The organism is Catellatospora tritici (genome assembly GCF_019083965.1).
In the GTDB taxonomy this organism is placed as follows: Bacteria; Actinomycetota; Actinomycetes; order Mycobacteriales; family Micromonosporaceae; genus Catellatospora; species Catellatospora tritici.
In genome coordinates, this window is sequence record NZ_JAHRCY010000012.1 from 57,672 (window position 1) to 113,823 (window position 56,152).

56 protein-coding genes and 1 pseudogene (1 of these 57 running past the window's edge) are annotated in these 56,152 nt (G+C 72.3%); 27 read left to right on the top strand and 30 right to left on the bottom strand.

Annotated features, from left to right (window positions below):
• The first annotated feature begins 158 nt into the window (after nt 1–158).
• Complete coding sequence (locus KUA19_RS25695; RefSeq protein WP_217399844.1) at nt 159–899, top strand: SAM-dependent methyltransferase; 741 nt, start codon at nt 159–161, stop codon at nt 897–899.
• 91 nt (nt 900–990) lie between these two features.
• Nucleotides 991–1,452, top strand: a complete 462-nt coding sequence (locus KUA19_RS25700; RefSeq protein ID WP_217399846.1) for a hypothetical protein — start codon at nt 991–993, stop codon at nt 1,450–1,452.
• A 66-nt stretch (nt 1,453–1,518) separates the two neighbouring features.
• On the opposite strand, the gene KUA19_RS25705 is transcribed toward KUA19_RS25700, so the two are convergent.
• Together KUA19_RS25705 and KUA19_RS25710 are read right to left on the bottom strand one after the other, a co-directional pair.
• Entirely contained in the window at nt 1,519–1,890 is a 372-nt protein-coding gene (locus tag KUA19_RS25705; protein ID WP_217399848.1) for a hypothetical protein, read from the bottom strand.
• A 58-nt stretch (nt 1,891–1,948) separates the two neighbouring features.
• A complete protein-coding gene (locus KUA19_RS25710; RefSeq protein WP_217399850.1) occupies nt 1,949–2,113 on the bottom strand; it encodes a hypothetical protein in 165 nt (54 codons plus the stop codon).
• A 141-nt stretch (nt 2,114–2,254) separates the two neighbouring features.
• Here KUA19_RS25710 and KUA19_RS25715 point away from each other — a divergent pair, with 141 nt between their 5' ends.
• On the top strand, nt 2,255–2,905 hold the full coding sequence (locus tag KUA19_RS25715) for an alpha/beta fold hydrolase (protein WP_217399852.1): 651 nt from the start codon (nt 2,255–2,257) through the stop codon (nt 2,903–2,905).
• 66 nt (nt 2,906–2,971) lie between these two features.
• On the opposite strand, the gene KUA19_RS25720 is transcribed toward KUA19_RS25715, so the two are convergent.
• Genes KUA19_RS25720 through lepB form a run of 3 tightly spaced genes read right to left on the bottom strand, consistent with a single transcriptional unit; the run spans nt 2,972 to nt 7,390 of the window.
• Nucleotides 2,972–4,009: a hypothetical protein gene (locus KUA19_RS25720; RefSeq protein ID WP_217399854.1), complete on the bottom strand. Its 1,038-nt coding sequence runs from the start codon at nt 4,007–4,009 to the stop codon at nt 2,972–2,974.
• Between the two features lie 41 nt (nt 4,010–4,050).
• Nucleotides 4,051–6,705, bottom strand: coding sequence for an AAA family ATPase (locus tag KUA19_RS25725; RefSeq protein ID WP_217399856.1), 2,655 nt, complete (start codon nt 6,703–6,705; stop codon nt 4,051–4,053).
• 58 nt (nt 6,706–6,763) lie between these two features.
• The gene (gene lepB, locus KUA19_RS25730) at nt 6,764–7,390 is read right to left on the bottom strand and encodes a signal peptidase I (RefSeq protein WP_217399858.1); all 627 of its coding nucleotides are present in this window, start codon (nt 7,388–7,390) and stop codon (nt 6,764–6,766) included.
• A 240-nt stretch (nt 7,391–7,630) separates the two neighbouring features.
• Between lepB and KUA19_RS25735 the strand changes: the two genes are divergently transcribed.
• Together KUA19_RS25735 and KUA19_RS25740 are read left to right on the top strand one after the other, a co-directional pair.
• Nucleotides 7,631–7,951 (top strand): WXG100 family type VII secretion target, encoded by a 321-nt coding sequence (locus KUA19_RS25735; protein WP_217399859.1) that lies wholly within the window; start codon nt 7,631–7,633, stop codon nt 7,949–7,951.
• 9 nt (nt 7,952–7,960) lie between these two features.
• Nucleotides 7,961–8,254: a WXG100 family type VII secretion target gene (locus tag KUA19_RS25740; protein WP_217399861.1), complete on the top strand. Its 294-nt coding sequence runs from the start codon at nt 7,961–7,963 to the stop codon at nt 8,252–8,254.
• A gap of 61 nt (nt 8,255–8,315) precedes the next feature.
• Here the strand turns inward: KUA19_RS25740 and KUA19_RS25745 are convergent, their stop codons facing one another.
• Nucleotides 8,316–8,558: a type VII secretion protein EccB gene (locus KUA19_RS25745; protein ID WP_217399862.1), complete on the bottom strand. Its 243-nt coding sequence runs from the start codon at nt 8,556–8,558 to the stop codon at nt 8,316–8,318.
• Between the two features lie 144 nt (nt 8,559–8,702).
• Between KUA19_RS25745 and KUA19_RS25750 the strand changes: the two genes are divergently transcribed.
• Together KUA19_RS25750 and KUA19_RS25755 are read left to right on the top strand one after the other, a co-directional pair.
• Nucleotides 8,703–9,779 (top strand): type VII secretion protein EccE, encoded by a 1,077-nt coding sequence (locus tag KUA19_RS25750; protein WP_217399863.1) that lies wholly within the window; start codon nt 8,703–8,705, stop codon nt 9,777–9,779.
• Nucleotides 9,776–10,426: a hypothetical protein gene (locus KUA19_RS25755; protein WP_217399864.1), complete on the top strand. Its 651-nt coding sequence runs from the start codon at nt 9,776–9,778 to the stop codon at nt 10,424–10,426. The genes KUA19_RS25750 and KUA19_RS25755 overlap by 4 nt, the downstream gene beginning before the upstream one ends.
• Before the next feature lie 7 nt (nt 10,427–10,433).
• On the opposite strand, the gene eccCa is transcribed toward KUA19_RS25755, so the two are convergent.
• The gene (gene eccCa / locus KUA19_RS25760; protein WP_308167641.1) at nt 10,434–14,378 is read right to left on the bottom strand and encodes a type VII secretion protein EccCa; all 3,945 of its coding nucleotides are present in this window, start codon (nt 14,376–14,378) and stop codon (nt 10,434–10,436) included.
• A gap of 164 nt (nt 14,379–14,542) precedes the next feature.
• Between eccCa and eccD the strand changes: the two genes are divergently transcribed.
• Nucleotides 14,543–15,910: a type VII secretion integral membrane protein EccD gene (eccD, locus tag KUA19_RS25765; RefSeq protein ID WP_217399866.1), complete on the top strand. Its 1,368-nt coding sequence runs from the start codon at nt 14,543–14,545 to the stop codon at nt 15,908–15,910.
• Here the strand turns inward: eccD and KUA19_RS25770 are convergent.
• The gene (locus tag KUA19_RS25770; protein ID WP_254550151.1) at nt 15,901–17,028 is read right to left on the bottom strand and encodes a S8 family serine peptidase; all 1,128 of its coding nucleotides are present in this window, start codon (nt 17,026–17,028) and stop codon (nt 15,901–15,903) included. The genes eccD and KUA19_RS25770 overlap by 10 nt on opposite strands.
• 115 nt (nt 17,029–17,143) lie before the next feature.
• Here KUA19_RS25770 and KUA19_RS25775 point away from each other — a divergent pair, with 115 nt between their 5' ends.
• Genes KUA19_RS25775 through KUA19_RS25795 form a run of 5 tightly spaced genes read left to right on the top strand, consistent with a single transcriptional unit; the run spans nt 17,144 to nt 20,195 of the window.
• The gene (locus tag KUA19_RS25775) at nt 17,144–17,488 is read left to right on the top strand and encodes a hypothetical protein (protein ID WP_217399870.1); all 345 of its coding nucleotides are present in this window, start codon (nt 17,144–17,146) and stop codon (nt 17,486–17,488) included.
• 13 nt (nt 17,489–17,501) lie between these two features.
• Entirely contained in the window at nt 17,502–18,509 is a 1,008-nt protein-coding gene (locus KUA19_RS25780) for a hypothetical protein (protein WP_217399872.1), read from the top strand.
• A 12-nt stretch (nt 18,510–18,521) separates the two neighbouring features.
• Nucleotides 18,522–18,923, top strand: coding sequence for a hypothetical protein (locus KUA19_RS25785; RefSeq protein WP_217399874.1), 402 nt, complete (start codon nt 18,522–18,524; stop codon nt 18,921–18,923).
• The gene (locus KUA19_RS25790) at nt 18,916–19,722 is read left to right on the top strand and encodes a hypothetical protein (protein WP_217399876.1); all 807 of its coding nucleotides are present in this window, start codon (nt 18,916–18,918) and stop codon (nt 19,720–19,722) included. Before KUA19_RS25785 ends, KUA19_RS25790 begins: the two co-directional genes overlap by 8 nt.
• Nucleotides 19,723–19,760: 38 nt before the next feature.
• Entirely contained in the window at nt 19,761–20,195 is a 435-nt protein-coding gene (locus KUA19_RS25795; RefSeq protein WP_217399878.1) for a YbaB/EbfC family nucleoid-associated protein, read from the top strand.
• 11 nt (nt 20,196–20,206) lie between these two features.
• Here KUA19_RS25795 and KUA19_RS25800 read toward each other — a convergent pair whose 3' ends face one another.
• The 8 genes from KUA19_RS25800 to KUA19_RS25835 form a co-directional block, all read right to left on the bottom strand.
• Entirely contained in the window at nt 20,207–20,992 is a 786-nt protein-coding gene (locus KUA19_RS25800) for an SseB family protein (RefSeq protein ID WP_217399880.1), read from the bottom strand.
• On the bottom strand, nt 20,989–22,587 hold the full coding sequence (locus tag KUA19_RS25805) for a WXG100 family type VII secretion target (protein ID WP_217399882.1): 1,599 nt from the start codon (nt 22,585–22,587) through the stop codon (nt 20,989–20,991). Before KUA19_RS25805 ends, KUA19_RS25800 begins: the two co-directional genes overlap by 4 nt.
• The gene (locus KUA19_RS25810; RefSeq protein ID WP_217399883.1) at nt 22,584–23,021 is read right to left on the bottom strand and encodes a hypothetical protein; all 438 of its coding nucleotides are present in this window, start codon (nt 23,019–23,021) and stop codon (nt 22,584–22,586) included. The genes KUA19_RS25805 and KUA19_RS25810 overlap by 4 nt, the downstream gene beginning before the upstream one ends.
• The gene (locus tag KUA19_RS25815) at nt 23,014–23,334 is read right to left on the bottom strand and encodes a hypothetical protein (RefSeq protein ID WP_217399885.1); all 321 of its coding nucleotides are present in this window, start codon (nt 23,332–23,334) and stop codon (nt 23,014–23,016) included. The genes KUA19_RS25810 and KUA19_RS25815 overlap by 8 nt, the downstream gene beginning before the upstream one ends.
• Nucleotides 23,335–23,373: 39 nt before the next feature.
• Nucleotides 23,374–25,515, bottom strand: a complete 2,142-nt coding sequence (locus KUA19_RS44055; protein ID WP_217399887.1) for a protein kinase domain-containing protein — start codon at nt 25,513–25,515, stop codon at nt 23,374–23,376.
• Between the two features lie 171 nt (nt 25,516–25,686).
• Nucleotides 25,687–26,028, bottom strand: coding sequence for a hypothetical protein (locus tag KUA19_RS25825; RefSeq protein WP_217399889.1), 342 nt, complete (start codon nt 26,026–26,028; stop codon nt 25,687–25,689).
• Entirely contained in the window at nt 26,025–27,578 is a 1,554-nt protein-coding gene (locus tag KUA19_RS25830; RefSeq protein ID WP_217399891.1) for a WXG100 family type VII secretion target, read from the bottom strand. Before KUA19_RS25830 ends, KUA19_RS25825 begins: the two co-directional genes overlap by 4 nt.
• Nucleotides 27,575–27,955 carry a hypothetical protein gene (locus tag KUA19_RS25835; RefSeq protein ID WP_217399893.1) on the bottom strand — a complete coding sequence of 127 codons (381 nt, stop codon included), beginning with the start codon at nt 27,953–27,955 and terminating at the stop codon, nt 27,575–27,577. Before KUA19_RS25835 ends, KUA19_RS25830 begins: the two co-directional genes overlap by 4 nt.
• A gap of 264 nt (nt 27,956–28,219) precedes the next feature.
• Here KUA19_RS25835 and KUA19_RS25840 point away from each other — a divergent pair, with 264 nt between their 5' ends.
• A complete protein-coding gene (locus KUA19_RS25840) occupies nt 28,220–29,632 on the top strand; it encodes a cellulase family glycosylhydrolase (protein ID WP_217399895.1) in 1,413 nt (470 codons plus the stop codon).
• 93 nt (nt 29,633–29,725) lie between these two features.
• Nucleotides 29,726–30,913 (top strand): cellulose binding domain-containing protein, encoded by a 1,188-nt coding sequence (locus KUA19_RS25845; RefSeq protein ID WP_217399897.1) that lies wholly within the window; start codon nt 29,726–29,728, stop codon nt 30,911–30,913.
• Nucleotides 30,914–30,993: 80 nt separating this feature from the next.
• On the opposite strand, the gene KUA19_RS25850 is transcribed toward KUA19_RS25845, so the two are convergent.
• On the bottom strand, nt 30,994–32,058 hold the full coding sequence (locus KUA19_RS25850; protein ID WP_217399899.1) for an ABC transporter permease subunit: 1,065 nt from the start codon (nt 32,056–32,058) through the stop codon (nt 30,994–30,996).
• Between the two features lie 80 nt (nt 32,059–32,138).
• Complete coding sequence (locus KUA19_RS25855) at nt 32,139–33,365, bottom strand: MFS transporter (protein ID WP_217399901.1); 1,227 nt, start codon at nt 33,363–33,365, stop codon at nt 32,139–32,141.
• 98 nt (nt 33,366–33,463) lie between these two features.
• Here KUA19_RS25855 and KUA19_RS25860 point away from each other — a divergent pair, with 98 nt between their 5' ends.
• Nucleotides 33,464–34,009 (top strand): TetR/AcrR family transcriptional regulator, encoded by a 546-nt coding sequence (locus tag KUA19_RS25860; RefSeq protein WP_217399903.1) that lies wholly within the window; start codon nt 33,464–33,466, stop codon nt 34,007–34,009.
• 19 nt (nt 34,010–34,028) lie between these two features.
• On the opposite strand, the gene KUA19_RS25865 is transcribed toward KUA19_RS25860, so the two are convergent.
• Entirely contained in the window at nt 34,029–36,602 is a 2,574-nt protein-coding gene (locus tag KUA19_RS25865; RefSeq protein ID WP_217399905.1) for a cellulase family glycosylhydrolase, read from the bottom strand.
• Between the two features lie 150 nt (nt 36,603–36,752).
• Here KUA19_RS25865 and KUA19_RS25870 point away from each other — a divergent pair, with 150 nt between their 5' ends.
• The 3 genes from KUA19_RS25870 to KUA19_RS25880 all read left to right on the top strand — a co-directional run bounded on the left by KUA19_RS25870 (nt 36,753) and on the right by KUA19_RS25880 (nt 38,992).
• The gene (locus KUA19_RS25870) at nt 36,753–37,139 is read left to right on the top strand and encodes a hypothetical protein (protein ID WP_217399915.1); all 387 of its coding nucleotides are present in this window, start codon (nt 36,753–36,755) and stop codon (nt 37,137–37,139) included.
• Between the two features lie 62 nt (nt 37,140–37,201).
• Complete coding sequence (locus KUA19_RS25875) at nt 37,202–37,897, top strand: TetR/AcrR family transcriptional regulator C-terminal domain-containing protein (RefSeq protein ID WP_217399917.1); 696 nt, start codon at nt 37,202–37,204, stop codon at nt 37,895–37,897.
• A gap of 108 nt (nt 37,898–38,005) precedes the next feature.
• Complete coding sequence (locus KUA19_RS25880; protein WP_217399919.1) at nt 38,006–38,992, top strand: NAD(P)-dependent alcohol dehydrogenase; 987 nt, start codon at nt 38,006–38,008, stop codon at nt 38,990–38,992.
• A 176-nt stretch (nt 38,993–39,168) separates the two neighbouring features.
• Here the strand turns inward: KUA19_RS25880 and KUA19_RS25885 are convergent, their stop codons facing one another.
• The 5 genes from KUA19_RS25885 to KUA19_RS25905 form a co-directional block, all read right to left on the bottom strand.
• Entirely contained in the window at nt 39,169–39,612 is a 444-nt protein-coding gene (locus KUA19_RS25885; protein ID WP_217399921.1) for a VOC family protein, read from the bottom strand.
• 63 nt (nt 39,613–39,675) lie between these two features.
• Nucleotides 39,676–40,848 (bottom strand): MFS transporter, encoded by a 1,173-nt coding sequence (locus KUA19_RS25890; protein ID WP_217399922.1) that lies wholly within the window; start codon nt 40,846–40,848, stop codon nt 39,676–39,678.
• A gap of 124 nt (nt 40,849–40,972) precedes the next feature.
• Nucleotides 40,973–41,407, bottom strand: coding sequence for a hypothetical protein (locus tag KUA19_RS25895; protein WP_217399924.1), 435 nt, complete (start codon nt 41,405–41,407; stop codon nt 40,973–40,975).
• Nucleotides 41,408–41,430: 23 nt separating this feature from the next.
• On the bottom strand, nt 41,431–42,831 hold the full coding sequence (locus tag KUA19_RS25900) for a sensor histidine kinase (RefSeq protein ID WP_217399926.1): 1,401 nt from the start codon (nt 42,829–42,831) through the stop codon (nt 41,431–41,433).
• Nucleotides 42,828–43,517 (bottom strand): response regulator transcription factor, encoded by a 690-nt coding sequence (locus KUA19_RS25905; protein ID WP_217399928.1) that lies wholly within the window; start codon nt 43,515–43,517, stop codon nt 42,828–42,830. The genes KUA19_RS25900 and KUA19_RS25905 overlap by 4 nt, the downstream gene beginning before the upstream one ends.
• 251 nt (nt 43,518–43,768) lie before the next feature.
• On the opposite strand from KUA19_RS25905, the gene KUA19_RS25910 reads away from it, so the two are divergent.
• The 3 genes from KUA19_RS25910 (at nt 43,769) to KUA19_RS25920 (ending at nt 47,503) form a co-directional block, all read left to right on the top strand.
• Nucleotides 43,769–44,941, top strand: coding sequence for a peptidoglycan DD-metalloendopeptidase family protein (locus KUA19_RS25910; protein ID WP_217399930.1), 1,173 nt, complete (start codon nt 43,769–43,771; stop codon nt 44,939–44,941).
• Between the two features lie 306 nt (nt 44,942–45,247).
• Complete coding sequence (locus tag KUA19_RS25915) at nt 45,248–47,245, top strand: putative bifunctional diguanylate cyclase/phosphodiesterase (protein WP_217399931.1); 1,998 nt, start codon at nt 45,248–45,250, stop codon at nt 47,243–47,245.
• Between the two features lie 30 nt (nt 47,246–47,275).
• On the top strand, nt 47,276–47,503 hold the full coding sequence (locus KUA19_RS25920) for a hypothetical protein (RefSeq protein WP_217399932.1): 228 nt from the start codon (nt 47,276–47,278) through the stop codon (nt 47,501–47,503).
• Here the strand turns inward: KUA19_RS25920 and KUA19_RS25925 are convergent.
• Entirely contained in the window at nt 47,455–47,973 is a 519-nt protein-coding gene (locus KUA19_RS25925) for an NUDIX domain-containing protein (protein WP_217399933.1), read from the bottom strand. The genes KUA19_RS25920 and KUA19_RS25925 overlap by 49 nt on opposite strands.
• 70 nt (nt 47,974–48,043) lie before the next feature.
• Nucleotides 48,044–48,679 carry a hypothetical protein gene (locus KUA19_RS25930; RefSeq protein ID WP_217399934.1) on the bottom strand — a complete coding sequence of 212 codons (636 nt, stop codon included), beginning with the start codon at nt 48,677–48,679 and terminating at the stop codon, nt 48,044–48,046.
• A 328-nt stretch (nt 48,680–49,007) separates the two neighbouring features.
• Between KUA19_RS25930 and KUA19_RS25935 the strand changes: the two genes are divergently transcribed.
• From KUA19_RS25935 to KUA19_RS25945, 3 genes are all read left to right on the top strand, one after another.
• On the top strand, nt 49,008–50,867 hold the full coding sequence (locus KUA19_RS25935) for a CASTOR/POLLUX-related putative ion channel (protein ID WP_254550158.1): 1,860 nt from the start codon (nt 49,008–49,010) through the stop codon (nt 50,865–50,867).
• 107 nt (nt 50,868–50,974) lie between these two features.
• A complete protein-coding gene (locus tag KUA19_RS25940) occupies nt 50,975–53,215 on the top strand; it encodes a hypothetical protein (RefSeq protein WP_217399936.1) in 2,241 nt (746 codons plus the stop codon).
• 94 nt (nt 53,216–53,309) lie between these two features.
• The gene (locus KUA19_RS25945; protein WP_217399938.1) at nt 53,310–53,498 is read left to right on the top strand and encodes a bleomycin resistance protein; all 189 of its coding nucleotides are present in this window, start codon (nt 53,310–53,312) and stop codon (nt 53,496–53,498) included.
• A 9-nt stretch (nt 53,499–53,507) separates the two neighbouring features.
• Here KUA19_RS25945 and KUA19_RS25950 read toward each other — a convergent pair whose 3' ends face one another.
• The 3 genes and pseudogenes from KUA19_RS25950 to KUA19_RS45030 form a co-directional block, all read right to left on the bottom strand.
• Nucleotides 53,508–53,672: a hypothetical protein gene (locus tag KUA19_RS25950; RefSeq protein WP_217399940.1), complete on the bottom strand. Its 165-nt coding sequence runs from the start codon at nt 53,670–53,672 to the stop codon at nt 53,508–53,510.
• Nucleotides 53,673–53,697: 25 nt separating this feature from the next.
• Nucleotides 53,698–53,973, bottom strand: a complete 276-nt coding sequence (locus tag KUA19_RS25955) for a hypothetical protein (RefSeq protein WP_217399942.1) — start codon at nt 53,971–53,973, stop codon at nt 53,698–53,700.
• A gap of 10 nt (nt 53,974–53,983) precedes the next feature.
• Nucleotides 53,984–54,559 (bottom strand): annotated as a pseudogene (locus tag KUA19_RS45030) (glucuronyl esterase domain-containing protein).
• Between KUA19_RS45030 and KUA19_RS44060 the strand changes: the two are divergent.
• The gene (locus KUA19_RS44060) at nt 54,501–54,629 is read left to right on the top strand and encodes a hypothetical protein (protein ID WP_302563221.1); all 129 of its coding nucleotides are present in this window, start codon (nt 54,501–54,503) and stop codon (nt 54,627–54,629) included. The pseudogene KUA19_RS45030 and the gene KUA19_RS44060 sit on opposite strands and share 59 nt — an antisense overlap.
• A gap of 53 nt (nt 54,630–54,682) precedes the next feature.
• Here KUA19_RS44060 and KUA19_RS25965 read toward each other — a convergent pair whose 3' ends face one another.
• Nucleotides 54,683–54,928: a hypothetical protein gene (locus tag KUA19_RS25965; RefSeq protein ID WP_217399947.1), complete on the bottom strand. Its 246-nt coding sequence runs from the start codon at nt 54,926–54,928 to the stop codon at nt 54,683–54,685.
• Between the two features lie 550 nt (nt 54,929–55,478).
• Between KUA19_RS25965 and KUA19_RS25970 the strand changes: the two genes are divergently transcribed.
• A protein-coding gene (locus KUA19_RS25970) for an alpha-L-arabinofuranosidase B (RefSeq protein WP_217399950.1) crosses the window boundary here: on the top strand, nt 55,479–56,152 show its 5' end (the start). It continues 886 nt past the right edge of the window; 674 of the gene's 1,560 nt are visible here — the first part of the coding sequence; it begins with the start codon at nt 55,479–55,481; its stop codon lies beyond the right edge, outside the window.

Genomic DNA, 56,152 nt, shown 5'->3' on the forward strand with positions numbered 1-56,152 from the left:
GCAGGGACGGGTGCGCAAACATGTGCCGATACATCTTGCGACGAGGCCACCCTGCGCGGGTGCCCGTTCCCGCCGGGATGGCGTGCTACAAAGTCGTCACGACCGGGAGCCGTCCGGTCACGACTTCGCGTCCCGCACAGTGGCACCCAGGAGTGGCGATGACCGAGCAGCCCCAGGCCCCGAGCACCGCCCGCATGATCGATTACTGGCTGGGCGGGACGAACCACCACCCGGTGGACGTGGCGGCCGCGCAGGCGTTCGAGGGGGCGTACGGCCCGTGCGCGGCGATCTTCCGGTCCCTGCGCGCCTTCTCCGGCCGTGCGGCCCGGCACATCGCCGCCGAGGGCGTCGACCAGTTCCTGGTCTTCGGCGCGGGCATCCCCGCCCAGGGCAATGTGCACCAGAGCGTGCCGGGCGCCCACGTGCTCTATACCGACCTCGACCCGCAGATCGTCGCCGCGGGCCGGGAGCTGGTCGCCGGGCTGGGCAACGTCGGCTACGTGCCCGGCGACGCGGCCGACCCGCGCCGCATCGACACCGACGTGCTGGACCGCACGCTGCCCGAGTGGACCACCCGTCCGGTGGGGCTGATCTTCCTTGGCCTGGCCGCGTTCCTCGACGACGCGACACTGGCCCACGCCCTGGACGAAATGTACGACCTGGTGCCCGACGGCAGCCGCCTGGCGTTCGACTTCGACGCGATGGAGCTCACGGCATACCCGGAGGCGCTGGCGATGATGGGGCCCGGCTTCCACATGCGCGAACCCGCGGACTTCGGCGCGCTGCTGGGCCGCTGGCGGGTGACCGACGACGGCATCGTCCCGGTCGCCCGGTGGCGTCCCGACGGCCCCGTCGAGCAGGTGCCCGACGCGTTCTGGGGCGGCCTGGCCGTCAAGTGACCCGGCGGTTGTCGGGAAGCGGTCGTATCGCCCTGACCGGCCGGGTCCTCTGTCCATCGACGGCACCTCCGGTCGATGTGAGGAGACACCAATGACCACTCCCGGCAAGGACAGCGGCGGCGACACCGTGATGAAGGACGGGTCACCGGTCAACACGTACGGGCTCACCGACAACTGCTACTACGTGACCGCCGCGCAGCTGCTCAACACCACGGTGGGTGAGCTGACCAAGCGGACCGAGATCATGCAGGAGCCCGGCGAGCAGATGACGATGACCGAGACGCAGACCTTCTTCCAGGGGCTCGGGCTGCCCGCACAGGTGACGCAGTACGGCACGCTCGCCGCGGTCGAGCAGGCATTCCGGGCTCTCGGGGCCACCACCGACCGGCAGTACGCTCTCGGTTTCCAGCGCACCGGCGGCTCCCGGCACATGGTCGTGGCCCACTACCGGCCGCAGCTGATGCAGTCGGTGCGCTACCACGACTACCAGAACCCGGACTCCAGCGCCGCCCTGGACCTCGCCGGCGCTACGGCCTACTACCTGTTCCACTGACGGTCCGGCCGGGTCGCGGGCCGACGACACGGGCCCCGCGACCCGGCCGCACGTCGATCATCCCGGTCAGGGACGCCTGGTCCCGATGATCGTCGACAGATCGGGGGCCAGCCGCACCTCGGTGCACCGCAGCGCCGGATGCTCCAGCCACCCCAGCCTGGCCAGATCGGGTTCACCCGCGATGACCGGCGGCCACTGCGTCATCGGGGTGAAGTCGTCGATGACGATGGTGCCGCACGGATTGAGCAGCAGCTCAGGGTCGGCGGGCGGGGTGCTCTTGCCGTTGCCGCCACCGTCGGTGACCAGCAGATCGAATGGGCCGCGTTCCTGTATCCGGGTCCAGTCCCCGTGCAGGATCTCCACATCGGGCAGATCCGCGAAGAGCGCGGCGACGACGTGGGCACGCTGCTCGTCCCGCTCGACACTGACGACGCGCACGCCTGGACGACGCGCGGCGATCATCCAGGCGAGTCCGACGCCGCATCCCGTGCCGGTCTCACCGATGCTGCCGGTCGCGCCGGCGGCCAGCACCTGCAGCAGACGTCCCTGCTCCGGGCGACGAGGACGGGAAGTCCAGCCGCCTGGCCAGCTCCAGCGCGGAGCGCACCAGTTCCGGCAGGCCGGACAGTCCCGCGTACGCGTCGGTTCCTGAAGTCGACATGGGTCCCCCGCTCGCCATCGATCGACGTCCGCCATGCTGCCAGGTCGCCGAGACCTGTCAATCCGGCCGCGTCACGTCCCACGGTCCGCACCGACCGCAGGATAGGTTCGTCGTGGCATCCGAACCGGAATCGAGGACGACGTGGCCACCTTCGTGCTGATCCACGGTGCCGGGCACACCGGCTGGCACTGGCACCCGGTGGCAGCGGAGCTGCGCGCCCGCGGCCACCTCGCGGTGGCGCCCGATCTGCCCAGCGACGACGACGAGGCGGGGCTGCCGGAGTACGCCGACGCCGTGGTGGACGCGGTCGGTGACGCCACCGAGCTGGTCGTGGTGGGGCACTCGTTCGGGGGCTTCACCGCGCCCCTGGTCTGCGACCGGTTGCCGGTGCGGCAGCTGGTCCTGGTGGCACCGATGATCCCGGCGCCCGGTGAGTCACCCGCTGCCTACTGGGCCAACACCGGCCACGACCAGGAGGTACGGCCACGCTACGACGATCAGGTCGCCCTGTTCTACCACGACGCTCCGGCCGGACTCGCGGCCGAGGCGGTGCGGCGCGGCCGGCCCCAGTCGGTGGCCCGGCTGGCCCAGCCGTCACCGCTCAAGGCCTGGCCCGACGTGCCGACCCGGATCCTGGCGTGCCGGCAGGACCCCCTGTTCCCCACCGTATTCGTCCGCCGGGTCGCGCTGGAGCGGCTGGGCATCGTCCCCGACGAGATGGACAGCGGGCACACTCCGGCGCTGAGCCGCCCGACCGAGCTGACCGAGCGCCTGCTGGCCTATCTCGACTGACCTCGGCCCACCCTGCGACGCGGTGCGCGGCGGTCCGACCGTCGCGCACCGCGCCCCAGGCGCCGATCAGGGGCAGGGCTTGCCGTAGTCCAGCGGCAGGGCCTGCAGCCGTTCCAGCGGCAGGTCGTAGAAGAGCAGGTACTTCTCCGAGCCGTCGGGCACGATGTCGTCCGGGTCGATGAGCAGCGAGTACGGGTCGACTCCGCCGTTGCGGGCCATCTCCAGGCGCGGGTCCTCGGCGTAGGTGACGACGGCCCCGGCCTTGTCGGTCATGATCACGCCGTACTCCTGCATGGCCCGTGCGATGGTCCGCGCGGCCGGGCTGAGCAGGGTGTCCACGTCGAAGTCCGGGTCGAGGCGGAACCGCTGCCCCTCGCACGGCAGATCCTCGCCGACGGTGTTGCCGTCGTCGCGGGTGGCGGGCCACGAGTGGCAGCCTGCCTTCGTCCGTACCGTGGCGATGTTGATCGCGTGGTCGATGTGCCCACGCCGCAGCTCGTCGATGCGGATGGTGAAGGCACCCATCGGCAGCCCGGTGGCGGTGGCGCCGAGCGGGTTCGGGAAGATCCCCGGGTTGCGCGAGTAGTGTGAGATCTTGCCGCCCCAGCAGGCGGACCAGTGGCCCGCCGCGTCCTTCTCGGCCCGCCAGAAGTCCCAGTAGGTGTCGGTGTCGGGCTCGTAGATGGTGAGCGCGGCATCGGTGCCCAGCGAGGCGAACAGGTCCGGTGGGGTCGGGACCGCCGCGAGGCTGTCGGCGATCACCGGTCCCGCCTCGGGAATGCCGAGGCAGTCGGAGAAGGTCCACCTTGTCCGCGGCGTACGCCGGTCGACGGTGAAGATCGGCGTCGAGTAGGTGTCGGTGTTGATGGCCCAGGTCCCGTAGTTGTTCTCCTTGTCGAGTTGGATGTTGTGCACGATCTGCGCCGAGCGCGGATCGAGCGGCACGGTGCGCGGCAGCTTCGTGTTCCACGGACCCGACCGCGAGAATCCGTTGGTGGGCGCCGGACGGTGCCCGGCGGCCGCCGGAGTGGGCGTTACCGTGACCGCGCCCGCCACCAGAACGGCGGCGACCAGCGGCGACAGTACTCTGGCAGAGATATGCATGCCCGGCAGCGTAGGGACGGCAGCCGATGCGTGCCTCAGGGTCAGACCCCGGAGTTCGGCTTCGACCACCCTGGCATCGCCGCGGCCAGCGAACGCAGCTCCGCCCGCCCGGTCACGTCCAGACGCCGGAACGCGCTGCTCAGATGCGTCTCAACGGTCTTCGGGCTGAGCACCAGCCGGGCCGCGATCTCCCGGTTGGACAGTCCCGCACACACCAGGTTGACCACGGCCCGTTCGGCCGGGGTCAGGTTCGGCCAGGTCGCGCTCTCGGTCAACGGCAGCCCGGCCGCGGCGGCGGCGGCCCGGACCCGGGCGGCGAAGGCGTACGCGCCGTGGCCGGTGTAGCGGTCGTGGGCCCAGCGCCAGGCCCGCTCGGCGGCGGCGCGACGACCCGCCGCGGCCAGGTAGCCGGCCCCCAGGGCGGCGGCCCGCGCCGCCTCCAGCGGCAGCCCTGCCGCCTCGGCCAGGGACTGCGCGGTGGCGCACCCGGTGCTGGCCGCGGTCAGGTCGCCGCGCGCGGCGCAGATCATGGCCTGTACCCGGGCGACCGCGGCCCGCGCCGACACCCGCGTGACCGGGCGGTTCGTGAACCGGTCCAGGGCCGCCTGCGCGGGTTCGACCTGTCCGGCACGGGCCAGCGCGTCGGCCAGCAGCGGTCCGAACAGGTGGGTGCCGGGCTCCCGGGAGTCGTACGCGTCCTCGAACGCGGTCGCGGCGGCCAGCAGTCCGGCAGTGTCCCCGGCCGCGTCGCACACGGCGGCCCGCGCCAGCGCCGCGTAGGTCAGCGCCGCGCGAGAGCCGATCCGCCCGGCCCAGTCCCGCGCCTGCTCCATGTGCCGGACCGCACCCGGATCGCCCTGCGCGGCCAGCGGATACGTCGCCAGGGCATGGACCAGCGAGTAGTCCCAGACCCGGGCGTTGGCCTCGGCGTCGCCGACGGCCAGGGCCGTGTGCAGCACCGCCTCGGCCACGTTGCCGCGCCGGTACTCCGTCTCGCCGAGGTAGGCCAGCGCCTGCCCGACGCGCAGCGGCTCGCCGCGCACAGCCCGCTCGACCGCGCCGCTGAGGTCGACGTACGCGCCGTCGAGGTCGTCGGTCCACAGCCGCACCATGCCCCGGGCCACCAGCCCGTCCAGGCCCGGCGGATCCGGTGGCAGCTCGGCCAGGGCCCGCTGCCCGTCACCGGTGAGCGCCAGCCCGACCGCGCGAGCGAACCACGCGAACGAGGCCACCGCCGGTTCGCGGGCCGCTGCCAGCGCCGTCTGCCCGTGCCCGACCATGGCGTCGTAGTCGGTGTCGAGGATCGCGATGATCGCCAGCTGGGCCGCGACGCGGGCGGTCAGGTCGGCGGGAGCGTCGGCCAGGGCCCGTTCCAGCAACTGCGCGGCCTCGGTGGTGCGGCCGCTGACCAGCGCGTGATAGCCGCACAGGTAGTCCCGCCACGGGTCGCGCGGCAGCGCCCGGATCTCGGCCGCGTAACCGTCGGCGCCGCGCAGGTCACCGGCGACCAGCAGTGCCTCGCACACGGCGAACAGGATCGGTGCGCGGGCCGGGCCCGGCGGGGTGAGGTCGGCGCTGTGCCGCAGGTACGCCGCGGCCTGGTGGGCCTGACCCTGCCCGGCGAGCATCGCCGCGTACGCGGCGACCTGCCGCGCCAGCTGCTCGTCCGGGCCGTCGGCGCCCGCGACCAGGTGCGCGACGGCGCGTGCGTGGTCGACCTCGGCCGCCCGGCGGTGTAGTTCCCGGCGCCGCCGCGCGTCGAGTCCGTGGTAGACGACGGAGCGCGACAGCGCGCCGGTGAAGGCCAGTTCGTGCCCACCCGTGCCGGGTGCCTCGGCGAGCAGCCGCCCGTCGACCGCTTCGGCCACCGCCTGCGCCACCGAGGTCAGCCCGGCCAGCTCTCTGGCGCGGTGCAGCGCGAACTCCGTGCCCAGCACTGCCCCGGCTTCGACCAGGCGTCGCGCGGGCGGGCTGAGCGCGGCGACCCGGTCGGCGATCACCGCCGACACACCTGCCGGGGCGGGCAGTGGCCCGTCACCGAGGGCGAGGATCCGTGGCGGCACCCGGTCCAGGACGTGCTGGGCGTGCAGTGGATGCCCAGCGGTGTGCTCGTGCAGGCGGGCCGCGCCCGCCGGAGACAGGTCCGGATGCCCGCAGACCAGCGCGAACCTGGTCAGCTCCGCCGCGTCCAGGCCCCGCAGCGGCAGCCGCTGGCCGCGGGCGCCGTCGACGATCCGGCGCCAGCCGTCGTCGACGGCCCAGCCCGAGTCGGGCTGGCTGGTGACGACGACCAGGACGGGCTCGGCGGTCATCGACCGCACGGCCAGTCGCAGCGCGGTCAGCGACGGGTGGTCGGCCCAGTGTGTGTCGTCCACGATGAGCAGCAGTTCTCCGGCCCGGCCGAGCTCGCGGGCCAGCGCCCGTCCCGCGTATGCGACGTCCGTCGCCTCGACCGACGGGACCAGCTGCCCGAGCGTCGCCCACGGCAGGGCGCTCTCGTCGGGGTCACCGGAGGCCCATCGGTGCTGGCGCGGACCGGCAAGGGCCAGGAAGTGGCGCAGCAGCGCGGTCTTGCCGATCCCGGCTTCGCCTTCGATCGCGACGACCCTGGTCTGGCCCTGCCGGACCGCGGCCCACGCGCGGTGCAGGGCTTGCAGTTCCGGTTTCCGGCCGACGAAGCGCGGGGCGTCGCGCATGAGCTCAGATGCTACACCGGGTCCAATGCCGACTCGGCTTCCCGCCGGGCGTCGCGCCCTACTGCCGCACGCCGTCGAACGTCTCGGGCGTGGTCAGCCACGTCGACCGGTCGAACGGCCAGAACAGCACGAAGGCCCGGCCGATCACCGCATCAACCGGGATGGTGGCCTGCTGCAGATCATGCCCGTGGCTGTTGTAGTTGGCCAGGGAGTCGGCGGAGGCTTCCCGATGGTCGCCCATCACCCACAGCCTGCCCTCGGGCACGGTGATGTCGAATGCCGAGGGCGCCATCTTGTTGCCCGGGTACACATAGGGCTCGTCCAGCGGATGGCCGTTGACCGCTATGCGTCCCTGCGGATCGCAGCAGACCACCCGGTCGCCCGGAGCACCGATCACCCGCTTGATGAAGTCCTCGTGCTCCTGCACGTCGCGCCAGCTCTCGGGCGCTTCGAACACGATGATCTCGCCCGCCGCGGGCGTCCGGAAGTCATAGACGAGCTTGTTGACCAGCACGTGGTCGTTCCTGTCCAGGGTGTGCTCCATCGACTCCGACGGGATGAAGAACGTCTGCACCACGAACTGGCGCACCAGGAACGCCACGACCAGGGCGACGGCCAGCAGGACCGGCAGTTCCCGCCAGAAGGAACCCGACTTGTTGCGCCTCTTGATCTGCTCGTCCGTCACAACCAGAAGTTACCGGTCCAGACGGCATCGAGGTGGACCGTTACCTGGGAATGTGCTGAGTGACGAATCCTGCCGCGGACCCCCGCTCACCGAGCCGACGCTCACTCATGGCCGGGGCGGCGCGTCACCCCCTGGCGCGCGTCCGGTGTGGATGCCCCGACGGTGGCCCGATGTCGGTACGCTGAGGCCTCTGCGGACGTCGATGCGGTCCGCACAGTCATTCCTCGTGGGGAGGCCCAGATGGCCATTCGGGTCGACGCGGAGACGATCCGCGTCGCATCGCAGGACGTCAACGACACTCGCATAGCCCTCGATCAGGATCTCAAGGATCTCCAGGCGCTCGCCGAGCGGCTGGGCGGGAGTTGGCGCGGCAACGCCGCGCTGCGGTTCCAGGAGCTCATGACCGATTGGCACCAGGAGGCGACCCGGCTCACCGAAGCCGTCGGTGACATCGCCGAACTCCTCAAGAAGACGGCCGCCGGTCACAGCGCCAACGAGGAGGAGCAGGCCGCGTCCTTCTCCAAGATCTCATCCAACTCGATGCGCGGCGCGCGGGACTAGGAGCCTTCGATGAGCGATCAGCCGGGAGTCATCGCCGTCGACTACGCGGCGATGGAGGAGGCGCAAGCCGGAATCCAGCGCAAGGTCTCCGAACTGGAGCAACGCCTCAACGACCTGAAGGGTCGGCTCGCCAAGCTCGAGTGGGACGGCAGCGACCGAGACGCCTACCAGGCGGCCTGGGACAAGATCGCCCGTGCCGTCAACGACGTCAAGGACACCATGGGCTTCATCGGCGGCGCGGTCGGTCAGACCCGCCAGTCCTACCAGGACACCGAGAGCGCCAACGCCAAGCGGTTCCAGTAGCGCCGCCCCGTCGATACGTGCCCGAACGTGCGCTCGCGACCGCGGCGCACGGCGGGCACGTTCACTGCTGCGGACCGGACACGCAGTCGATCGTCGGCTGGGCGAAGCACTGATCGTGCTTGATCTGGCCGTACACGAACAGGCCGACGAGCAGCAGTCCCACCAGGAAGAGTCCGCCGATCAAGGCGGCGCCCGCCCGCGCCAGCGGCAGATCGAGCGCGTCGGGCTCACCCAGGATCAACGCGTTCTTGATCCGACGGATGACGAACCGGTGGGCGTGCACCTGCTCCTGTCGGCTGTACAAGGGTTGCTCCTCCCATCGACCGGTTACACAATACTAATCTCTGGCACCCGGGACGGCTGAAGGGGAACGATGGCCTCAGACACGGCCGGCGGGGCGACACGTGACGGTCTGACGCACGGCCCGCGAACCGGCTCGATCCTGGCCGTGACCGCCCTCTTCATCGCGACACTGGCGCAGGTGCCGGCGGGGGCCTACGTGACCGCCGCCGGAACGGCGCTGGTGACGGTCGCGGTGGCAGTCGTGCTGAACCCGTTCGGGGAAGCCTCGGTCCTAGCCGGACACAGCAGGGTGCGGACCGGCGGGTCACGCCAGTGGGCGCCCACCGACAACACGCAGCCCGGATCGGCGGTGACCGCGCTGATGCCGACCCTGTCGGTGCACGAGGCGCAGCACCGAGCCCTGAGTTTCGGGATCGCCCGCGACCACCACGGCTGGTTCAGCCTGCTGGAGGTCGAACCCGAACGCGGCATGAGCGGCCACCGCAGCGTCGAGGTCTCGATGGGGCGCCTGGCCCGGTTGCTCACTGACGACACGCTGCCGATCACGTCGATCCAACTCGTCGCGACCTCGGTCCCGGTGCTCGGCCAGCTGGACGGTTCACCCGCCGCGCAGTCCTACGCGGCACTGGCCCACGGGTCGGCCGCGCTGGCCGCGCACGCCACCTACGCCGCCGTACGCTTCGGCAACGAGCAGGCCGCGCGGGCCGCCGCCGCGCGCGGTGGCGGACGTGCCGGGCTGGAGCGGGCACTGGGGGCGGCGCTGGGCCGGGTCGCGGCCGCCTTCACCGAGGACGGCCACCCCTCGGCGCCGCTGAGTTCCGAGCAGCTCCGCACCGCCCTGGCCGACGCCGTGTTCCCCGACGGCACGGTGCCCCCGTCAGCGGTCCGCGACCACGGAAAGCACTGGATCGCCGGTGAGCTGGCCCACCGTACGTGGCAGCTGCGCAACGGCGCCGCGCTCCCGCTCGGCGAGGTGCACGACCGGCTGGTCACGACCGGCTGTCGGACCGCCGCCACCTCGGCGACCATGCGCCGATCCACGCACGGGGGCGACCCGACGGTGCAGGTGCTGGTGCGGGTCGCGGTCCACCCGACGGCGCTGGAGACGGTGTCACAGCACGTCGTCGCGCAGCTGCGCCAGGTCGGCGCTGAGCTCCGGAGCCTGGCGGGCCAGGCCGACGCCGTATACGCCAGCGCACCGACCGGAAGCGAGCTGTCGTGAGCCGACCCGCCACCGCCACCGCCCCGCACCTGCCGGTCCGTGGTGCGGGACTGCTGCTGGGCACCGACAGCCGTCGGCACGCGCCGGTGCTGCTGCGGCTATTCCACCCGCGGCCACGCCGGGTGGCGGCGCTGGGGGACGACTGGCTCGCCCGTCTGCTGGTGTTCCGCGCCCTGGCCCTCGGCGCCAGGGTCTGGGTGCGTACGCCCGACCCGCGGCCGTGGCTGGAGTTCGGGGCACAGGCGACCGGCCGACCCGACCGGCTGCTGACGGTCGCGCCGCATCATGCGGTGGCCGCCGAGGGCGCTCCCGCGCGACCGGTGCTGGTGGTCGACGCGCACGCGCTGGAGTGCGCCGAGCAGCCGCTGGCGGCCTGGCACACCCAACTGCAGCTGCTGCCGGCGGTGCCCAGCCTCGCCGGCGACCTGATCCGGCAGGCCGACGTCGTCATCTCCCGGCAGCTCGACGAGCGGGCGGCTCATGTCGTCGCCGACGCGCTGCGGCTGCGCCAGCACGAGACCGCCCGGCTGCAGGCCCTGTTCTCCGACATCGTCGCGGTGTTCGGTGCCGACCTCAACCACCGGGTGACCATCGCGCTGACACCGCTCGAGCAGAGCCTGGTGGGCCTGCCCGGCCGGGTCGGCTGACCGGACACTAGAGGAGTTCCTGCGGCTCACGCCAGACCGTCTGGATCAGTTGTGTGCCACCGGCCCGGCTGGTGAACCGCGCCCGACCCGCTGGCAGCGGCCCGTTGCGCAGCTTGCCGATGAACGGAAGCTCGTCGGGGTTGCCGGACATCAGCAGGGTCGGGCTCTCCATCAGGCGCATCTGGTTGACCAGCGCCTCGCCGACGGCCCGGCCCCCGCCGCTGGCCCGGCGGGCCAGCGTGACGTGGAAGCCGATGTCGGCACCCTGCTGCAGGTACCTGGTCAGCGGCGCCAGCGGGCTGAGCGAGCCGGGGGCGACCAGGTCGTAGTCGTCGACGACGAGATGTACGGCGCTGCCCCGCCACCACGAGCGGTCGCGCAGCTGCGTCGGCGTGACGTCGGCCGGGGGCAGCCGCTCCTCCATGATCTCGGCCAGGTCGGCGACGGCACCGGGGATGTCGCCGACCGAGGTGAGATAGCGCAGCATGTACTGGTCCTGGGCGAACTCCAGCAGCGACCGCTTGATGTCGATCACGACTAGTTTGGCCGTACGCGGGGCGCGGGTGTTCGACAGGCGCGGGTCGCGCTGGTTGCGCTCGGTCGTCTCGCGGATGAGGTGCCGCAGCAGGTTCGTCTTGCCGCAGCCGCTGTCCCCGAAGATCAGCAGGTGCGGGTCCTGGCCGCTGTCGAGCAGCACCGGGGCCAGTCGGCGCTCGTTGATGCCGATCGGGGTGCCCGTCATCGTCTTGTCGACGGCCTGGTGGAGTTCGGCGACGGGCAGCACGGCGGGCAGCATCCGCACCCGGCGGGCGACCGGGCCAGTCCAGGCCGCCCCCACTCGGGCGACCAGATCGGCCAGCCCGTCGCCGACCGTGTCGGCCCGCTGGTCGCCGTCGACGCGCGGCAGGGCGGTGAGGTAGTGGTACGGCCCGGCGGCCAGGCCCCGACCGGGGCGGTCCAGCGGCACGTTGGGCGCCACCCGGCGGTCTATCTCGGAGTCGGTGGGGTCGCCCAGGCGCAGTTCGAGCCGCTTGGGCAGCAGCTCGCGCAGTCCCGCGCGCACGTCGACGTAGCGCAGCGCGGTGACGATGACGTGGATGCCGAAGTTGAAGCCGCGCCCGGCCAGCTCCGTAATCGCGGCCTCCTGCGCCTCGAACTGGTCGCGCAGCACGAACCAGCCGTCGACGAACAGGAACACGTCCCCGAACGGGTCGTCGGAGACCTCGCCGGAGGCGCGCAGCCGCCGCCACGTCGCCATCGAGTCGATGCCGCGCTCGGCGAACACGGCCTCGCGCTCGTCGATGATCGCGGTGACCTCGTCAACGGTACGCCGGACCGCGTCGATGTCGCGGCGACCGGCCACCCCCGACACGTGCGGCAGGTCGCGCAGCGGCAGCAGGCCGCCACCGCCGAAGTCGAGGCAGAACACCTGCACCTCCTGCGGCGTATGCGTCAGGGCCAACGCCGCGACCATGGTGCGGACCAGGTTCGTCTTGCCCGACTGCGGACCGCCCACGATGAGCACGTTGCCGCCGACGCCGTCGAGGTTGAGCAGCAGCGGATCGTTGCGCTGCTCCTTGGGCCGGTCCTCGATGCCGATCGGGATGACCAGGTTGCCGCCCGTCGCCGCGCACAGCCCTCGCCGTGGGTCGACGGCCAGGCCGCCGAGCAGCCCGTCCAACGTCGGCGGGGTGACCAGGGGTGGCAGCCAGACGGCATGGGCGGGCTGGCCCTGGCCGCGCAGCCGCCGCAGGAACATCTCGTACACGGTGATCTGCTGGTCGACCGCGGGTTCGGCACCGGCGCTCTCGAAGCCGGGCTCGCCGCCCAGCCCCGGGTCGGCGGCGGGCTGCGGCGCGCTCACCGGCGCCGACTCGTACCGCACCACGTGCTGGCCGGCACTGGCGACCTCGCTCGGGGTGGCCAGCGCCCGTGGCCGCCGGAACGGACCGGAGATGTAGCCGCCGCGGAACCGCAGCAGGCTCGTCGCATCCGGCTTGAGGTAGCCGTGCCCGCCCTCACCCGGCAGCTCGTTGGCGATCGGGCTGCCGAGCACCGCCCGGCTGTCCTCCGGCTTGTCGGTCCGCAGGCCGATGCGGTAACCGAGGTAGCTGTCCAGGCCGCGCAGCCGTCCCTCCTCCATCTTCTGCGTGGCCAGCAGCAGGTGGACGCCCAGCGCGCGGCCGATCGCACCGATCTTGATGAAGATGTCGAGGAACTCCGGCCGGGCCTTGAGCAGCTCGGTGAACTCGTCGCAGATGATCATCAGGCTGGGCAGCGGCGCCAGCTGCGCCCCCTGCCTGCGCGCCCGCTCGTAGTCGTACCGGCTGGCGTAGTCGGCGACGCCGTTGACCTTCTTGCGCAGCACCTCCTGCCGCCGGTCCAACTCCCCCAGCACCGCGTCGGACATCCGCTCCACCAGCGCCAGCTCGCTGGCCAGGTTCGTGATGGTGGCGCTGGTGTGCTGCAGCACCTCCATCCCCGCGAACGTCGCCCCGCCCTTGAAATCCACCAGCACGAAGTTCAGGTCGGTCGGCGAGTGGGTCGCGGCCAACGCCGTCACGATCGTGCGCAGCAGCTCACTCTTGCCCGAACCGGTACCTCCGATCAGGATCCCGTGCGGGCCCATGCCGTGGTGCGCCGACTCCTTCAGGTCCAGGAACAGCAGCTCGCCCTCGGGCGTCAGCCCGATCGGGATGCGCAGCCGGTCCCGGTCCGAGCGGGCGCGCCAGGTCACCCTCGTGTCCAGCGCCTCGAGATCGCCGATACCCAGCATGGCGGGCAGGTCGCTGCTGACCGCGCTCGCCATCACCGGCCCGTCCTGCTCCACCAGCCGGAACGGCGAGATCTGCCGGGCCACCGCGGACGCCGCCGTGCGGCTCAGCCCGTCTGCGGCACCCTGCGGCGTGGCCACGTCGTCCTGCAGCCGGTTCAGGCTGCCGTCCGCCGCGACCTGCAGCGACAGGACCTTGCCCGCGTCGCGCACCAGCACGCCGCTCAGGTCGATCCGGGTGACCCCCGACATCGGCCGCCGCCGCAGCAGGGCGGTGCTGGGCGCGTCACCGCCGTCCACGATCACGACGGTGTGCGGCAGCAGGACGCCGCCGTGCCCCTCCCGCCCGGCCAGATCCTCGACCAGCAGCTCCTCCAGCGCCGACAGGCTCTCCACCACCAGCCGCACCGGACCCGCCGCGTCGAGGTCACCGGGGTGCAGCGCGTGCGGCAACCACTTCAACCAGTCCCACTGCTCGCGCCTCTTGTCGCTGACGACCGCGGCCACCCGCAGCTCGGCCGGCGAGTGAAACGCCGCCAGCTGGCACACGACGGCACGCACCAGCGCGGTCGCCCCCTCGGCCGCACCGCGCACCTGGATGCGATCGAACGCCTTCACGTCGATCGCGATCGGCAGGCCGCTCACCCGGGAGTGCGCCCGCAGGAACCGGCCCAGCGCGATCGCCGACAGCGGCTCCAGATCCTCCAGCGGCTTCATCTCGGGACGCACCAGCCGCGCGGCCGAGTTCAGGGTCCCCACCGACACCCGGGCGTGCAGGAAGTCTGGATCGTCGGCGCGGCACTCCCACAGGCGACCCGCCGGCACCAGCGACCACAGCCCCGACGGCTCCGGATGGCGCCAGCGCAGCGCCGCCAGCTGCTCCTGCGCCGAGCGTTCCACCACCCGCCGCGACTGGCCGAGGTGCCGCAGGTACTCCCGCCGCAGGTGATCCAGCTGGGCGCGGCGGCCGCTGCCGGCGACGACGCCGACCACCACGCCGACCAGCGACACGCCGAAGACGATCGCCGCGATCCACATGCGACTACCGCCACCGCTGCCGCCGCTGGTCATCATCAGCAGCATGGCGCCCACGCCCGACAGGGTCGGGACGACGGTGAACATCTGCCCCAGCCCACGCGGCCCCTGCACCGCCAGCTCGATGGGCGGTTTGAGCTGCACCTCGTACTGCGGCCGCGGGGGGCCCTCGCGTCGGCCAGGACGCGACAAGGGAGTCGTCCCCATCAGTCAACCACCCCGAACGACACCCCGCCGCGCATCGACATGTGCGTAAGAATAGGTACTCTGCCGTGCAGCCGCGATACCCGACGGTCCCAGGAGTTCCCATGGCAAACCCGGCCGCCACCGACACCAGCCACATCACCATCGTGGCGCCCAGCGCGCGCGTCGTGGACCTGGCACTTCCGTCGGCACTGCCCCTCGCCCACGTGCTGCCGCGCCTGCTGGACCTGGTCGGCGGCATCACCCCGGACGGTGTCGGCGGCTGGACTCTGGCCCGATTCGGACAGTCCCCACTGGACCCCGACGGCTCGCTCACCGACCACCAGATCCGCGACGGAGAACTGCTCTACCTGCGCCGGCGCGAGCAGGCCGGCGCACCGGCCGTCTTCGACGACGTCGTCGACGCCATCGTCATCGCCCAGCGCGACGCCGACAACTGGCACGCCCAGACCGCGAAGGCGTTCGCGGTCGCGTTCGCGGCCCTGGCCCTGCTCGGCGGCCTCGGCGGGCTGCTCGCCCAGCGCATCACCCCACCGCTGGGCGGCGTCGCCGCCGGGCTGATCGCGGTCGTACTGCTCATGTCGGCCGCCGTCACGGTCCGCAGCCCCGGCGCGACGACCGTCGCCCGCCTGCTGTCGGTCGCCGCGGTGCTATACGGTGGCGCCGCCGGCTTCCTGGCCGTCGAGGACATCGCGTCACCGGATTCGGCGTCGCAGGTGCTCGTCGGCGCGACCGCGGCCGCGGTGCTGGCCGCGGTGACCAGCCTGGCTGTGCGCAGCCACGGCGCCATCATGCTCCCGCTCGGCGTGGGCGCCATCGCCCTGGCAGTCGGCGTCGAGCTGCACATCCTCGCCGACCTGAGTGGGCCCACAGCCGCGGCCGTCATGCTCGTGCTCGGGCTGGCCGCGCTGCCCACACTGCCGATGCTGGCATTCCGGCTCGCGGGCCTGACCGTGCCGAGCGTCCCGACCGGGCCGCGCGACGTGCGCAACGACACCGAGGAGATCGACGCCGCCGACGCGACCCGCCGCAGTGAGCAGGCCGGGCGGCTGCTGGCCGGTCTGCTGGCGGCGTTCGCGCTGGTGGAGACGGGTGCCGTCGTCGGGGTCGTGGCGGGTGGCGGCGGCTACGCCGTGGCGCTGGGGGCCACGGTGGCGCTGCTGCTGTGGTCGCGGTCGCGGGTGTTCCAGCTGCGCTGGCAGCGGATCCCGCTGCTGTGTGGCGCGTTCCTCGCCAGCGCCGCGACGGCCGTCGGCGCGGCGGCCGCGCTGCCGGACCCCGCCGGCGGCGCCGTGGCCGCGGCCATCGTCGCCTTCGTCGCGGTCGCCGCGCTCACCTACGCGGCGACGCCCGCCGGGCAGGGGCGGTCGCCGGTCTGGGGTCGCACGCTCGACCTGGTCGAGACGACCCTGACCGTCGCGGTCGTGCCGCTGGCCGCAGCGATCGCGGGAGTGTTCGCCGGTCAGTTCTGAGGACGCCGGACGCCGCCGGTGAGGGCGCGCAACCCGAGCACCACGATCAGCAGGACCACACCCGCCAGGGAGATCCACACGGCGGTCCGGCGCCCGGTGCTCATCCCCGGCGCGTTGGCGGTCGTGCCGGACCCGACCAGACCCTGCACCGTCCGGTATGGGTTGACCAGTCCGGGGATGCCCGCCTCAGCGGGTTCGTCGGCCTCGTCCTTGAGCAGTCGCATCACCGCCGTGGCCGACAGCTGCGGCCGGTACGCGCGCACCAGCGCGGCGGTGCCGCTGACGTACGCGGCCGCGTAGCTGGTCCCGCCGAGTTCGGCCAAGGCCAGGTCGCCCCCGGCCAGCGGCCCCTCGATGTGCCAGCCCGGGGCGGCGATGTCCAGCCACGGCCCACGCAGCGATGACTCGATCATGCGGTCGTTGTACCCGGTCGCGGCAACCGACAGGACGGTGTCCTCGGCCGCGGGCCACACCTGGGCGCCGGCCTGCTGATCGCGGGTGACGTTTCCGCCGGCCACCACGACCACGATGTCGTGCTGGGTGACCGCCTCCCGGATGGCCGCGCTCAGCTCCGGGCTGGGCACGCTCAGCTGCAACGACAGGTTGATCACGCGGACGTTCGGCTGGATCATCGCGTAGCGGACGGCCTCGGCGGCCCGCCGCGCCAGCACGTCGGCGGCCAGCTCCGCGTCGCTGCCCACCACTCGAATGGGCAGGATCGTCGCGTCGGGCGCGACCCCGGCGAATCCGCCGTCCGGGGCACCGGCGATGATGCCGGCGATCAGGGTGCCGTGCCCCGCCTCGTCGCAGGTGCCGTCGCCGCCCGCCCCGGTCAGGTCCAGCCCCGGCAGCACCCGTGGCCGCAGCAGCCGATGCCCGCTGTCCACACCGGAGTCGATGACCGCCACGGTCACCCCGGCACCGCGCGTCAGCGGCCACACCCGTTGCGGGGCCAACCGCTTGAGCGGCCATGGCTGGCCGGCCGGTCGCGCCTCGGCCAGCTCCACGTTGGCCACCGGGTTGCAGGCGACCTGTTCACCGGCGGCCAGGGCCGGGGCGACCGGGACGGTGCCCAGCACCACCGACAACCCCGCGGCCGCCATCATGCTCCGCAGCATCACGGTGAGAGCATACGGTCGTCGACGCTCCACACGAGCCCTCGGCGCTTGCGGCGACGTTGAACCATGGGCCTGTGCCGATTAGTCTGCTGAGGCAGCGGGAGGGGACCGTCCGATGACAGACAAGACCACTGTGGACCCGAAAGCATTGGACGATCACCATGCCAAGCTCGTCGGCTACGCCGATCGGGTCGAGCGTCTGCGCACCGCCCTGGGTCAGATCCGCGACTACATCCCGGAGGCCGCGGAGGGCAGCCCGACGTACGGTTGGCCGTTCGGCACCCTAAGCCGCGGCCAGGCCTTCTACGCGCAGCACGAGCGCCTCCACAAGAGCATCGACGACGCGCTCGCCCAGGCGGGCGTCGACATCGGCGAGCTGGCCGCGCGGCTCGAAGCCGCCGCCGCCGCGTATCGCAACGCCGACGACCACGGCGCCAGCGTATTCCGCAAGACGGCCTGATCGGCGGCCCGCGATGAGTCAAGACCCCACCCACCGCGCCGTCCAGAAGTGGATCCCCGAGGGCGATCCCGACTGGGAGGACTGCGCCACCCGCGTCATCGTCATGGGCGCCCCGAACTACCTGCGTGAGGCCGGCCGGTTGTACTCCGACCTGCTGTTCAATCTGCGGTTCTTCATCGACGACATGCGGAATGACCTCGACGTGGTCAAGGCGAAATGGACCGGAACCGCGGCCGACCGGTTCCGCGACAAGACGCTGCAGATCATCGCCGCGCTGGAGCACATCGACGAGAAGATGATCGGGTACAGCGGCATCAAACCCAGTCTGGAGCTCGCCGCCGACCAGCTGCAGCACGCACAGCGAGAGATGCCGGTGCCCGAGGACGTCGCCCAGGCGATCGTCGAGAGCCACAACATGGTGGTCAACGGCATCTGGACCGGCGTCGACGAGGGCGCGTTCCGATCCGCGCTGTCGGAACTGGACCAGGGCTTCTTCGCCGACGTGGCCAGCGACATCTTCGACAGCCCCGAGGGCGACGCGCAGGACCGGTACAACGACCTCAACCACCAGTACGTGGTGACCGCGTCGGGGATGCCCGAGGGATTCGCCCCCAGGACCGTCGGCTTCACCGACCCCAGAGACATCCACGATCCCGTGCTGCTGCCACCCGGCAGCGGTTCGGGCCTGCGGGACGGCTTCGAGGCGCCGCCGGCCGACGTGCCGAAGCCACCGAACCTGAAGACCGGTCGAGGCGGTGGTGGCCTCGGCGGCGTCGGCGGGGTCGGCAGCCTCGCCGGCGCGGGCGGCTTCCCACCGACCGGTACGGCGTTCGGCAAGCCCGTCGCCACGGGCGCGTGGCCGAGTGGATTCGCCGGTGGTGCCCTCAGCGCCGGGTTCGGCGCCCCCGGCGGCGGCGCGGGCGGGCTCGGCGCGACGGGCACCGAGTTCACCACCGACCTGGTCGAGGACGACGACCCGTGGCGCGACCTCGGGGAGGCCTCCGATGACGTCATGCGCTGACCGGACGAACGCATGACCGCCCCCGGCGCGACCCCGGCGCCCTCCGGCCAGCCGGCTGCCACACCCCCGGCGGGGCCAGTGGGGACGGCCGGCGAGCCTGCCGCCGCACCGACGAAGCTGCTGGTGCACGTCGAGGCCCTGCGGGAGGCCCACCGCCGGCTGACCGGTCCTGCCACCGACCAGCTCGTCGAACTCCACCGCCGCATCGGCCGGATCGACATCTCCTCCCCCGGGTTCGGTGTCATCGGCATCGGCGCCAACAAGAGTCACACCGCCAGCCAGGCCCAACTGTTGGACCAGGTGATCGCCCTCAACGATCGGCTGGCCGCGATCGCGACCGCGCTGAAGATCGCCGCGGACGCCTGGCAGGACACCGACAGCGACGGCATGGCGAATCGGGACACCCATGGTTGACACCACCGGCGCAGCCACGTCCGCCGCCTCGACCGCCTCATCGACCGTCGCGACCCAGGCCGCCAAGAGCAGCGCCCCGACCGGTCACGGCAGCGGCGACCACGCCTCGGTGGCCGCCATGCTCACCGCGATCGCGGCCCTGGGCGTGTGCGTCGTGATCGAACGGCAGTTCGTCAAGGCTGCCATGTCCGCGGCGCTGGCGGTGGCGAACCCGGACGGCATCCAGACGGCCGCCCAGGACTGGAACGCACTGACGCTCACCGTCCGGCAGGCGAGCAACGCCGTCAGCCAGGCGCGCGCCGCCACCGACCGGCGCTGGATCGGCGCCGACCAGGCGGCCTTCGCCGCGGCGGTGGAACGGCTGAACGCCGAGGTCAACCGGCTGGGTGAGGTCGCCGCCGGCATGAGCGACCTGCTCAAGCAGGCCGACTCCGCGTTCGCGGAACTCTACGAGATCGTCCTGACGATCTCGCTGATCAGCCTGGCCGCGCTGCTGCTGCTGACCGCCCTGCAGGCCACCCCGCTGGCCCCGATCGCCCGTGCCGCGATCACGATCATCGGCGCCACCGTCCCGCCGATCGTGGTGTCGCTGGTGGACAGCACCGGCACCGCCCTCACCCAGATCGGGCAGGCGATGACCACGCTCACCGGCGCACCCCAGCAGTCCGACGCCGTCGGGCGCGCCATCAGCACCGGGGTACGCGAGGGGTCGGCCGCCGCGGCCAACTACCAGGACAAGAAGGCGGACGACAAGAAGGCTCCGGTGCCCGCCACCGGCACCACCCCGGCCAAATCCTGACCGCACCATCCGGCCGACCACACCTGAGGAGCACAGCGGTGACGCACGACGCGACCCGGCTGCCGTGGATGCGCCCGCAGGGCGAACTCGTCCAGGCGCTGACCGACTTCACCACCGAGTTCGAACGCGTGACCGGCCACGGCACGGCAGCCGACGGCCTCGTCGAAGCATGGGTCGACCACACCAACGCGCTGACCCGGCTGACAATCGACCCGCGCCTGATGCGCGGCACGAGCTCCGTCGAGCTGGCCGACTCCGTGCTCCAGGCCACCGCGGCGGCCGGTGCGGACCTGCGCCGCCAGCTGGACCAGCTGGTCGGATCGGCCTTCGGCGTGGATCCCGCCGACGTCGACCCGCTGTCCACCGCACGCGACGCCATCGGCCACATCGAACTCGCCGGCGCCGACCTCCGTCACTCGCTGGACGACATCATGAACCGGGTGCGGCGCATCCAGCAGGACGCCGCCGGCTGACCGGGTTCGGCTCAGCCCGGCACGCCGTCCGACCCGGCCGAGGAGCGCAGCAGCTCGGTGTAGGCGCCGCTGCGCCAGATCGGCACGCCGTACGCGAGCACGGCGGCCACCGCCGGGTCGGTCACCGGCTCGCCCCACGCCGCCCCGACGACCCGCGCCGTGACCTCGGCCTGTGCCCTGCCCACGGCGTCCCGCACCGCCGCGACCTCGCCCGCGACCACGTACACCGGCCACAGGCGCCCGCCCAGGCCCTCGATCCGCAGTTCCGCCCGCACCACCGCGTCCGCGCCACCGGCCGCCGCGGCGCGGGCGACCCGGACGTCGTCGACGGTCGTCTCGTCGGCCGCACCGGGCAGGACCCGCCACCGGTCGCTCGGCCCGAGCGCGAACGCTTCCACCACCGGCCGACCCGCGGCGAGCTCGCCGACGGTGCGCACCGCGGCGGCGGACAGCCCGAACTGCTCGCCGGTGCCCGGGTTGAGCAGCAGGCCGAGATCGGGCGGCCAGGTCGCCGCGAGCGGGGCGAGCCGGACCAGCCGCCACCGCGCGCCGTCGCCGTGCACTGCCGCCAGGTGGTCGTAGGACGTGTACAGCACCGCCGCGTCGGGCGGTCCGGCGACGACCGGCAGCTGAACTCCCGGCCCGGCGTCGGGCGTCTGTGTCGGCGCATACAGCACCCCGGCGCTCAGCGCCCGCAGCAGGCCGGGCAGTGATCCGGTCAGTACGGCCGCCGCCACCGCCTCCCGCATGGCCGCGTCGACCGCCGCGGCCGTCTGGTCGAAGGTCCGCTCGCTCATCGTGACTCGTCTCGTGCCACGTCGTCGGCCCGCGCCGCACCGAACGTCGCGCCGCCCGTGGCCGCTCCGGCGGCGGTGACCGCCGGGTCGGAGACCCGCGTCCACGGCGGCGGTCCGACCCAGCTCATCGCGGGCACGTCACGGCCCGGTCCGCCGCCGATCACCCACTGCTGCGCCCCGCCCGGATAGCTTTCCAGTGCGCCGGTCGCGTCGACTCGCGACGACGAGACCTGCCCGATGATGCCGTCGCCACCGCTGCGCATCGGCATCGGGTCACCCGCGGTGAACTCGCGCACCAGCATCCGATCCCGCGGATGCACGACCCCGGCCGCGTCGGTGTCCCAGTCGTGCGGAATGGCGTAGTCGGTGCGGTACTTCGCCTCGCTCGACATGGTCAGCAGCTCACGCGACTCTCCGTAGTACGAGGCGGACGCGTATCCGGTGTCGGTGTACACACTGCCCATCGTCATGTTCTTCGGCACCACCGGATGTTCGACGATCTTGGCTGGGTCCACGAACGAATCGGTGACATCGGGGCGGATGACGTTCGGATCGCGCGGAGGCTTGAACCCCAGCTCGTTGAGGGAGTGCGGCTGCATCGGCTCGCTGCGGCGCAGCACCGCGGCGGCCTCGCTGTCGCTGAGGGTGGCCACGTCCGCGACGCCGAGACCGGCGCGTTCGAGCGCGGTCGTGCCCCGGGTCATCGCGTTCCACCCGTGGCCGACGCGGTCCAACGCGTCCAGCCGGGAGGCGACCTCGGAACCCCGGGTCGCGGCCACGCTGGCACCGGCGCCCCCCGAGGCCACCGCGGCCACGGCGTCGGGGGCCAGGTGCCCGATGGCACGGGCGGGACTGTGCCGCCAGGTGTCCCAGTCCAGCACGCCCTTGCCCACCCCGACCGCGAAGTCGTCGGGGTGCTCGACCGCCGCGTTGACGGCCTCGCGCAGCCCTCGCACCGCTCGGGCGTGGTCCTCGGGGCTGAGGACCGCGTTGACGATGCCGAGCCGGGAGGACGACACCGCCAGGTCGAGCAGGCCGGTGACGCTCTCGGCCACCCCGGTCCACAGTTCCAGGCGCTGGTGCTCGATCCAACTGAGGATGCTCTCCCGCGGCGCCCCGGCCGCCGCCGCCTTCAGTTGCCGTACGGCGGCCGCCACGGCTTCGGCGAACTCAGCCCGGGTCGACTGCTCCAGCGCGGCCGCGTCGCGGTCGGCCTGCTGTGCCGCCGCAGCCGCCTTGGCCTGCTCGGGGTCCTGCGGCGGCGCTCCGGCCACCGAGTAGTCCGGCACCCCGGTGGCTTCGCTCTGGCGGCGCAGCTCACGAGCCCGCGCCGCGCCCTGCTGTGCCCGTTGCAGCGCCTGCGCGTAGTCGGCCAGCGCCGCCGACGCCTCGCCGAACGCGTCCGCGCCCTGCCGCAACCGTGCGGGCAGCCTGCCCACGCTGGTGCGGTACGCCTGCGCCGCGCGGCCGCTCCAGTGCTCCTCCCCCGCCGCCTCGTCCACGGCGGCGGCGGTGTCCCGGGCCAGGTCGGCGACGTCGCGCAGGGTCTGCGCCAGCGCCGCGACGGCGCGCGGATCGCCGCTGTCGGCCGTCATCGCGAACCTCCGTCCGGTTCCCGGAACTGCTGGTCGAGCTGGCGACTGCGCTGATCGCTGAGGCGGTTCACCCACGCGGTGAGGCTGCCCACCCCCTGGTGGGACTTCGGGTCCGGCGCGTCGGGGGCGTCGGCGTTGCCGAACCGATCCGCGTCCACGTACGCCTTTGCTGTCGCGGCCAGCCGCTCTGCCATCTCCCTGGTGTCGCCGTGCACCAGCCGCATCGCGTAGCACCAGGCGTCGAGGAAGTCGTCGACCGCCGCCTCGACCTCGTCGGAGCCGAAGTCCGGCACGGTGTCCATCAGCTCCGGCTTGGCGTCCTTGATGCGACCCGACGCCGCGGCGAGCCGGTTCAGCCGGATCGCCGCGTCCGCCAGGCTCGCCGGTTCGACCCGGAACCCGTTGACCTGCCCGCCGACGACCGGCTCAGCCACCACGCACCACCTGGGCCGCCGCCACCGTGGCGGCGGGATCGAGATACAGCTCGTGGTCCGAGCCGCGGTCGACGATGACCACACAGTCGCGCGGGAGCAGGCTGATGAAGTCGCTGCCACTGGTCGCGAACCAGTCGACCGAGCCGAGGCGGCGGCCCATCTCCTCCAGCGAGGAGTACACCTCGACGAACCTGCCCAGCGCGGTCTCCAGGACGAACACGCCGGGCCGGTGCGGCCGACGGGCGTACACGCGGCTGGTCAGGAACGCGCGGGCCAGACCGGGTTCCAGGCCCCCGAGGATGGTGTGCGCCAACTCAGTGCTCCTTCGTGCTCACCCGTGCTCACCCCGTGCTCAGCCGTGGGCCGCCGCGTACTGGGCGGCGATCTCCTCCCGGCTCAGCACCCGATCGAAGTAGGCGAAGTCGCTGATCGCCCCGGCGAAGGTGCCCACGTCGCCCGAGGTCGCGACCCAGTGCGACCACTTGCCCGCACCCACGTACGCGTAGGAAGGCACGAGGTAACCGGGCCGACCCTTCATCCGCCGGGAACCGGCCTGCGCGCCGTCGAGGTACCAGACCTCGGTCATCCCGTCGGCGGACCTGCTGAGCGCCACGTGGTGCCAGCGACCGTCGTCCACCTTCGACAGCGAGGTCATGCTGCCCACCGGCAGGCCCGGGGTTCCGGTGTCGTAGTACCCGGCGTGCATGAGCCCGTCGGTGCCCACGTACAGCGACGGCTCCAGCCCGAATTCGAGGTACTCCAGCAGCGGCTTCTTCGACGTGCCGTACAGCACGCCCGGACCCGAGGCCCGGAACCACATGCTGACCGTGAGCGCCTTGCCCTGCACGAACGAGTCACGTCGCGGCAGCTCCACGAACCTGGTCCGGCCCGCCGGTCCGCCGTTGGTGTCGGCGAACGAGGGCGCCGAGGTCTGCGGCCCGAACGGCCCCTCGACGGCGGCGAGGCGCACGTCGTGGAACCGGGCCGGGGTCGCGGACGCCTGGTTGGTCGCCATGTCCTGGGTGGTCTCGCGCAGCGGGAAGTAGTCCAGCGGCCGCGCCGCCAGCACCGTCTCGGCGTACCTGTCGGCCAGGGACGCCTGCGTCGCCGACGGCGAGGACGGCGAGGACGGTCCGCTGGTCGCGGCCGCATCGGGCTCGGTGGGTCCCCGGTCGCCCGCGAGCTTGACCAGCGTCGCCGTGGTCACCACGACGAGGCCGACCACCGCGGCGGCCGCGGCCAGCCACAGCCCCCACCGCCGACCGGGGCGCGCGGCACCTCCGCCGCCGACGGCGGCCGGGACCGGCGGCGGCACCGGGGCCGCACCGGCCGGGGCGGGCGGCATATGCGGGGTACGGGCCTCGCGCACCGGGACGGCCGCGGGCGCGTACACGGGCGTCGACGGCGGCCGGGTGCGCGGCGGCGCGGGCGGTGCCGCGGCGGGGGGTGCCGCCGGTGACATGCTCATCGTGACCGGATGCGGGATCGGCGGCGGCGCGTCCGGCCCCGCCGCGGACGCGGCCTCGACCGGCGTCCGGGCCGGACGGTCCGAACCGGCATCGCCCACCGGCCCGGCGGCCGCCACGACCGGCCCCGCCAGTACCGCCGGGGCCGCAGCCGGAGCGGGGGCGGGCACCGGATCGGCGGCCACTGCCCGCGGGGCCGCGTCGGCGGCGGCGTCGCGCGAGGCTGCCAGCAGCAGCTCCCGCGCCCGCTCCGGCCGCATCCGCTCGCGCGGGTCCTTCACCAGCAGGCCCTCGATGGCCTCCGCCAACCCGGCGGTGCCGGCGTTGACCGGCGGGGTATGCGGGCGTGACGCGCTGGCGAACATGCCGACCATCGGGTCGGTGTGGGAGAACGGCGCACCGCCCTCGACCAGGAAGTACAGCACCGCGCCCAGGCCGAAGTAGTCGCCCTCGGCGCCCACGCGGCCGGTGACGATCCGCTCCGGGGCCACGTATCCGGGCGAGCCGAACGCCAGGCCGGTGTGGCTGCGCGAGGTGTCGGGCACCACTCGGGCGATCGAGAAGTCCGTGACGAAGATCTGGCCCTGCGCGGTGATCAGCACGTTGGACGGTTTGACGTCGCGGTGCAGCACATGCTGGCTGTGGGCGTGCCCTAGGGCGTCGAGGATGGAGATCCCCACCCGTGCCGCGTGGTCCGGCGACATCGGCCCGTGGCGCTCGACGTACTGCTGGAGCGAGTCGCCCGGCACGTACTGCATCACGATCAGCGGTGTCGCGGTGTCGACGATGACGTCGTGGACGGTCACGATGGCCGCATGCGACAGCCGTGCCGCGGCTGTGGCCTCGGCGGCTGCCCGCGCCACCACCTCGTCGGCACCGGTCTCGCCCGCCGCCGCGAACAGCTCCTTGACGGCGACCGTCCGGCCAAGCAGCTGGTCGGTGGCGCGCCAGACCCGGCCCATGCCGCCCACACCGATGACCGTCTCGAGCAGATAGCGCCTGACGACCAGTTCGCCCTCGTGTAGCACCCCAACCCCCGGTAGCACGTCCGCCCAAGCGATCGGATTGTCAGCGCCTCATTCGAACGCTGTCAACGTTTCACGACATCCGCCGTGGAGAGCCACAGCCCCGGCGGTTCATGTTGCACAGACTGTACAGTCCGGCCGCGGTCGAGAATGGATCATCGACCGGGACGGCGCTCAGCCGCCGGTGACGGAGACCAGCAGCGCGACCGCGTCCAGCCACCGCGCGCACAGCTCGGCGCGGTCGAGGGAGTCACCCACCGACTCGGCGGCGGCGAGCCAGGACCGGGCCAGCTCGGTGCCTGGCCCGCCGGGCAGCGGTTCGGGCAGCTCGGCGGCGTACGCGATGCCGCCCCGCCGGACCACCTCCGCCAGGAACCACAACGCCGCCGGCGTGACGCCCAGCGCGTGCGCCTGGACCGCGGCGATCGGCGCCGCCTCGCCCAGCAGCAGGTCACGCCCTCCGGGTTCGCTGAGCCCCGCCCGGATGAGCCCCGCCAGGTCACCGGTGCCGGTCATCGGGGCACCATCACGTGCGTGGCCTGGTCGAACGTCACCGTGTGCGGGGCCGCTCGGTGCATGTGTCCGTCCACGAACTCACTCTCGGTCACCCAGGTCGTCTCTCCCCACGGGTTGTATGCCTCCAGCCGGTCGCCCTGCCGGCGCAGGAACACCAGCGCGTGCGCGGATTTCGGCTCGTCGCCGACCCGCTCCCCGCCGAGCCGGATCGGGACCGGCTGGCCCCGGTCGAGCGCGCCCTCGATCTCGGCCAGGAGCTGGCGACGCTGCTGCGGCGTCCTGGCCTCAACCGTGGCGTAGTCGGCGCCCTGCGGCGCGCCCACCTCCGTGTCGACGACGTGCTCCCACGCCTTGAGGTTCAGGCCGTCGTGCTTGCCGAAGTCGCCGCGCGGCAGGCCGGCGTTGCGGTTCTGCTCGGCGAGGAACCGGTCCTGGAAAGCCGGTCCGCTGTCGCCGGCCGGGTCGTCGGGGCCGCCGGTGGTCAAGTACAGGGCGTACAGCGGATCGACCTCCGCGCGGGCGGTCACGGTGCTGGCGGCCGCGCAGGTGTAACCCTTCTGGCTGTATCCGTGCCCGGCGAACTCGACCGCGGTCCTGTCCTTCGCGGTCAGGCTGTCGCTGGGCGGCGTCGGGTTGAGGTGGGCCTGCAGCCAGGCCGGATCGCCGCCGTGCGGGTGGATGCGCGCGTCGAACCGCTCGATCTGATCCATGGGACGTCCGGTCGCCAGCGCCTTGGTCAGGTATGCCCGCTCGTGCGGCGAGGCGGCGTCGTTCATGAGGCGGTCGAAGCGTTGGCGGTCGGCGTCGGACAGGCGCCGGTACTGCTCCGACGCCCGCCGCAGCGCGTGCGAGCCGACGATCGGCTCCTTGCTGCCGCCGCCGATGGTCGCCTCGACCATGCCCGCGACCTTGGCGGCCGGGAGCCCGGCGAACGCGGCCCGACTCAGCCGTGTCCCGTCCCGCAGCCCTCGGAACTCCCGCGACGCCTCCCAGCTGGCCTTCTCATAGCTCTCGAAAGCCTGTGCCCGCTGCCGGGCACCCTCCACCGCCGTGTTCCTGGCTTTCTCGAACATCGCCCTGTCCGGTGGCGACACGGCTTTGGCCCGCGCCGCCTCGCCGTCGGCGACCATCAGACCGAACATGCCCGACCGGTCCCACTCCTGTGCCTGCTGCAGGGCGTCGGCCAGGCGGCGTACCAATCCGTCCGCCCGCTCCATCACCTTCGCCAGGGCGTCCAGCTGGTGCGCCGTCAGCTCCAGCGCGTCGTGCGCGGCGGTCGCGGCCTGGCCGGTCCACGCCGAGCCCACCGCCTTCTCCGCCGACCGCAGCGGCGCCGAGAGGTGGCCTTCGGCGAACCGCGCGTCGGCCTGGTACGCGTCGGCCAGAGCGCGCAGCGCGGCCACGTCACCGGTCAGTACGGGAACCCGCCGGGCCGCCCTGATCGCGCGGATCAGCCGGTCGATGTCGTCGGTGGTGCGGCAGGCCGCGCTCTCGGCGTGGCAGCGGCGCAGCTGCGCGGCGGAGCCGTCCGCGGCGGTCTGCCCCGTCACCGCGGCGTCCTGGGCCCGCGACGGTGCCGTTCCAGGGTCCGGACGGCGGCGGCCTCGGCCGCCCGGTACGCGGCGATCGACTCCTCCAGGCCCGTGGCCACGCGCGCGACCAGCGCGCTGATCGCCTTCATCTCGGCGACCCAGTCTCGGGCGAAGTCCAGATGCGCCGCGCCCGCGCCGAACGGGCCGAACGCCTGCGCGTCGACGGTGGCGTGCCCGTCGAGACGTCCCCGGTACACGTCGAGTCCGTGCTCGACCGAGCGGGTCTTCGCGGCGATGGCCGCGGCCTGGTCGGCGTGGATCCGGTACCCGCCGGCCGAAGCGGGTCCGGCGGCCCTGCCTCCGTTGATGGTGATCCCTCCAGGTGTGCGTGCCACTGGACCGACTGTCGTTTCCGGACAGGAGCCGACCGTCGTTCCCGGAACCGCTGTGCCCTGCCACGATACCGGCGCCGCACCACCGCGGGGCAGCGCCGGCGGGGGCCGAACCGGTCGGTGCGGGAAAGTTGCACGTCCATACGAATTCGCCTACGCTGATGGCCGCGCGGGTGAGTTGGGCAGCGACCAGCGGTCAGGCGTTCACGCCTTCGAACCGTCAGATGTCACGCCCCTGTCCTGGGGCCTTCCTGCCTGAGGTAGGTCATGAGAAGACTGCTCACCGCCATCGGCGTCGCCGTCGTGGCGTTCGCCGCGTCAGTACTGGTCGCCGTCAGCCCCGCCAGCGCGGCCGTCGGCCTGCACACCAGCGGCCGCGACATCGTCGAGGCCAACGGCCAGAAGTTCATCATGCGCGGCGTCAACCACGAGCACGTCTGGTTCACCGGCCAGACCAGCTCGTTCGCCAACATCAAGGCCAAGGGTGCCAACACCGTCCGCGTCGTGCTCGGCAGCGGCAAGCGGTGGGGACCGTCCAACGACGTCCCGGCCATCATCACCCTGTGCAAGCAGAACAAGCTGATCTGCGTGCTGGAGGTGCACGACACCACCGGGTACGGCGAGGACGGCGCCGCCGCCACCCTCGACGAGGCCGTCAACTACTGGATCACCCAGAAGGCGAACCTGGTCGGCCAGGAGAGCTACGTCGTCATCAACATCGGCAACGAGCCGATCGGCAACACCAACCCCGGCCAGTGGACCGCCGCGACCACCGCCGCGATCCAGAAGATGCGCACCAACGGCTTCGAGCACCTGCTCATGGTCGACGCGCCCAACTGGGGCCAGGACTGGCAGTACGTGATGCGCGACAACGCGCAGACCGTGCTCGACGCCGACACCAAGCACAACACGGTCCTGTCGATCCACATGTACGACGTGTTCAACACCGCCGCCTCGATCACCGACTACCTCAACCGGTTCCAGACCAACAACTGGCCGCTGGTCATCGGTGAGTTCGGCTGGCAGCGCTCCTCCAACAACGTCGACGACCAGACCATCCTGGCCGAGGCCAACGCGCGCGGACTGGGCTACCTGGGCTGGTCCTGGGCCGGCAACAACGATCCGTACCTGGACATGACCAACAACTTCGACCCCACCCAGCTCACCACCTGGGGTCTGCGGATCTTCAACGGCCCGAACGGCATCACGGCGACGTCGAAGGAAGCCACGATCTACGGCGGTACGACCAGCCCGTCGCCGTCGCCCTCGGCCAGCCGTTCGGCCTCGCCCAGCCCGTCGCCGTCGCCCAGCCGCTCGGCCTCGCCCAGCCCGTCCCGGTCGGCCAGTCCGTCGCCGAGCACCAGCCCGTCCTCCGGCACCCGCTCCTGCACCGCCGGGTACACGATCGTCAACTCGTGGCAGGGCGGATTCCAGGCCGAGGTGAAGGTGACCGCCGGTTCGTCGGCGATCACCGGCTGGACCGTGAACTGGACCTACGCCAACGGGCAGACCGTCACGCAGTTCTGGAGCACCACGCTCACCCAGTCCGGTGCCGCGGTGACCGCCCGCAACGTCAGCTACAACGGCAGCCTGGCGGCGGGGGCCAACACCTCGTTCGGGTTCCTCGGCTCATGGAACGGCACCAACGGCGTCCCCACGCTGACCTGCGCCGCGAGCTGAACCAGGCCCCGGCCCGCACCTGAACAGACGGTCCGGCACGGCTACCCGTGCCGGGCCGCTCCCCCATCGGTCCCGCTCCCCTGAGGGGTCGCCATGCTCCGCAAGTCCTCCCTGTACGCCGTCCTCGCCGCCCTGCTCGTCGCGGCCACGTTCGCGCTCGCCCGCCCGGCCCTGTCCGCGCCGACCCCGGTGCGGATCATGCCGCTGGGCGACTCCATCACCGCCGGTCCTGGCTGCTGGCGGGCCATGCTCTGGCATCAGCTGCAGCTCGCCGGATATACGAACATCGACTTCGTCGGGGGCGTCTCCGACGGCGGCGGCTGCAACCCCGGTTACTCCTACGACTTCGACCACGAGGGCCATGGCGGCTACTCGGCCACCGGCATCGCCGACAACAACCAGCTGCCGCCCTGGCTTACCGCCGCCCGTCCCGACATCGTCCTGGTGCACCTGGGCACCAACGACATGTGGGGCCACTACATCCCGACCGCGACCAAACTGACCGCGTTCACCAAGCTGGTCGGGCAGATGCGGGCGAACAACCCGAACGTCAAGATCGTGGTCGCGCAGATCATCCCGATGACCGCCGCCGCCTGCTCGACCTGCCCCGCCGACATCATCGAGTTCAACAACGCGATCCCGGGTTGGGCCGCCGGTCTCACCACGGCGCAGTCCCCGATCACCGTCGTGGACCAGTGGACCGGCTTCGACGCCGCCGTCGACACCGGAGACGGGGTGCACCCGAACACCGGCGGGTTCCAGAAGATGGCCGACCGCTGGTATCCGGCGCTCAAGCGGGTGCTCGACGGGGTGACCCCCACGCCGTCGGCCAGCGCCTCGCCGAGCCGGTCGCCCAGTGCTTCTCCGTCGCCGAGTGCCTCTCCGTCGCCGAGTGCTTCGGCCTCGCCCAGCGTTTCGCCGTCGGCCAGCCCGAAGCCGTCGACCAGCCCCACGCCGTCGGCGTCGCCCGGCGCGACCGCCTGCACCGCGACCTACAAGATCGTCTCGCAGTGGGGCGGCAACTTCCAGGGTGAGGTGACCGTCCGCAACAGCTCCACGACCAGCCTGTCGGCGTGGACGACCGTCTTCACCTACGCCAACGGCCAGCAGCTCACCCAGTCGTGGAACGCCACCACGGTCCAGAGCGGGGCCACCGTCACCGCCCGCAACGTGAGCTACAACGGCAGCCTGGCGGCCGGAGCATCGACCACGTTCGGCTTCCTCGCCACCTGGAACAACACCACCAACGACACGCCCACCGTACGCTGCACGGCGAGCTGAGCCGAGCAGCGCCACCACGCCCACCCGCGCGAACCCGCGCCCGGACCCACTGGGTCCGGGCACGGGCTGCTCGTTTCCTGTCAGTCCTGTCCAGGCTGGACCGGAGCGGGCGACGCGGGCAACGGGGCCGGTTGAGCGGCCGCCGGAGCGGAATCGAGCGGCACCGGCCCACTGATGCTCTCGATGAACCTGGTCACGGCCAGACCGACCAGCAGCGCCAGGCCGATGACCAGCGCCTGGACCCAGTACGGGGTGGCCTCGAGGGCCAGCAGCTGACCCACCGTGACCAACAGCACCGTGGCGAACAGGGTCCCGGTGACGCCACCGCGGCGCCCGAACACGCTCACCCCGCCGAGCGCCACGACCGCGAGCGCGCTGATGGTCAGCGACAGGCTGGTGCCCGGTGACATGCTCGCGTGCAGCCGGGTGGTCAGCGCCGCCCCGGCCACCCCGGCGAGCAGCCCGGAGCCGGTCAATCCGACGAGTGCGCCCAGGCCGGGCTTGAGCCCCGCCCAGCGGCCGGTGACCGCGGCCGCGCCGCGGCTGCCGCCGAGCCCGGCCCGTACGGCGGGCACGAGCCACAGCGCCCCACCGGCCAGGGTGACCAGTACGAACAGCGCGAACCACAGCCATTCGGCGAGTTCGATCCCGGTGGCGGCGACCAACTGGGCGTCCGTCGTGCCGAGCACCACCGCGTCGGCGATCGCGGCGGCGGCCAGTGTCGCCGCCCAGGCCGGAACGGACAGCAGCGCGACGACCACCCCGGTGACCAGGCCGATGACGGTCGTGGCGAGCACCGCCAGCAGCAGTGCCACGACGAACGGGCGGCCATCGGCGGTCAGTCGCGCGCTGATCACGCTCGCGACCACCGCCAGTGAGCCGACCGACAGGTTCGGGGTGGCGGTGCGCAGCGACAGCGACAGCGCGCTGGCGACCAGGCCGCTGGTGCCGATCGCCGCCAACAGGTTCGGCAGCAGCCGGTTCGAGTCATGGCTGATCAGCAGGAACGCGACGAGGACGACGGCGACGACGGCGAGCACCGCCTCCCAGACGCCGTGCGCGAGCAGCGCCCGGCGGCCGGAGACAGGCTGGTGTGGCCGCACCACGGCTGGCGCGGTCCACGACGTGAGGGTGGGTTCGGTCATTGGTACATCGTGGATCACGGTCACCGATCCGGCACGCCGAGGACGGCGGGCCCGTGCGGCGCCCGTGGTCGCGCGGTGCGTCAGGCCAGGCGGTGCAGGCGTAGCTGGGTGGTCAGACCGGCGATGGCGGCCAGCACCGCGGCGGCGCTGTACCCGATCACGGTGACCGACAGTCCGATGTGGGTGACCAGCTGACCGGCGATCAGGGCCGGGATACCGAGGGACAGGTACGCCACCAGCAGGACCGCCGCGAACAGTCCGCCCCGCTGGTGCGGCTGCGCCAGCGGCCCGACCAGCCGCAGCGCGCCGCTGAAGGACGCGCCGAATCCCAGGCCGCCGACCAGACCCCCGAGCCAGAAGACGGGCAGTTGGCCCACAGCCACCCCGACGGCGACGATCACTGTGCCGACCAGCAATGCGCCGGTGCCCAGCACCACCGACCAGCGGGCAGACTGGCGGCCCGTCAGGATGCCCGCCAGCGCGGCCGCGCCCGGAGGAAGGAAGGCGGTGAAGCCGTTGAACAGGCCGCTGTCGAGATGGAAGACGCCCCGGACGATGCTCGGCCCGAGGCCCAGGAACAGGGCGGCCACCATCCAGGCGGGCAGGTGCACCGGAATCGCGGCGAAGAACTCCCGCCGGGCGGGGTGCGGCACGCTGACGCGGGGCACCAGCGACCCGAGCGCACCGGGCCGACGGCTGGTCGTCTCGGCGGAGCGGTACAGCACGACCACGCCCAGGGCCATGACCGCCGACAGCACGCCGAACACGATGAGGCTCGCCGAGTGGGTGAACTGGACCGCCACCCCGGTCAGCAGGGCGCCCAGGCCGAGGCCGCCCGCCGGAGCCGCGCTGCCGATGATCGCGCCGAGCCGCTTGTGCCGGTCGGGGGCCAGTTCGAGCAGCGCCGCGGTGAAGGCGCTGCTGGCCGCACCGGTGGCCAGGCCCTGCACGACCCGGGCGGCGATGACCCAGCCGAGGTTCGGCGCGTACGCGAACATCAGCATCGCGGCGAACTCGACGACCAGCGCGCCCACCAGCACCGGGCGGCGCCCAACGTAGTCCGACAGCGAGCCCGCCACCAGCAGCGCGGCGAGCAGCGCGAAGGCGTACGCGGCGAAGGCGACGGCGAGCATCAGCGGCGGGAAGCCCCACTGGCGCTGGAACAGCACCAGCAGCGGGCTGGGTGCCCCGGCGGCCAGGTAGAGCGAGGCGAAGGCCAGGGCGGCGCCGGTGAAGGCGACCTCCGGGGTAAGGGTCCGGCGAGGGGTGCCGTGCCGCGGCGCGTACTGCTGGGTCAGGGTGACCATGAGGCTCGGCTCCTAAGGCAAAGATCTTTGCTTTATTGCGGGGACGAGGGCCACAGCACGGAATTTAAAGCAAATATTTCTGCGTTAAGGTAGGCGTTATGACCGTCACATCGCCGCACCGTCGGACCGGGGGCCGCAGCGCCGCCGTGCTGAACGCCGTCCGCGAGGCGGTCGAGGAGCTGGTACGCGAGCGCGGCAGCGAGCGGGTGACCATCCCGATGGTGGCCGAGCGGGCGGGAGTCAACCCGACCAGCATCTACCGACGCTGGGGCGACGCACCCACCATGATCAACGATCTGGCCACCCGCCGCCTGTCCCCGGACCGGCCGCTACCCGACACCGGTGACCTGCGCACCGACCTGACCCAGTGGGCGCGCGAGATCGTGGTCCACTTCCGTGACCCGGGCGCCGCGGCGCTGCTGCGCGGGGGCGCCGCCGCGGCGGGCACCGACGAGTCGGACTGCCTGCGCCACCGCCGGGCGGAGGCCACCGTACTGATCGAGCGTGCCCCGATGTCGATCACCGTCGACGAGGTGCTCGACGTCGTGATCGCCCCGATCGTCTACCGGGTCCTGTTCCAGCCCGCGACCCTCGTCGACGAGCTGGCCCCGAACCTGGTCGACCGCCTGTTCAGGCAGCACTGAACAGGCGGTCGACGCGGGGTCAGGGCGTGACGGTGACCGAGTAGCGGCCCTGCGCGCAGCCGGTGAGCCGCCAGCCGCCGGGCACCCGCACCGTCGCCGGCTCCTCCACCCCGTCGACGAAGATGGTCGGCGCCGCGTCGCCGGGCACCCACACCTCCAGGTGGCAGTCCGCGTCCGGGTCGGCGACCGCGACGAGGGCCAGCCCTCGCCCGTCCCCGCTGGATTCCCACCCGTCGACGTGCCCGGGGAAGATCTTCGGGTACGCCCGGGACAGCGGCTGGGCGAACCCGGCCGGAGGGGCGATCGAGGCGCCGGTCGCGCAGTCGACCCTGACCAGGTTGCCCGAGGTCACGGCGTCGTCGCCGGTCTCCGGCGAGCCGCAGCCCTGCCGCCACACCCAGAACGCACCGCCGATGCCCAGCCGGTCCTGCGCCGCCGCGAACCGCCGCACCTTCGCGCCGTCCACGGCCGGATCGCCGAACCAGCCCCACTCACCGGTCCACAGCGCGGCACCGTAGGACTCGGCGGCGCGCGCGGAGACCGTCAGGTTCCGCTCGATCGACGCGATGGTCAGCCCCAGACTCTGATCCATCGTGATCGACTCGCTGTACGGGTGCGGCGCGAAGACCAGCTCGCGGTCGTCGGTGAAGCCGGGCGGCGGCGTGACGTCGAAGGCCAGCCCCGACCAGAGCACGCTCGGCTCGAAGAAGACCAGGTGGGGGTATCCCCCACCGGCGCGCTCGGCCTGCCGGATCGCCGTGATGGCCGCGTCGTAGTACCGCCCCAGCAGCAGCCCCGAGGTGGTCGGCGGCAGCGCCCCGATGCCCGGCTCGTTGAACAGGTCGAACCCGGCCACGGCCGGTTCGTTCGCGAACGCCCTGGCCACCCACGCCCAGGTGCGCACCAGCTCGGACTGGATGCCGTCCCGGTCGGTGTAGAAGTTGGCGTACGCCGTGGCCGCCGCGGGGGCCAGGTCGCGGGCCATGAACTGGCAGTGCAGCGTGCCGTCGGTGATCGTGGCCCAGGCGGGGGCGCCGTCCCAGCCCGTGGTGGGCGAGGTGCCGCCGTCGCACCGCTGCGACGGCTTGGCCAGCGCGTTGCCCCAGGCGTCGGAGTGCATGTCGAGCACGGTGTACATGCCGTGCGCCTTGGCCGAGGCCACCGCCGCGGTGATCTGCCGCAGGTACGCCTCGTCGAACACACCCCGCTGCGGCTCCAGCCGCGACCAGGACATGCCCAGCCGCACCACGCTGAAGCCCATCGCGGCCATCTGCGCGAAGTCGTCGTCGGTCAGCGGCTGCGTGGCGGGCTTGCCCGGATCGCGCAGGTAGTAGTCGATCAGCTGGTTCACGTTGACCCCGCGCAGCACCACCTGCCGCCCGGTGACGTCGCCGATGACGGGCAGACCGGTCCCATCCCGGCCCGGCAGCAGCCGCAGCCGCTCCAGACCGCCAGCGGGGGTTGCCCGCTCGGCGGAGGCGGGTCCAGGCGCGGGAGTCGTGCCGGTGATCAGCACGATCGCGATCAGCAGCATCGCCAGCGTGGCCACCTGCCACGCACGCGGCGTGCGGCTAGGTTCGGTCCACCTGTGCCGCAGTCGCCACACCAGACCCGCGAACGGTGCCCCGAGCAGTCCGACCGTGACCCCGAAGCCGAGTCCGGTCGCGACGCTGAGCAGCGTGGTGCTGATCCACCAGTCGTCCGGACCGGCCTGCGGCGGCGCGTCGGTCAGCAGGGCGGCGACCAGAGCGTCGACCACGCCGAGCACGAGTCCGGCCGCGACCGCGGCCAGCCATACGGAGGCCGCCACGGCCACCGGTGCCGACGCGGCCAGCCGCCGGTGCAGGGCTCGCAGCGTGACCCAGAGCGCACCCAGGAACAGGGCGGTGCCCGCGAGGAAGCCGAGCACCCCGGCGGCCACGGTGGGCGCGATGAGCGGCCCTGTGAACGCGTAGCCGACCGGGCCGCCGCGCCACCACCGCGCGCCGAACTCGGCCGCGACGATGCCCACCACGGCGAGGACGACCGTCATGGCGCCACCGGTCGCCCCGGCGGGCTGGTCGCTGTCGGGATCGGCCGCGCGCCGTGGCCCGATCCGGAACGCCAGCGCGGCCGCTCCGGCGACCAGCGGGCCGACCAGCAGGAACTTCATGGCCGCGAAGCCGCTGGTGGCCAGCGCGAACCGCAGTGCCGACTCGGCGGACAGATGCGACCCGAGCAGAGGGAAGGCAGCGGCGAGCCCGGTCGCGGCGGCGGCCGTCGCGGCGGCGCCCACCACGGCCGCCCAGGCCGCGGCGAAGACCCACCGCGCCGTGGCCCCGGCCCGACCGGCGAGCACGGCCACCGGCACGCCCGTACCGGCGAGCAGGATCGGCAGGCCGACCAGCAGCGGGGCCCACTGGTACACGCCACCGGTGCCCACCAGCGGCAGTCCGCGTCCGCCGACGGTCGCGAGCAGGCCGGACGGATCCAGGGCGGCGCCCGCCGCGACGACGGCCAGGACGACCGTCATGGCCGCCACGCCGGCGCGGAACTCGGGACGGTGCAGGAACGAGCGCCGCGGGGTCGGGGGCGCTGAGGCGAGAGGGGTCATAGTGATCGTGAAGCGTAGTCGCCGCATCGGGTACGGCCAGTACTCGATCGGCTGAGTGATCAATAACCGTTGCGTCACCGCCGGTCGCCGAACGGTCGGCCGCCCGACTCCCCTATCGCGGCCTGGACCGCACCCGCCATACTCGTCGCCGTGACGATGACCCCGCCTACCCGGGCCACGCTGCGCACGGTCGCCCTGGCGATGCTGGTGTCGCTGGCGGTGGCGTTCGGCTTCGGACGCACCGGGTCCGCTGACGACATCGCGTCCTGGTGGGACGCCGGGGCGCGGCTGTCGCCCGAGACGCTGACCGCGCGACTGGGCGACTTCTACGGCGACGACGCGGTCAGCCGCCTGTTCGCCTGGCTCACCGACCTGCTCGCCCAGCCGGGCCTGGCACTGTGGAACGCGGTCACCTCCAGCGTGCTGGGCCGCTGGCTGGTGCTCGGCGTGGCCGGTGCGGTCGCGGTCGACTCGGTCAAGAACGGCCTGGGCTACCTGCTGCGCAAGCCCGAGCCGAAGGAGCCCCCGGCCGCCTGAGCGCCCGGCACACCGCCCCCCGCCCGCCTGCCTTGTACGATGACCTGCGAGTGAAGGGTCTGATGTCGTTGGCTACCCGTGGCAGGCGCGCCGAGTCGCGGACACCGCTGAGCCGGGAACTGGTGCTGCGTACCGCGGTCAGGCTCGCCGACGAGGGCGGCATCGCGACCGTGACGATGCGTCGGCTCGCCGAGGAGCTCGGTGCCGAGGCGATGTCGCTCTACCACCACGTGGCCAACAAGGAGCAGATTCTCGACGGCGTCGTCGACGCGGTCACCGCGGAGATCAACGAGGCTGTCGGGCACCTGCGTCTGCCGACGACCGGTGCGGCCTGGAAGGCCGCGGCGCGCGAGCGCATCCTCACCGCCCGGCAGGCGATGCTGCGCCACCCGTGGGCGCCCGCGGTGTTCGACACGCGCAAGGCCACCAGCCCCGAGGTGCTGCTCTACTTCGACGGCCTGATCGGCATCATGCGCGACGGCGGTTTCTCCAACGACCTGGCCCACCACGCGATGCACGCACTGGGCAGCCGGGCGTTGGGCTTCACCCAGGAGCTGTTCACCCCCGGCGACGGCCCGACCACGGGTGAGCCGGACCCGGTCGCGGTCGCCATGGCCCCCCGGCTGCCCAACCTCATCGGCATGCTGGCGGAGGTCGTGCACGACGATCCCGACTCGACGGTCGGCTGGTGCGACGACCAGACCGAGTTCGAGTTCGGGCTGGACATCATCCTGGACGGCCTCGACCGCCTGCGCTGACCGCGCTCCACTCCGCGTCTGTCGGCGATCCATCACCCGCCTTGACTCCCTTACGGCGTAAGGCTACCTTACGGCGTAAGACTTACTACGTAAGGTCAGGAGTTTTCGATGAAGGCATATCTGCTCGGCTCCTTCGGGCCGCCGGAGAACCTGCAGCTCAGCGAGGTCGAGGCGCCGGTGCCCGGCCAGGGCGAAGTGCTGGTCCGGGTCCGGGCGACCTCGATCAACCCGTACGACTGGCACCACATGCGCGGCGAGCCCGTCATCGCGCGATACATGGGCAATGGGCTCGGGCGCCGCCCCACCCGTCCGATCATCGGCTGCGACGTGGCGGGCGAGGTCGCGGCGGTCGGACCCGGCGTCACCCGCTTCCGCCCCGGCGACGCGGTCTACACCCTCGTCTCCCACGGAGCCTTCGCCGAGTACGTCCGCGTGGCCGAGACCCAGCTCGCCACCAAACCGCAGCTCCTGACCTTCGAGCAGGCGGCCACGGTGCCGATGGCCGCGGTGACGGCGCTGGTGGCGTTGCGCGACAACGCCAAGACCGAGGCCGGGCAGCGGATCCTCGTCAACGGGGCCTCCGGCGGCGTCGGCACGTTCGCGGTACAACTTGCCCGCGCCTTCGGAGCCGAGGTCACCGGCGTCTGCAGTGGACGCAACGTCGAGCTGGTCCGGTCCATCGGGGCCGCCCAGGTCATCGACTACACGACGCAGAGCTTCACCCGCTCCGCCCGGGGCTTCGACGCTCTGATCGACATAGCGGGCAGCCCGTCGGTGTGGGCGGCCCGCCGGGTACTGCGGCCCGGGGGCGCCTACGTCGTGGTCGGCGGCGACGCCGGGCGCTGGGTCCGGCCGGTCGACCACCTGATCGCCGCCACCGCCATGGGCAAGCTGTCCAGGCAGCCGGTGGCCGTGACCGACGTCGGCATCGGCGCCGACAGCGCCCGCAACCTGGCCGAGCTCACCGCGCTGATCGACAGCGGCAAGGTCACCCCGGTCGTCGCCCGCCGCTACCCGTTCGCCGAACTGCCCGACGCCGTGCGCTTCGTCGAGCAGGGGCACGCGCCGGGCAAGGTCGTGGTGACCGTCGAATGAGCGCTCTGCCCAGGTAGAAGTGTGACCGTCGAATAAGCGCTCTACCCAGGTTGAAGCCCTAGAAGGCCGCCGTGAACCGTTCGATCGTCCGCGCGGGCACGCCCGTCACTCGCGCGACGTCCCCAGCGGCGCTGGTCATGGCGGACCGTGCGCACGGCCGGTTCCCGAAGCGCCGGTCACACGACGCAGAACTCGTTGCCCTCCGGGTCCGCCAGCGTCGCCGCGTAGTGGTCGACCGTGTCGCCGTCATGTCGGTACAGCACGGTGGCGCCGAGCCGCACCAACTGCTCCACCTTGGCGTCGACCCGTTGGCGGCGGATCGCCACCGGAACCGAGCGACCACCACCGACCAGCACGTCGAGATGCAGCCGGTTCTTGAGTGTCTTCTGCTCAGGCACGATCTGGAACCAGATGGCGGGCCCGCCACCGGCTGGATCGACGAGCCGGTCGGCGCAGTCGCCGTCGCCGAGCTCCTCGGCCGGCACACCCACACTCAAGTAGAAATCCCGCCAGGTGGCGTGCCCCTCGGGCGGATCCTGCGCGCGATAACCCAGCGCGGCTGCCCAGAAGCCAACCAGGCGCGCAGGGTCGGCACAGTCGATGGTGAGCTGAAACCCCATGGGCGAGATCCTGCCCCAAGGGCCCGACAGTTTCCGGACCAGTCGGGCGCGGCCCGCTCACGCTCAGGCCGTGACGCGACCGGCCGCCGTCGGCCTCGTGCCCAGCACATACAGGGCCATCCCGACCGCGACCAGGGCCACGCCCAGCGGCGGGATCCCGCCCAGACCCCACGTGTCCAGCGTGAACGCACCGACCAGGGCGCCACCGGCAACCCCGACGTTGTACGCGCTGGCGTTGATCCCCGACGCCTGCTCGGTGTGCTGCGGCGCCACCGTCAAGGTCGCGGCCTGCATGAAGATCGGCAGCAGGCCCATCCCGAACCCGAACAGGATCACCGCCGTCACCGCCGCCCAGCCGGCACTGCCCTGCCACCACAGCAGCACCAGCGCCGTCGCCAGCAGCCCGCCCGCGACGACGACTCCGGCGCGCAGGCGTCGGTCGGCGACCCAACCGGCGATCGGCAGCATCAGCGTTCCCGCCAGCCCATTGGCGAACAGGACCGGCGCGATCTGGGTCTCGCGCAGCCCGGCGTGGTGCAGCAGCGGGGCCGTGTAGGTGATCATCAGGTACGCCCCGAGCATGGTCACCGCGGTCATCGCCACGATCGGCGGGAAGCTGGCCACCCGCAGCACCTCCCGCATCGGCGTACGGACCTCGGCACTGCTGCCCGGCACCTGCGGCAGCAGCCACCACGCCAGCAGGGTGAGCCCCACCGCGACCGCCGTCAGCAGCGCGAACGCGACACGCCAGCCCAGCGCGGTGCCGAGGCTGGTGCCCGCGGGCACCCCGATCAGCACCGCCATGCTGCCACCGGAGGAGACCACGGTGACCGCCCGGCCGACCTGGTCCGGGCGCACCAGGCGCGCGGCGAACCCGCCGACGACCGCCCAGAACAGCCCGTGGGTGACCCCGCCGAGCAGCCGCGCCGCGAACGCGACCGGGTAGTTGGGGGCCACCAGCATGATCGCATTGCTGGCCGTGTACGCCGCCAGCGCCGCCACCAGCAGTCGCTTGCGCGGCATCCGCGCGGTGAGGGTGCCCAGCGGGGCGGCGAACAGCGCCACCATCGCCGCGTAGCCGGTGACCAGCAGTCCGAGCCGGGACGGGGACACCCCCAGGTCCCGACTCATCCCCAGCAGCAGCCCGGTCGGGACCAGTTCCGTGGTCACCGACACGAAGACGGCCAGACTCAGCAGCAGCAACGATGGCCAGGGCCACGACGACTTGCGGATCACGCGCGGCATCCTTCAGCACCGCGCGGCACGCGCGCAAACGCGTTCCCACCGGCGCGAGCGCCGGAAGCGACCGCCCGGGGGCAGCAGCTTCCAGCGCTCGCATGGTGCGCGGGTGACCCTCCCGTCAGGACTTGGCGGGCACCGGAAGCTGGGTCGGACCGTTCGGATCCGGCAGCACCGGCAGGCCGTCCCCGCCCGGCACGGGCCAGACCTCCACGCCGGGCGGAACCGGGCGGCCCGGCCCGCCCTGCGGCACCGGATACACCCGCCGCGGCCCTCGCTCGTCGCCGTCACGTCGGAAGTGGTCGCCCCGGTCGTGCCGCCGGAAGTCGCCCCGATCGTCGCCGTGGTGGGCCACCGCGACCACGGCCGCCCCGACGCACGCGGTGCAGACCGCTCCGGCCAGGAACGCCCCCGCCAGCGCCAGCACGACCCGACCCGACGGGCGCCGCGACGCCGCCGGACGGACGGGCTCGGCGGCGGGCGGCGGCGCGGGCGGTGCGGGCGCCGCGACCACGGTGGGGTCTTCGTCTGCTGCCTTGTCAGGCTCTGTCGTCATGCAGCACACGGTCGCGCGGCGAGCTAAAACGCGCCACCCTCTTGGATAAGAAAATGCGATGAGTTCGACGGCAGCAGCACGCGCAGCAGCGCCCCGCCCTCCGGCGCCCCCTCGGCGGTGACGGCGCCGCCGTGCTGCGCCACCGTCTGCGCCACGATCGCCAGGCCCAGCCCTGATCCCGGCATCGACCGTGCGGCCGGAGCCCGGTAGAACCGCTCGAACACCCGAGGTCGGTCCGCCTCGTCGATCCCCGGCCCGTCGTCGGCGACGGTCAGCTCGATCAGCTCCCCGTCCGCGCGCAGCCGCACCCGCACCCGGCCGCCGGGCGGGCTCCACTTCGCGGCGTTGTCCAGCAGGTTGAGCACCATCCGCTCCAGCGCGGCCGGACGGCCGACCAACCCGGCCGAGACCACGTCGACGTCGATCGGCACGCTCGCCCGCACGCGGCAGCGATCGACGGCGGCGGCGACCACGTCGGCCAGGTCGACCGACTCAGCCAGCTCGGCGCTGGTCTCCTCCCGCGCCAGGTCCACCAGCTCGTTGGTGAGCTGGGTCAGCTCCACCACCTGGGTCTGCAGGTCCTGCATGAGCCGGGCGCGGTCCTGCGGTGGCAGCACCCGGCCAGAGGACGGTTCCTGCTCGGCGCGGGCCAGCAGCTCGATGTTGGTACGCAGACTCGTCAGCGGCGTACGCAGCTCGTGTCCGGCGTCCTCGACCAGCGCCCGCTGCGCCGCCCGCGACTCGGTCAACGCGCCGAGCATCCGGTTGAACGCCCGCGACAGCCGCGCCACCTCGTCCTGCCCGTGTACCGGGATCGCGGTGAGCAGGTCGCCGGTCTCGGTGACCCGCTCCACGGCGCCGGTCAGCTGGTGGATCGGGGCCAGCCCGGCGCGGGCCACACTGCGTCCGAGCAGCGCCGCCAGCGCCACCCCGCCGAGGCAGCCGACCGCCAGCAGCGCCGCGAGCCGGGCCAGGGTGTGCTGCACGGGTTCGAGCGGCTGGGCCATCTGGACGGCGCCGCCACCGGACACCGGCACCGTCATCATCCGAAGCTGCGCGCCGTCGACGTGGATGATCTCGATACGGCGTCCGGCCCGGCCGGTCGCCACGGCGAGCGCGCCGTCGGTGACCGGCAGCGCCGGGGCGTACGGCCGCCCGTCAGGGCTGAGTACCTGCCAGCGGGGCCCGAGGTCGCTCTCGTCGAAGCCGTGTCGCTGCCTCGACGGCACCGGCACGGGGCCGGGCAGTTGGACGATCCAGCGCTCCGGCTCAGTGGCCACGGTCCGGGCGTCGCTGGCCAGTTGGGCGTCGAGCTGCCGGTACAGCTCCTCGCGGACCAGCACGAACGCCAGCGCGCTGACGCCGACGACCGCCACCGCGACCGCCCCGGCCGCGATGGTGCCCAGACGGGTCGTGAGGTTCACAGCGGCGTCTCCCGCAGCACGTAGCCGACCCCGCGTACGGTGTGCAGCAGCCGGGCCTGCCCGTCGGCCTCCAACTTGCGGCGCAGGTAGCCGAGGTAGACGTGCAGGCTGTTGGAGCCCTCGCCGAAGTCGTAGCCCCAGACCTGCTCGAACAGGGCGGTGCGGGTGAGCACCTGGCGCGGGTGGCGCAGGAACACCTCCAGGATGCTGAACTCCGTACGGGTGAGCCGCAGCGGCTGCCCGGCGAAGGTCACCTCGCGGGTGACCGGGTTCATCGCGATGCCCGCGAAGCGCAGCACCTCCTCGGCGACGCCCGCGGCGCTGAGCACCGCACGGCGCAGCAGGGCGCGCAGCCGGGCCAGCAGTTCCTGCAAGGCGAAGGGTTTGACCAGGTAGTCGTCGGCACCCGCGTCGAGTCCGGCCACCCGGTCGCCGACGCTGTCGCGGGCGGTGAGCATCAGCACGGGCACCACGATGCCGCGTTCGCGCAGCGTCTGGCACACCTGGACGCCGTCGACGCCGGGCATCATCACGTCCAGGACGACGGCGTCGGGTTCGGCGTCGGCGATCGCGGCCAGCGCCTCGATGCCGTCGGCGGCGGTGTCCACCGCGTAGCCCTCGAACCGCAGGCTGCGCGCGAGCGAGTCGCGGACCGCCGCGTCGTCGTCGACCACCAAGATCCGCACGCCGTCCTCCTCGGGCCAGCCACATCCTCGCCGCCGCGGATAAGAGGACGCGAAGCGAAACCTAAGAACTGCGGCGCCATGGTACGCAGCCCGGCCACCCGGCCCGCCACGACCTGCCCCGGTACGCCCGCCCCCGTACGCGTTGCATCGTTAAATCTATGTTTTTAAGATTATGGCTCGAATGTGTCGGCGACCGCCGACCGCCAGGCCGGGTGCGCCACACCCCAGCGCCCGGCGCGAAGGAGGCCCCCATGACCCGAACCCTCCGCCTGAGCATCGGCGGCCTGCTGGCCGCCTGCCTCACCGCCATGGCACCGCCCGCCGCCCATGCCGGTCCCGCCGACCTCGGCAGCACTGTGACGGCCAGGCTGCAGACCTACGCGAAAGCCGCCGACCAGCGCGGCCTCGCCCCGACCGCCCAGGTCAACGTGCTGCGCCAGAGCGCGTCCGGCTGGGCGTTCGGCTCGGCCGTGCTCACCGCGTCGCACACCGAGGACGCCCATCCGCTCGGCTGGCTGTTCCTCGCCCGCCGTGACGCCGGGACCTGGCAGGTCGCGTTCGAGGGCGAACCGGCGTTCGCGCGGCTCAGCCAGCAGACGCCGCTGGCCGACACCACGGAGAAGCGCCTGTTCGGCCAGTTGGGCGGCAACGCACCGGCCTTCGCGGGCGGCGACTACCGCACCGGCATGCGCCTGCCGTTCGCGGTGGGCCAGTCCTGGTACATGGCGGGCGGCCCGCACGGCTGGGCCGGGAGCGACACCCCGTACAGCTCGATCGACCTGTCCGGCGGTGACGGCCGGGTGCTCGCGGCACGGGCCGGCACCGCGTACACGATGTGCGGCAACGGCAAAGGCTGGATCCGCGTGATCCACGACCGCGGCTACGCGACCGACTACTACCACCTGTTCAACAACATCGCCGCCAACGGACTGGCGGTGTCCGAGGGCACTTTCCTGGGCAACACCGGCACCGACGTCTCCTGCGGCGGCTCGGCCAACGGCGCCCACGTCCACTTCGCCCTGCGCCAGAACTCCGCGTACGTCGCGGTCTCCGGGCACAACTACGGCAAGTGGGTGCTCAGCCAGGGCGGCTCGGCCTACGCCGGGTACGCGCTGCACGGCAGCACCCAGGTCAACGCAGGGGGTGCCCTCTACAACTACGGCGCCCTCGCCCTGAACCAGGGCATCGTCGACACGTTCGGCGGCGGCACCGTCAACCGCCGATCCGGGCCGGGCACCGGCTACGCCGTGGTCGGGTCGATCGCCGACGGCGCCACCTTCACCGTGGCGTGCTCGGCCAACGGCACCTCGCACACCGGCCGCTGGGGCACCACCGCACTGTGGAACAGGATGTCCGACGGCACCTGGATCAGCGACGCCTTCGCCTGGACCGGCATGTCCGGCCCGATCAACGGCTGGTGCTGACCGGCACCACCCGCGCCCCAGACCTTTCGGCTTCCCGAGGATCTGGGGCGTATCGGCGTCTGTGTCCGGTACGGGCGGGGTGTTACTCCTGCGCGGTAGGCGTGCCCATGTTCACCGGCCTCGATTTCCGATACGCGCGAATTGCTCGCTTTCAGGTTTTTGTCGGATAGGCTGGCGGCTCATGTGCCACCAGCCGACGCCGGAGGAGGCGATGTGACTCCGCTGCCAGTGGCGCTGACGCCACTAACACAACGGACGGCAGCCCTGCGACGAGCGGCGATCCCGACCACTTTCATCGCGACCGCGGTGGTCCTGACGATCGTCACGATCGACCAGGTGCCGTCGGCCCTGCACAAGACCCCGTTCTGGGTGATGACCGCGCTGGCACTGGCCGCGGCGGCGGTGACCTACCTGCCGCCGGGCAGATCGGTCCGCGGCATGGTGGTCAGCCCGTCGCTGTGCTTCACCTTCGCGATCCTGCTCTGCTGGGACCTCGGTCCCGCGATCGTGGTCCAGTCGCTCACGGTCGCGATCATCGCGGTACGCGCCCGCCAGAGCCTGCCCGAGGCGGTGCTCAGCGGCGCCCGCTTCACCGTCGCCCTCGGCGCGGCCTACGTCGTGCTGCTCATCGGCGAGCCCGACCCGTTCCACAACTCCTCGCTGGCCGACCTGGCCAACGACACCGCGGCCGTCACGATCGCGTCGCTCGCCTTCACCGCCGCCTACGGCTGGGCGGTGCTGGCCAGCGGATCGCAGTCTCCGGGCACCGGCAGTCTGCGGGAACGGCTCGCGGGGCTGAGGGATCCCGCCGTACACCTGACCGCGCTGACCATGCTCAGCCCGGTGCTCGCGGTGACGGGCCACGTCAGTCTCGGCTTCGTGCCGCTGGTGATCGTGCCGCTCTACGCCGTACAGCGGATGGCCCGGCTCTCCCAGGACCGCCAGCGCGCCGCGCACACCGACGCCCTGACCGGCCTGGGCAACCGGGCCAGTCTGCAGACCGCGTTCGCCCGGATCCGGGCCGACCGCCCGCGCCACCGCCGCGGCCCGTCGCTGCTGCTGATGGACCTGGACGGGTTCAAGTACGTCAACGACGCCCTGGGCCACGACACCGGCGATCAGATGCTCACCGCCGTCGCGCAACGGCTGACCGCCGCGCTGCCCGAGGGCGCGCTCGCGGCCAGGCTCGGCGGCGACGAGTTCGGCGTGCTGCTGCGCGAGGCCGACGCGGGCAACGCCCGCCGCACGGCCGAGCTGATCAGCGCGGCCGTGAACGGGCCGGTGCAGCTCGGCGGGCTGGAGGTCGAGGTCGCCGCGGCCGTCGGCGTCGCGGTCAGTCCGCAGCACGGCGTCGACTTCGCCGCCCTGATGCGCCACGCCGACATCGCCATGTACGACGCCAAGCGCGACCACGGGGGCGTCGCCCTGTACCAGCCCGGCACCGACCGCCACGCCCAGCGGCTGGAGGTGCTGGACCAGGTCCGGCACGCGATCGTGACCGAGGACCGCGCCGCCGTCGCGCTGCACTACCAGCCGCAGGCCGACCTGCGCACCGGCGAGATCGTCGGCGTCGAGGCGCTGCTGCGCTGGACCGGACCGGACGGGCGCCCGGTGCCACCGGACGCGCTGATCTCCATGATCGAGCACAGCCCGGTCATGCACCAGCTCACCGACCGGGTCATCGACGACGCCTTCGCCCAGACCGCCCGCTGGCGCGCGGCCGGGCTGCTGCTGCGTACCTCGGTCAATGTCAGCATCCGGGACCTGTTCCGCGACGACCTGGTCGCGAGCCTGCGCCGCAGCGCGGCCACGCACCGGCTTCCCGCCGGATCGGTGCAGCTCGAGATCACCGAGAGCGCGCTCATGGCCGATCCGACCCGGGCCATGCGCACCATCACGGCGCTGCGCGAGATCGGGGTGGGCCTGGCCCTGGACGACTTCGGCACCGGGTTCTCGTCACTGCAGCACCTGCGGCACATCCCGCTCGACGAAATCAAGATCGATAAGTCGTTCGTCGGCGGGATGACCACCAACCGGCACGACGACGCGATCGCGACCTCGGTCATCGCGCTCGCGCGCACCCTCGGACTGCGTACCGTCGCCGAGGGCATCGAGGACGAGCAGACCCGCGAACAGCTGCGCGCCGCAGGCTGTGGCGTGATGCAGGGCTGGCTGCTCTCCCCCGCCGTCCCGGCCGACGACATCCCGCGCCTGGTCACCGCCGCCGCGGCCCGACCGGCGCCAACGCCGACGCACGCGACCGCGCCGCTTCACCTCGGCACCCCGGTCAGCTGCGCCTCCTGACGCCCGGAGGGCGCGCGGAGCGGGAGACGCGTGGGCGCCGTGGGGAACGCCGATCAGGCGGCCGCGGCCCAACCCGGGTCGCGGCCACGAGGCGCCGGCGCAGGCGTCGCCGGAGGTGGACTGGGCCGGCTGGCCGCCGACCTGGGCTTCAGTGGCCAGGCCCACCTGGTCCGCGACTTCACCGCCACGGTCGGCATGGCACCGGCCGCCTACGCCGCCGCCTGCGCGGTGCCCGACTCGTCGCGTTCGGCGAAGTAGCGTGCCGCGACGGCGGTGTGCAGGCTGAACGCGAGCGGGGTGGCCGCGGTGACCAGCTCCCAACCGGCCGATTCGGCGTTGGCTGTCGACGGCGGCAGCTCGGCTGGCTCGCGCGGTGGCAGCAGGCCGAACACCAGCAGGGTGCCGTCGGGCGCGCTGAGGGTGTCGTAGAGCCTGACGTCGGCGGCGGCGGCGCGTACGCCGGTCTCCTCCCACAGCTCACGCACGACCGCTTCCTGCCACGCTTCACCGAGGTCGATGAACCCGCCGGGCAGCGCCACCCGGCCCGCGCCCGGCGGGATGGTGCGCCGCACGCCGAGCAGCCCGTCCCCCACGGGCAGCACGGCGACCGCGACCGGCACCGGGTTCAGGTAGCTGACCTGCTCGCACGTGGCGCACCGGCGCGGCCAGGGCAGGTCGGCGGTGAAGGCGTTCCCGCAGTAGGAGCAGTGAGAGTGGCGCACCGGCATGCGCCCACGCTAGCGGCAGCGGGCGAGGACGGCCCGGCACGCCGCGACGGCCTGCCGGGCCCAACCCCGATCAGGGCGTGTACGGCTCGTCGGTGTGCGACAGCTCCTTGAGGATGCCGCCGTCGGCGATGTACACGGCGGTCCGCTTCACGGCGACTCCGGCGGAGGCACCATCGGCGGGCCGGGTCAGGTACACCAGGGTGAGCTTGTGGTCGGCGATGGCGACGGACTCGATCGGGTCGCGGTCGTCGAGCATGAAGTGGACGGTGCACTGGGCCCGGTCGGCGGGCTTGGTGCACACCATCACCGCCCAGTAGCGGCCGGTGGTGTCTACCACGCTGCTCATGATGGTGCCGACGGTGACGTTGCCCAGTTCCCCGCCGAGGTCCCCGGTGGCGCAGGGCTGCTGCACGGCCAGGACCAGTCCGTCCTCGCCCGCGTGCTGACCTTCGAGCAGCGGCGCCCCGTCGTCGCCGAAGGCGTAGTAGGGGTCGATCAGGCCGCGTACCACGGCGTCGCGGACCTCGGCGCAGGTCGGCGCGGGCACTTTCGGCGCGGCCGGGCTCGCGGCGGGCGACTGGCTGACCACGGTGACCGCGGACGGCGCGGCGGCGGGCTGGTCGGTGTTCTTGCAGGCGGCCAGCGGGCTCAGCAGCAGAGCCGACGCGAGCAGCAGGCGGACGGTGCGCCGACGGGGGTGCGGCATGGGTGGTGCCCTTCAGTGCGATGGCGATGGGTCACCGCACCTTATGGCGATGATCGGCTGCGGTGATCGCGGAGTCGCCACCGCGACAGCGCCGCAGTCCGAACGGTAAGGAAGGGCACCTTCTTATCGCATTCCGACGAAGAAGGTGCCCTTCCAAACCGCCGGGTTCGGGACGAACCGCCGAGTCCGGCTTGGACGGCCGGGTGGGTTCCGTACCGGCCGCTTCGCCACCGGTGCGCGGGTTGATAGGTTCTTGCGGTCGTGACGCGCCCGGAGACTACCGGCACTGCCGTCAGCGAGGGACACCGGCGCGGGAGGCGACGTGAAGATGCGAACGCGTGACCGGTTGCGGTCGTGGTTCGACTCCACCATGGACCGCGGCACTCCCGCCCTGATCGGCTGGCTGGGCATCGCGTCGCTGACGCTGATCGTCGTGGTCACGCTCGTGGCCTGGCTGCTGACCGGCGATGACGTCGCGGCCAACAAGGGCTGGCTGGGCGTGCTGTGGATGAGCCTGCTGCGCACGCTCGACCCGGGCACGATGGGTGCCGACACCGGCAGCGCGCCGTTTCTGGCGCTGATGCTGGTGGTGACCATCGGCGGCATCTTCCTCGTCTCGTCGCTGATCGGCGTGCTGACGACCGGATTGGACAACCAGATCACCCAGCTGCGTCGGGGCCGGTCGCGGGTGATCGAGCGCGGCCATACCGTCATCCTCGGCTGGTCCGACCAGGTGTTCACGGTGATCGCCGAACTGGCGCGGGCCAACGCGGGCCGGACCAGGTCGGCGGTGGTGGTCCTCGCCGACCACGACAAGATCGACATGGAGGAGCAGATCCGGGTACGGGTCGGCGACACCGGACGCACCCGGGTCATCTGCCGTTCCGGCAGCCCACTCAAGCGCGCGGCGCTGGACCTGACCAGCCTGGACACGGCCCGGTCGGTGATCGTGATGACCCCGCCCGGCCGGGACCCCGACATCGACGTCATCAAGGTCCTGCTGCTGCTCAACAACCGCCCCTGGCCGACCGGCCGACCCCATGTCGTCGCCGCGGTCCAGGAGTCGGCCAACATCGCCGCCGCGCGCCTGGCCGGTGGTCCGCTCGCGCACATCATCGACGCCGACGACATCGCGGTACGCATGGTCGCCCAGTCCCATCGGCAGTCGGGACTGTCGGCGGTCTGCACCGACCTGCTCGACTTCGCCGGCAACGAGATCTACCTGCGCGCCGAGCCGCGCCTGGCGGGCCGGACCTACGGCGAGGCGCTGGACTACTTCGAGCTCGGCGCACCGATCGGGCTGTGCCGCGCCGACGGCGATGTCGTGCTCAACCCGCCGATGGACACCGCCGTCGAGGCGGGCGACCAGATCGTGCTGATCGCCGAGGACGACCTGCTGATCAAACCCGCCCTGGAGGCGGTGCCGGTCGCCACCGCGGCGATCGTCGCCGAGCCGGTCGGCCGGGCCCAGCCCGACCGTACGCTGCTGGTCGGCTGGAACGACCGCGCCGAGAAGATCATCAACCTGCTGGACCGCAACGCCATCCCCGACTCCATCGTGGACGTCGCCGCGCCGCAGCCGCCCGAGAACACGTTCGACCAGCTCAAACACCTGACCGTGGGCTACAAGCGGTGCGAGCCGGCCAGCCGCCGTTCGCTGGAGACGCTGGACCCCGGCAGCTACACCCGCATCGTCGTGCTGGCCGACGACTCGGCCGACCCCGACCGGGCCGACGACCGGACGCTGGTCACCCTGCTGCACCTGCGTGACATCGAGGACCGGCTGGGCGACCCGTACTCGATCGTCACCGAGATGAACGACGACTCCAACCGCGAGGTCGCCCAGGTCACCCGCGCCGACGACTTCATCGTCTCCGCCCGGCTGATCAGCCTGCTGATGACCCAGCTGGCGGAGAACCCGCACCTGCTGTCGGTCTTCGCCGACCTGTTCGACCCGGAGGGCTCGGAGATCCACCTCAAGCCCGCCGCCGACTACATCACCGCGGGCACGCCCGTCACGTACGCGACCGTGATCGAGGCCGCCCGGCGCCGCGGCGAGACCCCCATCGGCTACCGCATCGCCCGTGCCGACACCGAGTCCGGCGACCGGGTCGTGCTCAACCCCGCGAAGGCGGAGCTGGTCACCTTCACGGCCGAGGACAGCGTCATCGTCGTCGCCGAGGACTGACCACCCGATCGATCGTCCACAAACGATTCGACGATGCTGTCGCGTGGACACCCACCGTTACCATGAGCACTCATGTCGTTACATGATTGCGAGAGGGCCGGGCCAGGATGGACTCCACCGACGCGACGACGACCAGCCCCCTGCGCCGACTGACGGTCGTCGCCACCTCGGCCTGGCTCGTGTCCGCCGACGGCGTGACCGGCGGCGACCCGCCGTCACGGCTGCGCGAGCTGCTGCAGCGCCTGCTGCACGGCAGCCCGCACGGGCAGGCCTTCCTCTGCGCCGACCCCCGCGTCGGCACCGACGACCCCGCCCAGGTCCCCTACCTCACCGGCGACGAGGCCGACGCGCAGGTCGAGGTGCTGGTGGAGCGGCTGGGCCGGGTGCTCGCGGAGCTGCCGGGCAGCGAATCCGTCCAGGACACCCATACCGCCGTGGCCCAGCTGCGGCACCGGGTCTACCTGGACGCGACCCGGTTCGCCGCCCTCACCGGCCTCGACACCCACCCTGACATCCGCTATGTCACCTTCGACCTGCGGCTGTACCAGATCCGCACCGACCTGCGCTGGCACGCGAGCATCTCCATCGACAGCAGGCTCGCCCACCACCCCCAGCACCGCCCGCAGGAGCTGACCGAGGACGGCCCGCAGCTGGTCACCGGCTCGGCCGCCGAGTGTCGCCAGCGGTTCGCCCGCGCCGCGCGCAAGGCCGAGGACCTGCTGCGCGACTTCCTCGACCACGCCACGTTCCGGGTCCTCGACCGGACCTACCTGCAGGCCGACTTCTGGATCGGCGTACCGGCGGACACCGCCGCCGACCCGGCCGCCTACATCGAAGACCCCGTCTACACCGCCACGATCAACGAGCTGACCCGCAAGGTGCTCATGGTCGGCGACATGCGCGACGACGTCGTCACCACCTCGGTGCTCAACGGCGACTTCCTCACCCTGCGCCGCATCAGCCGCAAACCCGGCCCGAACGACCCCGAGTACGCCCCGCTGTACCTGATCGTCCCGGCCGCCTGCGGCGGCGCCGACGCCGACGTCGAGCACGGCGTGCACCGGCTGGTCCTCAAGCTCGCCGACCTGGAGGCGCGCGCCGGAGACCTGCTCGATGACGTCCAGCACGACCTCTATGTCTGGCGCAACCACCTCGACGTCTACCAGACCGTCGCCGGCCGGGGCGCCCGGCTGTGGGACTCCCTGGCCACGCACCTGCCGGTGCTCCAGTGGCGCAAGCTGGGCAAGGTGCACGGCTCCATGGACCTGATGCACCAGGTGCTGCTGCAGGGCATCGCCGACCTGTCCCACCTGGCCGGACGGACGCAGAGCTGCCGGGCCCAGATCAGCGCCACCGCCGCCGCGCTCGGCGACATCTACGACGACGCGATCACCGAACGGCACCTGACCGGCCAGACCGGCGGCGTGCGGGCCGCCCTCACCGAGACCGGCCTGATCAGCAAGCTGGTACGCGGCAGTGACGAGGTCGCCGCCCAGGCCATCGTCGTGCAGCGCAACTACCAGAGCCTGCTCGACGCGATCACCAAGGCCTTCGACGAGCGCCGGGTCCGCGAGGGCGACGCGCTGCAGCGCGCGAGCATGCTGTTCGGCATCAGCATCGCCCTGGTCGGTGTGGTCACCGTCGCCGACGCCACCGTCGACATGAAGCCGGTGTCCTGGCTGGCAGGCGACGGCGTGGCCAGGTGGTCGGCCGGGCTGAGCCTGTTCCTCGGCGCGCTGCTGCTCGCCTCCGCGCTGCTGATGCTCGGCTGGCTGCTGCGGGTGGGGCGGCTGGGCACCAGCCGGTTCCGCACCAGCTATGACGAGCTGTGGCACTTCATGCGCGACTCCTCCACCGAGAGCCTGGAAGAGTTCAGCACCAGCGACCGGGCGACGCCGCAGTCCTGGGCCGCGCGCGACCTGGACCTGTCCCAGCGCTTCGCGCGGCTCTGGGACAGGGCCACCGACATGCCCGTCGGCAACCCCACCAGCCGCGACATCCGCGACCTGTCCCGCCGCATCGAGCAGTGGTCCCTGCACGCGCTGCTGGCCACCGAGCGCGCCCGCCGCCTGTACGACTACCGGCTGCCCCTGCTCACCTGCCTCTACCGCTGCGCCGCCCGCCTGCCCGGATCGTTCTTCGAGCTCGGCTATCTCAGCCCGACACCGAACCAGGTCAACCTGGTCTCGGTCGAGGAGTTCGCCCGGACCATGCGGGAGAGTCTCGGCCTGCCCCGGCCGCGGGCCCGCCAGGTCGACGAACAGTGCGCCCAGGAGCCCCTGACCAGCGCTCAGCACGCGCTGGAGTTCGTGACGGAGGTCCTCGATCAGGCCCGTCGACAGCGCTGACCACGGTGGTGGCCTGGGCCTACTCTTGCGTAAGCCGTCGCCACCGGCGCCTGACCGGCGACAATTGCCGTGTCGCCGCGACGAGGAGGTCACCATGGACGTTGCGACGTTGACCGAGCTGCTGCGCGAGGCCGAGGAGCACCACGGCGCGTACGAGGCGGTCGCGCCGAAGCACCACTGGTCGGACTGGTACGCGCCGTACATCGTGGCGCGGTCCGAGGGCAGGACTTCGGACGAGGCGGTCACGGCCGCCGGGCACCACATGGACGAACTGCGCGGCTGAACCCGCCCGTCAGCCGCCGACGAGTCTGTCGTATCCGATGATCACCGCGCAGTCCGCGAGCAGCAGCGTCGCGGCCACCACCAGCCAGCCTCGGCGGCGGGTGCTGAGGTAAGCGACCATCGAGGTCAAGCCGCTCAGCGTGACGGCCGCGAACAGTGCGACACCGGCCAGCATGGCGGCCAGCAACGTCCCGGTCGACTCATGCTCCGGCGGAAGAGTCGGCCAGGTTGCCGGACTTCAGGCTCGAGATCCGGAAGGTGCCCGCCGCGTTACCCGTCTTGAGCAGGAACTTCTGCAGGTTCTGCTGCAGCGGGGTGCGCCATTCGGATCGCACCGCGCAGTGGGTGCCGTCCGCGACGTCGGACCAGTAGGTGATGTTGTCAGCAGCGCCCAGCGCCTTGTAGACCTCGGCCCCGGCCAGCGCCGACACACTGCCGGAGCGCGCCGCCAGCCAGTCGATGCGCGGGTTCTCCATGATGAACAGATCATGGCCACGGTCTCGTGCGTGTCCACCGGCAACCCCGCCGGACTTCCCGTGTACGACCCGAACGCGTCCCCCAGCCCAGGCTGCTCCGAGTAAGTGCTGCTGAGCGGCTGGGCGCCGGACTCTCCCGCGATGCCGCGGAAGACGGGCGCACCGCCGCTGCCCGACTCGATCGGATGGTCAGCGCGATGCGCTGGTCGAAGGCGCCGATCGCGAAGGCACCCTTGCCGTAGCGCGAGCAGCCCGTGACGCCCAGCGCGTCGGCCTTGAGGACGGTGCCGCCCGACTGCTCGATGACGTCGATGATGCGGCTGACGCCCCAGGCCCACGCGGCCAGCTACCCGGTGCTGCTCGTCGCGCCGTACACGGAGTAGAAGGCGCCCTGCTTGTTGTTGCGGGCGGTGCCCTCCTTGCCGACCGAGAGCGGGTCGTAGTTGATGACGGCGACCCCGGCCGCCTGGATGGTCGCCGTGTCGGCGCCGAGCCCGCCGACGACCACCACGGCCGGGAAGGGTCCGGTGCCGCTGGGCACGCTGACGCCGGCCGAGAAGCTGGCGCTGCGGCCGCTGTCGGACACGTTCACGGTGATGCCGGTCCGGGAGACCGTGCCGGTGACGCTGGCCGGTCTGGCGGGTTTGGTGCCGTAGACGTACCGCTCGGCCAGCTTCTTGATCTCCTCGCGCCGACAGCGCCAGTCGGATCACGTGGCGATCCGAGTGCCGTCGATCTTCTTGAAGAGATCGGGAAGTTTGGCGTTGGCCGTAGCGGAGCCGGGCAGGTTCACGGCGCAGTCGGCGCCGTCGTCCTCGACGCCGACAGCGAGTGGAGCGGCCGCCGCGGCTGATGTGGACCGGGCGACTGTCACCGCTCCCGCGAACGCGAGCGCCGACACCGTCGGTGCGACGACCGCCGATCGGATGCGGGAACGGTCCGAGTTGCTGGTCATTGAAGCCTCCTTCCGGGCAGTGGAAGCGGCATCTGCAATCGATGTACACGGATGCCATGGCATGCCCAAGGGTCGATTAGGACGCCCGGACACGTCAACGTGTTCCGGAAACTCTCGGTCCCAGCCACCGATACTTCTCACTGTCGCGGCGGGACGGACCGGGCGAGGCACGGCACCCATGTGAGCGGTAACAGGCGTTCGCTGATCGATTCGGTACAGCCCGTGTTTCGCAAACGAACAGCCGAATCAGGGCCGACCTCAAATCGAGGATATTTGATCATTGCGAAAAGATTTCGGGTCGGTTATGTTAACGCTCACACGCGGCCGCGCTCCTTGTCTGGGGGCCCGACCCGTGGTGCGCCGGCGACCCCCTCGAAGGGAGGAACTCACCCAGCCGTCGAGCCGCCGCACCCGTTGATCACTTCGCTCTCGCCGCCGCGAACCCGTACTGATGGACCAGCCTTGGCCTGCCCGCGCGCCTCCCTACGGCGTGCCGGTGCACCGTGCCCGGCGACGGTCCCCGGTCCCCACCGCAACGGAAGAGGTAGCAATGGCACTGCAGCTCAAACATCGACCCCTGCGCCTGGCCGCCCTGGCCGTGGCCACCACGGGCGCGCTCGTCGCGAGCGTCCTGACCGGCGCGGGCACCTCGCAGGCCGCGACGACGCAGCCGTGCGACATCTACGCCACCGGCGGCACGCCCTGCGTCGCCGCGCACAGCACCACCCGGGCGCTGTACGGCACCTACAACGGCTCGCTGTACCAGGTCCGGCGCGCGTCCGACAACGCCACGCAGAACATCGGCCTGCTCAGCGCGGGCGGCTACGCCAACGCCGCGGCGCAGGACTCGTTCTGCGCCAACACCAGCTGCCTGATCACCATCATCTACGACCAGTCCGGTCGCGGTAACCACCTCACCCAGGCGCCGCCCGGCGGGTTCAACGGCCCGGCCGCGGGCGGCTACGACAACCTCGCCGTCGCCAACGCGGCCCCGGTGACCGTCGGCGGCAACAAGGCGTACGGCGTGTTCGTGGCCCCCGGCACCGGCTACCGCAACAACAGCACCAACGGCATCGCCCGAGGTGACGCGGCCGAGGGAATGTACGCCATCTTCGACGGCACGCACTACAACAACGGCTGCTGCTTCGACTACGGCAACGCCGAGACCAACAGCCGCGACAACGGCAACGGCACGATGGAAGCCATCTACTTCGGCAACATCAC

Excerpts from the sequence above, each read along its gene's own strand:
- KUA19_RS25695 (WP_217399844.1), top strand. The coding sequence starts at position 159 with ATGACCGAGCAGCCCCAGGCCCCGAGCACCGCCCGCATGATCGATTAC.
- KUA19_RS25700 (WP_217399846.1), top strand. The coding sequence starts at position 991 with ATGACCACTCCCGGCAAGGACAGCGGCGGCGACACCGTGATGAAGGAC.
- KUA19_RS25710 (WP_217399850.1), bottom strand. The coding sequence starts at position 2,113 with ATGTCGACTTCAGGAACCGACGCGTACGCGGGACTGTCCGGCCTGCCG.
- KUA19_RS25720 (WP_217399854.1), bottom strand. The coding sequence starts at position 4,009 with ATGCATATCTCTGCCAGAGTACTGTCGCCGCTGGTCGCCGCCGTTCTG.
- KUA19_RS25725 (WP_217399856.1), bottom strand. The coding sequence starts at position 6,705 with ATGCGCGACGCCCCGCGCTTCGTCGGCCGGAAACCGGAACTGCAAGCC.
- KUA19_RS25735 (WP_217399859.1), top strand. The coding sequence starts at position 7,631 with ATGGCCATTCGGGTCGACGCGGAGACGATCCGCGTCGCATCGCAGGAC.
- KUA19_RS25740 (WP_217399861.1), top strand. The coding sequence starts at position 7,961 with ATGAGCGATCAGCCGGGAGTCATCGCCGTCGACTACGCGGCGATGGAG.
- eccD (WP_217399866.1), top strand. The coding sequence starts at position 14,543 with ATGGCAAACCCGGCCGCCACCGACACCAGCCACATCACCATCGTGGCG.
- KUA19_RS25770 (WP_254550151.1), bottom strand. The coding sequence starts at position 17,028 with ATGCTGCGGAGCATGATGGCGGCCGCGGGGTTGTCGGTGGTGCTGGGC.
- KUA19_RS25775 (WP_217399870.1), top strand. The coding sequence starts at position 17,144 with ATGACAGACAAGACCACTGTGGACCCGAAAGCATTGGACGATCACCAT.
- KUA19_RS25780 (WP_217399872.1), top strand. The coding sequence starts at position 17,502 with ATGAGTCAAGACCCCACCCACCGCGCCGTCCAGAAGTGGATCCCCGAG.
- KUA19_RS25785 (WP_217399874.1), top strand. The coding sequence starts at position 18,522 with ATGACCGCCCCCGGCGCGACCCCGGCGCCCTCCGGCCAGCCGGCTGCC.
- KUA19_RS25790 (WP_217399876.1), top strand. The coding sequence starts at position 18,916 with ATGGTTGACACCACCGGCGCAGCCACGTCCGCCGCCTCGACCGCCTCA.
- KUA19_RS25800 (WP_217399880.1), bottom strand. The coding sequence starts at position 20,992 with ATGAGCGAGCGGACCTTCGACCAGACGGCCGCGGCGGTCGACGCGGCC.
- KUA19_RS25805 (WP_217399882.1), bottom strand. The coding sequence starts at position 22,587 with ATGACGGCCGACAGCGGCGATCCGCGCGCCGTCGCGGCGCTGGCGCAG.
- KUA19_RS25825 (WP_217399889.1), bottom strand. The coding sequence starts at position 26,028 with ATGACCGGCACCGGTGACCTGGCGGGGCTCATCCGGGCGGGGCTCAGC.
- KUA19_RS25840 (WP_217399895.1), top strand. The coding sequence starts at position 28,220 with ATGAGAAGACTGCTCACCGCCATCGGCGTCGCCGTCGTGGCGTTCGCC.
- KUA19_RS25845 (WP_217399897.1), top strand. The coding sequence starts at position 29,726 with ATGCTCCGCAAGTCCTCCCTGTACGCCGTCCTCGCCGCCCTGCTCGTC.
- KUA19_RS25850 (WP_217399899.1), bottom strand. The coding sequence starts at position 32,058 with ATGACCGAACCCACCCTCACGTCGTGGACCGCGCCAGCCGTGGTGCGG.
- KUA19_RS25855 (WP_217399901.1), bottom strand. The coding sequence starts at position 33,365 with ATGGTCACCCTGACCCAGCAGTACGCGCCGCGGCACGGCACCCCTCGC.
- KUA19_RS25860 (WP_217399903.1), top strand. The coding sequence starts at position 33,464 with ATGACCGTCACATCGCCGCACCGTCGGACCGGGGGCCGCAGCGCCGCC.
- KUA19_RS25865 (WP_217399905.1), bottom strand. The coding sequence starts at position 36,602 with ATGACCCCTCTCGCCTCAGCGCCCCCGACCCCGCGGCGCTCGTTCCTG.
- KUA19_RS25875 (WP_217399917.1), top strand. The coding sequence starts at position 37,202 with ATGTCGTTGGCTACCCGTGGCAGGCGCGCCGAGTCGCGGACACCGCTG.
- KUA19_RS25880 (WP_217399919.1), top strand. The coding sequence starts at position 38,006 with ATGAAGGCATATCTGCTCGGCTCCTTCGGGCCGCCGGAGAACCTGCAG.
- KUA19_RS25885 (WP_217399921.1), bottom strand. The coding sequence starts at position 39,612 with ATGGGGTTTCAGCTCACCATCGACTGTGCCGACCCTGCGCGCCTGGTT.
- KUA19_RS25895 (WP_217399924.1), bottom strand. The coding sequence starts at position 41,407 with ATGACGACAGAGCCTGACAAGGCAGCAGACGAAGACCCCACCGTGGTC.
- KUA19_RS25910 (WP_217399930.1), top strand. The coding sequence starts at position 43,769 with ATGACCCGAACCCTCCGCCTGAGCATCGGCGGCCTGCTGGCCGCCTGC.
- KUA19_RS25925 (WP_217399933.1), bottom strand. The coding sequence starts at position 47,973 with ATGCCGGTGCGCCACTCTCACTGCTCCTACTGCGGGAACGCCTTCACC.
- KUA19_RS25930 (WP_217399934.1), bottom strand. The coding sequence starts at position 48,679 with ATGCCGCACCCCCGTCGGCGCACCGTCCGCCTGCTGCTCGCGTCGGCT.
- KUA19_RS25935 (WP_254550158.1), top strand. The coding sequence starts at position 49,008 with ATGCGAACGCGTGACCGGTTGCGGTCGTGGTTCGACTCCACCATGGAC.
- KUA19_RS25940 (WP_217399936.1), top strand. The coding sequence starts at position 50,975 with ATGGACTCCACCGACGCGACGACGACCAGCCCCCTGCGCCGACTGACG.
- KUA19_RS25945 (WP_217399938.1), top strand. The coding sequence starts at position 53,310 with ATGGACGTTGCGACGTTGACCGAGCTGCTGCGCGAGGCCGAGGAGCAC.
- KUA19_RS25950 (WP_217399940.1), bottom strand. The coding sequence starts at position 53,672 with ATGCTGGCCGGTGTCGCACTGTTCGCGGCCGTCACGCTGAGCGGCTTG.
- KUA19_RS25955 (WP_217399942.1), bottom strand. The coding sequence starts at position 53,973 with ATGGAGAACCCGCGCATCGACTGGCTGGCGGCGCGCTCCGGCAGTGTG.
- KUA19_RS25965 (WP_217399947.1), bottom strand. The coding sequence starts at position 54,928 with ATGACCAGCAACTCGGACCGTTCCCGCATCCGATCGGCGGTCGTCGCA.